Source organism: Burkholderia sp. 572, assembly GCF_040545135.1.
Classification (GTDB): domain Bacteria; phylum Pseudomonadota; class Gammaproteobacteria; order Burkholderiales; family Burkholderiaceae; genus Burkholderia; species Burkholderia cepacia.
The window spans coordinates 55724-112468 of record NZ_JBEPLH010000010.1 but is presented as its reverse complement, the minus strand read 5'-3'; the positions used below and the strand labels follow the sequence as shown (position 1 = coordinate 112468).

The window sequence follows — 56745 nt, the reverse complement described above, 5'->3', positions numbered from 1 at the left end:
ACCTGTTCGTGCAGGATCTCGGCGCGGACAAGGTCTACGGCTACCGGTACACGGTGGACGGCAGCCGCGGGCTGATCAGCCCGACCGACACGCGCTACACGCCGGTCAAGGCGGGTTCGGGCCCGCGTCACATGGTGTTCAGCGCCGACGGCCGGTACGCGTACGTGACGAGCGAGCTCAACGCGGCGGTCGAGGTGTTCGGCTACCACGACGGCAAGCTGACGCCGGTCGAGACCGTATCGATGACCGCGCCGGGCTTCAAGGGCAAGGTCGGCGGCGGTGCGATCCACCTGTCGCCTGACGGCCGCTTCCTGTACGTGAGCAACCGCGGCGATGTGAACGACCTGGTGATCTACGCGGTGAACCAGGCCGACGGCCGGTTGAAGCCCGTCGGCCGCCAGTCGAGCCTCGGCAAGACGCCGCGCGAGTTCCTGATCGACCCGACCGGCAAGTGGCTGATCGTCGGCAACCAGGACAGCGATACGTTCTACGTGTTCAGCCGCAATGTGGAAACGGGGCAACTGGGCCCGAATCCGCAGAAGGTGGCGGTCGGCAAGCCGGTCGATTTCAAGCTGGTGCCGGTGCAGTAAATGACAAAGGGCGCTGCCGATGCAGCGCCCTTTGCTTTACGGGGCGGCCGGTTTCCCGGTGGCCCGCATCGGTGGACGGCGGCCGCCGCCGCGCTCAGTCGGCCGCGGCCGGCACGAGCACCTCGCGGCTGCCGTTGATGCCCATCGGCGACACCAGCCCGGCCGCCTCCATCTGCTCGACGAGGCGTGCGGCGCGGTTGTAGCCGATGCGCAACTGCCGCTGCACCGACGAGATCGACGCGCGCCGCGTGCGCACGACGAACGCGACGGCTTCGTCGTACAGCGGATCGGCCTCCGCGTCCGGCGCATCGCCGAACAGGTCCTGCGTCGCGCCGTCGGCGGCCGGGCCGTCGAGGATCCCTTCCTCGTACTGCGGTTCGCCGAACTGTTTCAGGTACTCGACGATCCGGTGCACTTCCTCGTCGGCGACGAATGCGCCGTGCACGCGCTGCGGATAACCGGTGCCTGGCGGCAGGAACAGCATGTCGCCCATCCCGAGCAGCGATTCGGCGCCCATCTGGTCGAGAATCGTGCGCGAGTCGATCTTCGACGACACCTGGAACGCGACGCGCGTCGGGATGTTCGCCTTGATCAGGCCCGTGATCACGTCGACGGACGGGCGCTGCGTCGCGAGGATCAGGTGGATGCCGGCCGCGCGCGCTTTCTGCGCGAGACGGGCGATCAGTTCCTCGATCTTCTTGCCGGCCACCATCATCAGGTCGGCCAGCTCGTCGATCACGACGACGATCAGCGGCAGCGTCGACAGCGGCTCGGGGTCCTCGGGCGTCAGCGAGAACGGGTTGCCGATCTTCTTTTCCTTCGCTTCGGCATCGCGGATCTTCTGGTTGAAGCCCGCGAGGTTGCGCACGCCGACGGCCGACATCAGCCGGTAGCGCTTCTCCATCTCGCCGACGCACCAGTTCAGCGCGTTGGCCGCGAGCTTCATGTCGGTGACGACCGGCGCGAGCAGGTGCGGGATGCCTTCGTAGACCGACAGCTCCAGCATCTTCGGGTCGATCATGATGAGCCGCACGTCCTCGGGTGTCGCCTTGTACAGCAGCGACAGGATCATCGCGTTGATCGCGACCGACTTGCCCGAGCCCGTCGTGCCCGCGACGAGCATGTGCGGCGCCTTCGCGAGATCGGTGACGACCGGATGGCCGGTGATGTCCTTGCCCATCGCGATCGTCAGTTGCGAGGCCGAGTGCTGGTACTGGCGCGACTCGAGGATTTCCGACAGGCGGATCATCTGGCGCTTCGCATTCGGCAGTTCGAGGCCCATGCAGGTCTTGCCGGGAATCGTCTCGACGACGCGGATCGACGTGAGGCCGAGGCCGCGCGACAGGTCCTTCATCAGCCCGACGATCTGGCTGCCCCGCACGCCGAGCGCGGGTTCGATCTCGAAGCGCGTGATCACGGGGCCGGCCGATGCGCCGACCACCGTTACCGGCACCTTGAATTCCTGCAGCCGCTGTTCGATGACCTGCGCGGTTTGCGCGAGGTGTTCGTCGGTGATCGTTTCGATGTCGTCGGACGCGGGTTCGAGCAGGTCGAGGGTCGGCAGTTCGACGTTGAACGTCGCGGGCGCGTGGAATTCGAACGCGTTCGGGCGCGGCGGGCGGGCGGGGGTGTCGGGGGCCGGTGCGGCGGGTTCGGTTGTTGCCGCGGCGGCGGTCGCTTCTGCCGGCGGGGCAGCGGGAATCGCCGGTACGGGCGTGACCGCCGCCGGTGCGGACTGGCTCGCGCCGGGGAATGTCGTGGCGGGTTGCGGGGCTGCGGCTGCCGGTGTCGCGGTGACGTTCGGCACGTGCCAGCTTGCCGGCGACGAGGCCGGGGTGGGGGCGGGCGGGGCTGCGAACGTCGTGGCTTCGATCGCGGCAGGTGCGGAAGCGATCGACGGAGTCAGTGTCGCGGCGGTTGCCCCGAAGGACGGCAGCGAGCCGGTCGGAGCGACGGGCGAGCCGGAGATCGGTTGCGCCGGAGTCGCTGCGGCGGACGTGATCGGTGCGACGGCGCCGGGCGACGGTGCAGTCGTGTCGGAAACGGCCGAAGGCACGGGCAGGCTTGCGGCCGGCTGCGGTGCGACCGCGCCGGAGGTGCCGAACGTGCCGAATGTCGTACCCGTCGATGAGCTTGCCGGGTTGGCCGGCGCCGGCGCGGGCGAGCCGGACGCGGTGTTCACGGGCATCGCGGCAGCGAGCGCGGGTGCGACAGCCGGTGCGGGCGCGGTCGGACCGGATGTCGAAGCCGACGTGCCGGCCGTCGACGGAGTCACGACGGGCGATGTGGGCATCGATGCACGGGGGAACGAACCGTAAGTCGTGCCCGTTTCGCTAACCGGGGCTGTCGACGCAACCGATGCAACGGTCGATGTCGACGCGGCCGGCTGCGAAGGCGAAGCCGACGCAGTACCAGTTACGCCGACCGGGGATGCTGATGGGGCGGATGCAGGTGTCGGTGCCAATGCGGCCGGCTGCGAAAGCGAAGCCGACGCAGCACCGGCTACGCCGACCGGGGATGTCGATGGGGCAGATGTAGCGGTCGATGCCAATGCGGCCGGCTGCGGCAGTGAAGCCGACGCAGTACCGGTTACACCGATTGAGGATGCTGTTGCACCCGATGCCGCGGTCGATGCCGATGCGGCCGGCTGCGAAAGCGAAGCCAACGCAGCGCCGGTTGCGCCGATTGCGGATGTCGACGCGACTGATGCAGCGGTCGATGCCGACGCAGGCGACTGAGCAGGCGAACCGGATGTCGTGCCGGTCACGCGATCCATTGAAGCGGTCTCGGCGACAGGCGATGTCCCCGAAGCGGATGCAGGTGTTTGCGCGGTCGAGCCTTGAGCGGTGCCGACGAGCGGCGACGCAGCAGCCGAAGCCGTCTGCGTTGCGGCGGCAAACGGTTGAGCGGCGACCGACGATTTCGGCAATTCCACGGCGGCGGTCGTATTCGTCGGGGCAGATCGTGCCGTCGACGGTTTCCAAGTCCATTCCGCTGCCGGCGCGGAGCCCTGAGCGCTTGCCGCCGGCGGTGCCGCAAGTTCTGCCGCGTCTGCCTTGACGGCTTCCGGTGCTGCACCCGACACGGCCGATCCCGACGTTGCCGACACCGCCGCAAACGGCCTGGCTTCGGCACTTGCGCGCGACGTCGTTTCGGTGATCGGCGAAGAGGGGAGGGCCGCGAACGGTGCGATGTTCCCTGTCGCTTTCACGTCGGCGTGCGCATCGTCGATGCCCTGCGGCATGCGGGCCGATGCGATGTGATCGATTGCGGGAGCCGGTTGCACCGTGTACCTGTCGTCGTTATCGACGGGCGCCGGCAGGTTGCTCGCGGCGATGTCGCGAGCCGCCTCGCGCCTGGGTTGCGCGGCGGCGGCATCGGCCGGTTCCGATTCCGTCGCGTCCGTCGACGACTCGGCGGCCGGGTTCCACGCGGATGCGTCGAACGCGGAAACCGGCCGGCTGGCGAGGTCTTCCCACGGTGCGAGGTCGATAGGCGCGTCGAACGAAGGTGAGGGTGCGGACGGGATTCCCGGCGTCGGCGCGGCAGGCGCATCGTCGGCGTACCGGATCTCGTCGTCGGCGTGATGCGAAAACGCGGCATCGTCGCTGCCGGTATTCGGCAGCGCGTGCGGGGCGGCCGCGTCGAGCGCCACGGTGCCCGCATCGGCACCCGGTGCATGAACAGCGGGCGCCGCCGGCATGAACGCGTCGAGCACGATCGGTGCGTTGTCGTCGTACGCCGGCGCCGCATCGTGTGCGAGCGACACAGCGGCGTCATGCGCGGCGAGGCCGTGGGTCGCGGCGGCGATCCCGGCCGGCACGGCCGGCACGGTCGATGCGGCCGCCGATGCCGGCGCCGCAACGCCGGCCGCTGCCGCGGCCACACCGGCCACGGTAGCGGCTGCGGCGGCAGCGTGCCCGGCGTCGGCCGGCTGCGCACCGCCCAGCGTCGCCCATTGCGCGGTGCTGGCCTCGATCGAGCGCAGCGTGTCGTGCACGCTCGGTGCCGGCGCGATCGGCGCGGCGGGTTTTTCCGTCCATGCATAGAGCGGCGCACGCGCCGGTGTTTGCGGCGCCGGACGACGTCGTGCCGTATCCGCAGGCTGGCCGGCCGAACCTGCGCCTGCGACGGGGCGTACCGGCGGGCGCTGCGGCTGCGCGGCGGCCGGCCGCGGCGTGACCGTGGTACGCGGCGTAGTCGGCTTCAATGCGGCCGTGGCCGGTCGCGCGGCTGTCGGCCGCGGGCGGACGGGTTCGAATCCGACGGGAAGCGGGGCTGGATCGGGGCGCGGGACCTGCGAATTCGCCGCTGCGCGTGCCAGGCTTGCGGTGCTGCCGGTCGTCGGTGGCGGCATCGCGCTGGCCGGGGGGATCGGTGCGGGCTGCGTCGGCGCGCGCTGGGGCGCGGTCGGCTTCAACCAGCCCGACGGCGCGACGGGTTCCACGTGGGGGCGCGGGGGCGTGCTGCTGCGCGGCTTCGGCCGCGCCTGCGGATCGGGTTTCCACAGCGTCGGACGCGAATACCGGCCGTTCTGGCGCGGCGCCATCGAATTGACGGTATGCGCGGTGGTCGGCTGTACGACGTCGTCGTCGCGATGCAGCGCGCTGCGCGGCAGGTCGGCAATGCCGCGGGCGTCGTCGTCGCCGCCGTCGCGTGACAGCTTGACGCCGAACGACGTGTCGACCCAGGCGGCGAACTGTCGCCAGCCGATGCCGGTCAACCAGGGCAGCCCGGCGAAGAACAGCACGACCATCGCGACCGGCGTGCCGATCGGGCCGAGCACGTGGGCGAAGCCTGCCGAGAACGCATGGCCGAGCGCGTTCGTGTCGGGGCCCGACAGCGGGCTCGTCAGCGTGCAGCTGGCCACGAACACCGCGGCGAAGCCGAGCCACAGACGGATCGAGCCGCGGCCGGCGAGGCCGCCGCCGCCGGGCAGCATCGCCTGCACGAGACGCCAGAAGAGAAGGAGGAACCAGACGGCGGAGATGCCGAACCAGCCGAAGACAACCGTGTGCATGCTTTGAAACAGGAGTGGGGAGGGGCGCGCGGGGCGCGACCCGCCGAGTTTAACCGGCCGGCGAACAAGACTCTAACGCGGCGTGCATCCGCTTCACGCCGCGCACGTGGGTGCGCGGCACACGCGCGTGGCGCGCCACGCGAAGGCGGTCGGTCGGCCTTCGCGCGCGCGGTGCTGCATCAGGGGCTCCGGTGCGTGAAGGTCAGCGTTGCGCCGGACGCGGTCACGATCTGCAATTGCTGCGGCTCGCGCATCTGCACGCCGGTCTTGTCGATGTGGGCGAGTGCGTCGAGGTACGCGGGTTCGAGCTGGCCGCCGAGCGTATTCGGGCAGGCCATCCGCGTGCCGGCGAGCGGCCCGAAGCTCAACAGGCCGTTCTTGATCGCGTAGGTGCCCATGTAGCGGTTGCAGCCCGAGAACCCGCTCGCGCGCCGGATGCCCGACTCGGTCGACAGCGCGAGCTTGATCGGCTCGCCGTTGTCGCCGTGCGGGATCGCGCGCTGCGTGCCGTCGGCGTTCAGCCAGCTGGTGAGCTCCCAGCTCGTGTCGTCGAGCAGCTGGACGGCGGCCGGGTTGTACGGGTCGGGCGCGGGGGCGGCGGAATCGGGGTGGGTCGGCATCGCGCAGGCGGCGAGAAGCGTGGCAAGCGTCAACGCGCAGAGCGGCGCGCGCAACGGGCGAAGCAGGCCGGTGCGTGCGCGTGCGGCCGCGGACAGGTGGGACATGAGCCTCGTTCCTCATCGGATTCTGATCAAGGCGTAAGAGTAACGCACCCGCCCCGCGGCAGGCGAGCCGACACTTCGCGCGTGAAAACGTTCGCAGCCCGCTCGCGAGCGGCCCGAGGCGGGGCGGCGGCACGGCGAAACGCGCCAAACCGGTGTCGTGGCGCGTGTTAACATCGGAGCCGTTTTCGTCCTCCACCAGAAGCGGGTAATCACATGCAGATCGGTCAGCGGCTCGGTACGCCGCTCTCATCCTCGGCCACGCGCGTCATGCTGCTCGGCGCCGGCGAGCTCGGCAAGGAAGTCATCATCGCGTTGCAGCGTCTCGGTGTCGAAGTCATCGCGGTCGACCGCTATCCGGACGCACCCGGCCATCAGGTCGCGCATCGCGCGCACGTGATCGACATGACCGACGCCGCCGCGCTGCGCGCGATCGTCGAGGCCGAACGCCCGCACCTGATCGTGCCCGAGATCGAGGCGATCGCGACCGACGCGCTCGCGGCGATCGAGGCGGCCGGGCTCGCCGAGGTGATCCCGACCGCGCGCGCAACGCAGCTCACGATGAACCGCGAAGGGATCCGCCGGCTCGCGGCCGAGGAGCTCGGCCTGCCGACGTCCCCGTATGCGTTCGCGGATTCGTTCGAAGCGTTCAGCGCGGCCGTCTCGAAGATCGGCATGCCGTGCGTCGTGAAACCCGTGATGTCGTCGTCGGGCAAGGGGCAGTCGGTCGTGAAGACCGAGGCCGACGTGAAGCCGGCGTGGGACTACGCGATGGCGGGCGGGCGCGTGAACCACGGCCGCGTGATCGTCGAAGGCTTCATCGATTTCGACTACGAGATCACGCAGCTCACCGTGCGCGCGATCGATCCGGCGACGGACGCCACGCGTACCTATTTCTGCGAGCCGGTCGGCCACGTGCAGGTGGCGGGCGACTACGTCGAGTCGTGGCAGCCGCAGCCGATGAGCGCGGCGGCGCTCGAGAAGTCGCGCGAGATCGCGCACAAGGTCACCGAGGCACTCGGCGGGCGCGGGCTGTTCGGCGTCGAGCTGTTCGTGCGCGGCGACGACGTGTGGTTCTCCGAGGTGAGCCCGCGGCCGCACGATACGGGCCTCGTCACGCTCGCGTCGCAGCGCCAGTCCGAGTTCGAGCTGCACGCGCGTGCGATTCTCGGGCTGCCGGTCGATCCGACGCTCGGTTCGCCGGCCGCGTCGGCCGTGATCTACGGCGGCCTCGACGAGCGCGGCATCGCGTTCGAAGGCGTGCGCGACGCGCTCGCGGTGCCGGGCGCCGACCTGCGCCTGTTCGGTAAGCCGGAAAGTTTTGCGAAGCGGCGCATGGGCGTCGCGCTGGCGACCGGCGCGACCGTCGACGAAGCCCGCGAACGCGCGAAGCGTGCCGCCGCGGCCGTCCGGCCCGTGTCGGCGCGCTGACGTAACCAGGAGAGGACGATGACGCCAAGGTGGCTGCGTATCGGAAAGCTGGGCGCCGCACTGGCGCTGGTCGCGAGTCTCGCGGGTTGCGGCGTCGCGGCCGCGCCGTGCCGGGTGGCCTCGGCCGGGCTCAAGATCGTGCCGCTCGTCGGCCATCTCGCGGCCGCGCCGACCGACGCGTGTGCCGACGTCATCGATCCCTGATCACGCTATACGACGCGATCGCCAACAATAATTGCGCGCCCCGCGAGGGCGCGTTTCCACCCGTCTCGTGAGAGGACCTGCATGATTCGCCAAACGCTCGCCGCGCTCGCGCTCGCCGGCACCGCCGTTTCCGTCGCGCATGCCGCGCAACTGACCGTCGAAGAGATCGACGCCGATTCGCGCCAGTTCGCCGTCTACCAGTGCGCGAACCAGAAACAGCCCGTGCGCGTGTCGTACTGGCTCGCGGGCAACGGCCAGAGCTTCGCGCTCGTGCCGGTCAACGGGAAGCAGATGCTGTTCGTCGACACCGTGTCGGCGTCCGGCGCGCGCTATCAGGCCGGCCGCTATACGTGGTGGACGAAGGGCAAGGAAGCGACGCTGCGCGACGAGATCGCCGACCAGAATGCGCCGCCGCTGCTGGGCGACTGCGTCCAGGTCGAGAAGAAAAAGAAGAAGGGCTGAGCGACGGGCGGGAACGTGGATCGTGCCTGGCGGTGGCAGCCGGCGGCAGGCTTCCGGCGTGACTGCCTGGCAAGCGGGGCGGCGGCGGGCGATCAGGCAAGACGATCCGGAATCTGACCCCTGAAATTATCCATCGACCGATCGGGATAGCCCGATCGGGGCATTCGTCGACCGCGCGGGCCTGCCCGGGCCCGTCGCGCGTACCGCCGTTGGGGCCGTTCGCGGCGTTGTCACGGACAGATGGCTGCGCAGTGCTACAATACGCCCCTTTCCGCCGGCATTCGCGCCGAACGGAGTCCGCACGGCCTGGCGTCCAGCGTTCGCATTGAACCGGTACCAAGCGCCAGAGCGGCGCCGCGCGGCGCGCCGCGGCTCCGTCTATTTCCGAATTGTGATGAGCGCAGGCCCGGCTGGCCTGACGCACGATGTCCCCGCCGCGCCTTTTGAGCGAAACGCCACCATGTCCGATTCTGTCGCCAAGCCCGTCGACGCAACCTTCGATCAATTCGGCCTTGCCGCCGATATCCTGAAAGCCATTGCGGAGCAGGGCTATACGACGCCGACGCCGATCCAGGCGCAGGCCATTCCGGTCGTGCTCGCCGGCCGCGACGTCATGGGCGCCGCGCAAACGGGCACCGGCAAGACCGCGAGCTTCTCGCTGCCGATCATCCAGCGGCTGCTGCCGCAGGCCAACACGAGCGCGTCACCGGCGCGCCACCCGGTGCGCGCGCTGATCCTCACGCCGACCCGCGAACTCGCCGACCAGGTCGCCGCGAACGTGCACGCGTATGCGAAGCACACGCCGCTGCGCAGCGCGGTCGTGTTCGGCGGCGTCGACATGAACCCGCAGATGGCCGAACTGCGCCGCGGCGTCGAGATCCTGATCGCGACGCCGGGCCGCCTGCTCGACCACGTGCAGCAAAAGACGGCGAATCTCGGCCAGGTGCAGATCCTCGTGCTCGACGAAGCCGACCGGATGCTCGACATGGGCTTCCTGCCCGATCTGCAGCGCATCCTGAACCTGCTGCCGAAGGAGCGCCAGACGCTGCTGTTCTCGGCCACCTTCTCGCCGGAAATCAAGAAGCTCGCGTCGACCTACCTGCGCAACCCGCAGACGATCGAAGTCGCGCGCAGCAACTCGACGAACGCGAACGTCACGCAGATCGTCTACGACGTCGCCGAAGGCGACAAGCAGGCGGCCGTCGTGCAGCTGTTGCGCGATCGCGGGCTCAAGCAGGTGATCGTGTTCTGCAACAGCAAGATCGGCGCAAGCCGGCTGGCGCGCAATCTCGAGCGCGACGGCGTGGTCGCGTCGGCGATCCACGGCGACAAGACGCAGATCGAGCGGATGCAGGCGCTCGACGCGTTCAAGCGCGGCGAGATCGAGGCGCTTGTCGCGACCGACGTGGCCGCGCGCGGCCTCGACATCGCCGAGTTGCCCGCCGTGATCAACTTCGACCTGCCGTTCAGCGCGGAAGACTACGTGCACCGGATCGGCCGTACCGGCCGTGCGGGTGCGACGGGCGACGCGCTGTCGCTGTGCAGCCCGAACGAGCGCAAGCAGCTCGCCGATATCGAGAAGCTGATCAAGCGTCCGCTCGAAATGCAGACGCTCACGCTCGACAAGCCGGCGCGCCATCGTCACGACGAGCGCGGCAACGACCGCGGCGGCGATCGCAACAGCGAGCGCGGCGGCGAACGGGGCGGCCGTCGCGAACGCGACGAACATCGCGGTGCGTCGGGACGCCGCCCGGGCAGCTCCGAGCGCGGTCATCACCGTCGCCACGAAGCGCCGGTCGACGATTTCTTCCTGAAGCCGTACGAGCCGTCGGCGCCCGCGAAGCAGCGGGACGACGCGCAGCCTGCGCAGCAGCCCGAGAAGAAGGGGCCGAAGCGTCAGGTCGCCGCGCTGCTCGGCGGGTTCGGGATGCCGCGCAAGCCGTCGGCGTAAGCCTGGCGGACGCGACGGTGCGGCGCGCGAGCGCTGCGGGAAAAGCGGGTGCATGCGATGAGCATGTGCCCGTTTTTCATTGGGGGCGCGGTTCGATGGTGGAGCGGAAGAGGGCGCTTGGCGCCGGCGGAGAGCGATGCAAGCGGCACCCGGCGGGCGGGCGTTCGGCGCGAAACCAGCGCGAAACCAGCGCGAAACCAGCGCGAAACCAGCGCGAAACCGGCGCGAAACCGGCGCGAAACCGCGCGTCAGCCGGCCTGCGGCCCGAAGCGCGTCGCCCACGCGGCCGTTGCGGCTGCGTAGAACGCATCGAGAGTCGTGCCTGCGAGCGCGCCGTCCGGCGCGAGTCCCAGATGCGCGGCCGCCGCCTGCAGTGCCGGCAGCGGATCGTCGCGTTCGAGCGCGGTCGCGCCCGTCTGCTTGCTGAGCTTTTCGCCGTTCGCGTCGACCACCACGGGCACGTGCAGGTATCGCGGGGTCGGCACGCCGAGGCAGTGCTGCAGGTAGATCTGGCGCGCGGTCGAGTCGAGCAGGTCGGCGCCGCGCACGACGTGCGTGATGCCTGCATCGGCATCGTCGACGACGACCGCGAGCTGATACGCCCATTGCCCGTCCGCGCGTTTCAGCACGAAATCGCCGACTTCGGTCGCGAGGTTCTGCGTTTGCGTGTGCTGCCAGCGATCGTCGAACGTGACGATCGCGGCGGCGCCGTCCGGCACGCGCAGCCGCCACGCGCGCGCGGGCTTGCCGTGCAGGCCGGTGCGGCAGGTGCCCGGATAGGCGAGCGTCGTGTGGCGCTCGTGCGCGGCGCGCAGCGAGTCGGCGATTTCCTTGCGCGTGCAGCCGCACGGATAGACGAGCCCGGCCGAAACGAGCCGTTCGAGCGCGGCCGTATAGGCTGCGTCGCGGGTGCTTTGCCAGACGGGCGGCTCGTCGGGCGTCATGCCGAAATGCGCGAGCGTCGCGAGGATGTCGTCGGCCGCGCCGGGGACCGTGCGCGGGCCGTCGAGATCCTCGATGCGCACGAGCCATGCGCCGCCGTGTGCGCGCGCGTCGAGCCAGCTCGCGAGCGCGCCGACCAGCGAGCCGAAGTGCAGCGGGCCGGTGGGCGACGGCGCGAAGCGGCCGCGATAGGCGCTCATCGGGGCGCGGGGCGGCGCGCGGTCAGGCTGCGCTGGCTGCCGGTGCGCAGGCCGGGCACGACTGGCCGGGCACGTAGCTCGGCGACTGTTGCGCTTCCGGCGTGACGACCGCGCGGCACGCGAAGCACGTGACGTTCTCGGTGGGCTGGAGTTGCGGATTCAGCGCGGTGCGGTAGTCGAACACGAAGCAGTCGCCGTGATAGTGCGCGCCGCCGACTTCCTCGAAGTATTTCAGGATCCCGCCTTCGAGCTGGTACACGTTCTCGATGCCGATGTCCTTCATGTGGATCGCGGCCTTCTCGCAGCGGATGCCGCCCGTGCAGAACGACACGACCGTCTTGCCTTCGAGGTCGGCGCGGTTCGCGTCGATCACTTCCGGGAATTCGCTGAACTTGTCGATCCGGTAGTCGAGTGCGTTGTCGAACGTGCCGACGTCGACTTCGAATGCATTGCGCGTGTCGAGCATCACGACCGGGCGGCCCGTGTCGTCGTGGCCGCGGTCGAGCCACGTCTTCAGCGTGCGCGCGTCGACGAACGGCGCGCGGCCGAGTTCCGGCTTGATCGCCGGTTTCTTCATCGTGATGATCTCGCGCTTCAGGCGCACGAGCATCCGGCGGAACGGCTGCGAATCGGACAGGCTTTCCTTGAACTGCAGCGACGCGAACTTGCCCTCGAACAGCGGATCGTGACGGATGTACGCGATGAATGCGTCGGCGGCGTCACGCGTGCCGGCGATGAACAGGTTGATGCCTTCCGGCGCGAGCAGGATCGTGCCGCGCAGGCCGAGTTCGTTGCAGCGGGCGGTGACGAGCGGGCGCCATTGCTCGGTCGCGTCGAGCGACACGAAGTGGTAGGCGGCGAGGTTGACGATGGTCATGATGGTCCGACGGGAAAACGGCCGCACGGCGGCCCGCAAAAAAGGGTGCGAAGCCGGGGCGCTGATTCGAAAAACCGTATTATCCCGCAAACGGCGCGGGCATCGGTACCTGGCCGATCGGCCAACCGCGCGACGCGTCGCCGCGAGCATCGGCCGAACGGCCAAAGCGGGCATTTTTTGGGCAGCCTGCGCGGCGGGGCGGCTACAATAGCGCCCATGTCAGATCCCCGCTTCGTCCATCTTCGCGTTCACTCCGAATTCTCGATTGCCGACGGCATCGTGCGCATTGACGACATCGTCAAGGCGGCGGCCGCGGACGGTCAGGGCGCGCTCGCGCTCACCGATCTCGGCAACGCATTCGGTCTCGTCCGTTTCTACCAGGAAGCCCGCGGCAAGGGCATCAAGCCGATCGCCGGCTGCGACGTCTGGATCGCCAATCCCGACGACCGCGACAAGCCGTCGCGGCTGCTGCTGCTCGTCAAGGACAAGGTCGGCTACCTGAATCTCTGCGAGCTGCTGTCGAAGGCGTGGCTCACGAACCAGTACCGCGGCCGTGCGGAACTTGACGCGAGCTGGCTCGACGGCGAGCTCGCGCAGGGGCTCCTCGCGCTGTCCGGCGCGCAACAGGGCGATATCGGGCTCGCGTTTGCCGCGGGCAACGAAGAAGCCGCGCGCCGTCACGCCGAGCGCTGGGCGAAGGTGTTCCCGGGCGGCTTCTACATCGAGCTGCAGCGTTACGGCCAGCCGGGCGCCGAGGCGTACATCCAGCAGGCCGCGACGCTCGCCGCGGCGCTGAAGCTGCCGGTCGTCGCGACGCACCCGACGCAGTTCATGACCGACGACGATTTCACCGCGCACGAAGCGCGCGTGTGTATCTCGGAAGGCGACATCCTCGCGAATCCGCGGCGCCAGAAGCGTTTCACGACCGACCAGTATTTCCGCACGCAGGACGACATGGCCGCGCTGTTCGCCGACCTGCCGTCGGCGATCGCGAACACGGTCGAGATCGCGAAGCGCTGCAACCTGAAGCTCGAGCTCGGCAAGCCGAAGCTGCCGCTGTTCCCGACGCCGGACGGCATGTCGCTCGACGACTACCTCGTCCAGCTGTCGAAGGAAGGGCTCGAGACGCGTCTCGCGCAGCTGTATCCGGCCGAAGCCGAACGCGACGCGCAGCGCGACACGTACTACAAGCGCCTCGAATTCGAGTGCGGGACCATCACGAAGATGGGCTTTCCCGGCTACTTCCTGATCGTCGCGGACTTCATCAACTGGGCGAAGAACAACGGCGTGCCGGTCGGCCCGGGCCGCGGCTCGGGCGCCGGTTCGCTGGTCGCGTACGCGCTCGGCATTACCGATCTCGACCCGCTGCGCTACAACCTGCTGTTCGAGCGTTTCCTGAACCCGGAACGCGTGTCGATGCCCGACTTCGACATCGACTTCTGCCAGCACGGCCGCGATCGCGTGATCCAGTACGTGAAGGAAAAATACGGCGCGGACGCCGTATCGCAGATCGCCACCTTCGGCACGATGGCCGCGAAGGCGGCCGTGCGCGACATCGGCCGCGTGCTCGACCTCGGCTACATGTTCACCGACGGCATCGCGAAGCTGATCCCGTTCAAGCCGGGCAAGCACGTGACGATCGCCGACGCGATGAAGGAGGAGCCGCAGCTTCAGGAGCGCTACGACCACGAGGACGAAGTGCACCAGCTGCTCGACCTCGCGCAGCGCGTCGAGGGCCTCACGCGTAACGTCGGGATGCACGCGGGCGGCGTGCTGATCGCGCCCGGCAAGCTGACCGATTTCTGCCCGCTGTACACGCAGGGCGACGACGGCGGCGTGGTCAGCCAGTACGACAAGGACGACGTCGAAGCCGTCGGCCTCGTGAAGTTCGACTTTCTGGGTCTCACGACGCTGACGATCCTCGACTGGGCCGAGCGCTACATCCGCCGCCTCGATCCGTCGAAGGCCGACTGGTCGCTCGCGCAGGTGCCGCTCGACGATCCCGCCTCGTTCCAGATCCTGAAGAAGGCCAACACGGTCGCCGTGTTCCAGCTGGAAAGCCGCGGGATGCAGGGCATGCTGAAGGATGCGCAGCCCGACCGCTTCGAGGACATCATCGCGCTCGTGTCGTTGTACCGTCCGGGCCCGATGGACCTGATCCCGAGCTTCTGCGCACGGAAGCACGGCCGCGAGAAGGTCGACTATCCGGATCCGCGCGTCGAACCCGTCCTGAAAGAGACCTACGGCATCATGGTCTATCAGGAGCAGGTGATGCAGATGGCGCAGATCATCGGCGGCTACTCGCTCGGCGGCGCGGACTTGCTGCGTCGCGCGATGGGCAAGAAGAAGCCCGAAGAGATGGCCAAGCATCGCGAGATCTTCGCCGAGGGTGCGGCGAAGAACGGCCTCACGCGCGAGAAGTCCGACGAGATCTTCGACTTGATGGAGAAGTTCGCGGGCTACGGCTTCAACAAGTCGCACGCGGCTGCCTACGCACTGCTCGCGTATCACACCGCGTGGCTGAAGGCGCACCATCCGGCCGAATTCATGGCGGCCAACATGACGCTCGCGATGGACGACACCGACAAGGTGAAGATCCTGTTCGACGATTGCATCGTGAACAACCTCGCCGTGCTGCCGCCCGACATCAACCAGTCGCATTACCGCTTCGAGCCGGTCGCGGAAGCCGACGGCAAGCGCTCGCGCACGATCCGCTACGGCCTCGGCGCCGTGAAGGGCAGCGGCCAGAACGCGATCGAGGAAATCCTGCGCGCCCGCGAGGAAAAGCCATTCACCGACCTGTTCGACTTCTGCGAGCGGATCGACCGGCGCGTCGTCAACCGCCGCACGGTCGAGGCGCTGATCCGCGCCGGCGCATTCGATTCGCTGAATACGAACCGCGCCCAGCTGATCGCGTCGGTGCCGCTGGCGATGGAAGCGGCCGACCAGGCCGAGGCGAACGCGATGCAGGCCGGCCTGTTCGACATGGGCGCCGAATCGCCGCACGCGCATGCGCTCGTCGACGAGCCCGCGTGGGACGACAAGCGCCGCCTGCAGGAAGAAAAGGGTGCGCTCGGCTTCTACCTGTCCGGCCACCTGTTCGACGCGTATCGCGACGAGGTGCGCCGCTTCGTGCGGCAGAAGGTCGGCGACCTGAAGGAAGGGCGCGACAAGCTCGTGGCCGGCATCATCGCTTCGCTGCGCACGCAGATGACCCAGCGCGGCAAGATGCTGATCGCGCTGCTCGACGACGGCTCGGGCCAGTGCGAGATCACGATCTTCAACGAGCAGTTCGAGGCGAACAAGGCGCTGTTCAAGGAAGACGAACTGCTGATCGTGCAGGGGCAGGCGCGCAACGATGCGTTCACGGGCGGCATCCGCTTCACGGCCGACACGGTGATGGATCTCGAACGCGCGCGCAGCCGTTATGCGCAGGCCGTGCGGCTGACGATGAACGGCAACGCCGACGCGGCCGCGCTGCGCCGCGTGCTCGAGCCGCACGTGTCGAAGGACGATCCCGCGGCCACGGCTGCGGTCGAGGCGCCTGCACCGCGCGGCGGCGGGCGCGACGGCGGCCGCCGTCCACAGGTGCCGCTGCCCAACGGGCTCGCGGTGCAGGTTCACTACAGCAACGCGCGGGCGCAAGGCGAAATGCGCCTCGGCGACGCATGGCGCGTGAAGCCGAGCGATGTGCTGCTCGCGGAGCTGCGTGCGGCGTTCGACGGCAGCGTCGTCGAAATCACGTACTGACCGCGCTTCAGCCGAAGGCTGTCGCGCTACGCGGCCCGCCGCATCGCCATCGTGCGGTGCGGCGGGCCGTTTTGCATGTTCACGCAAGCGGGTCTTGGGCTGGCCATCCGGACGCTATACAATCCGGCGCTGGCCGCACGAACGCGGCGCCGATCGCCGCTCGTCCGGCAGGTGGCGCCGGTATCGCGCGCATGAACGGGGGCGGATCCGTGCGGCGAGCGGCGATATGCGACAAGGCCGTCCCGGAACCGGATGCGGGGAAATGGCCCGTCGCGACAACAATGAACTGACAGTCACCACATGACCATGGCCAATGGGAACCCGCCGCAGCGGATCCTCGTGATCCGGATCGATTTTTTGGGCGACATGCTGTGCACGACGGCGTTTCTCGGCGCGCTGAAGGAGCGCTGGCCCGGCGCGGAACTGCATGTGGTCGCGAACCGCTACAACGCGGCCGCGCTGGCCGGAAACCCTGACGTGGACATGATCCACACCTACGTGTACAGCCGCCAATGCGAACGCAACGACCGTCCCGGGCGGATGCGTGCGTTCTTCGACCGGCTGCGGCTCGTGCGTCGCCTGCGCCGCTTGCGGTTCGACCTCGTGGTCGTGCCGAACGGCGGCATGCATCGCAGCAGCATGCAGTTCGCGCGCCAGATCGGCGCGAAGGATTGCCGCTGGCACGATGCCGAGACCGAATTCGACGATCGCAAGCCCGAGCATGTCGCGCAGCGGCCGATGTGCCACGAGGCACTGTCGGGTTTCCGGCTCGTGCCCGAGCTCGGCCGCGCCGATCTCGACCGTCTCGAGTTGTCGGTCCATCCCGACCGCGCGCTGCAGGACGCGTGGCATCGGCTGCTCGGCGCGCGCACGAAGCCGCGGGTCGGGCTGTTCGTGACGAACAAGGCGGCCGAGCGGCGCTGGCCCGCGGATCGCTGGCACGACCTCGCCGAGCGCCTTGCGCCGAGTGTCGACGTGATCGTGTTTCGCGACCCGGCCGTGGGTCACGCGCCCGAGGACGACTCGTGGCGCGACGTGAGCGCCCGCCATGTCGCGCCTTCGTCGGTCGCCGAGCTGGTGGCGGCCGCGAGCCTGCTCGATGCGGTCGTCTCGGCCGACAGCGCCCCCGTGCACCTCGCGTCGGCGCTCGGCGTGCCCGTCGCCGCGCTGTTCGAGGATCGTCCCGAGAAATACCTGCGCTGGCATCCGCTCGGTGTGCCGCACGTGATCCTGCGCGCCGGCGCGACCGTCGACGCGATCGGTGTCGACGCGGTCGAGCGCGCGGTGCGTCATCTGCTGCCGCAGGCCACCCATCGCGACGAACCGCTGGCCGACGCAGCCCACCCGCGGCCGGCTGCCGTTGTTGCGACGCCGGTGATCCTGGCGGCCTCGTAGCGTCACGGGCGTCACAAGCCTCCGCGTGCGGTACCGGCCCGGCACCGGCGCGCGATGCGCCTGCCGGGCATCCCTGCATGAGCAGGGCCGTATCAGGGTAGCCGCGCGGCCGATTCGCCAGGCCGCGCCGGCTGCTGCAAAATCCTGTACATTGCCAGCCTTGTTCAGCCAGCCGGATACCCCAATCGCCGTGGCCCTGTTTTCTTCCGCCCGCCCGCCCAGAACCATCCTCGTGGCCGCGCCGCGCCGTATCGGCGACGTGCTGCTGACGACGCCGCTCGTCCGTTCGCTGAAGGCCCGCTGGCCGGATGCGCAGATCGACATGCTGGTGTTTCGCGGCACCGAAGGCGTGCTCGAGCACAATCCGGACGTACGGCACGTGATCGTCGTCGCGCAGCGCGCGGGTTTCCGCGAGCGGTTGCGCGACGCGTTGTCGATGTGGCGCCGCTACGATCTTGCGTGCGCGGCGCTGAGCTCCGACCGGCCGCGCTTCTACAGCTGGTTCGCGGGCCGCAAGCGGGTGGGCCTCGTCGATCCGAACCGCGTGACGTGGCTCACGCGGATGATGCTGAACGGGATCGCGATCAATCATCACGAATCCGCGCATACGGTCGTCAGCACGCTGGCACTCGCGCCGGTGATCGGCATCGAGCCGGTGTCCGAGGTCGTCGCGCCCGGCATCGGCGACGATCCGGCACGGCGTGCGCGTTTCGACGCGTGGCTCGCCGAGTCGCCGGCGATCCGCGCCGGCAAGCCGCTGGTCGTCCTGCATCCGTATCCGATGTTCCGTTACAAGCAGTGGCGGCTCGACGGCTGGGTCGAGATGATCGGCTGGCTGCGCGAGCACGGCTATGCGGTCGCGCTGTCGGGCGGCCCGGCCGACAGCGAGCGCGAGTATGCGGAGCAGGTCGCGGCCGAAGCGGGCGGCGACGTGCTGAACCTGGTCGGACGCCTGACGTTCGGCGAAAGCGCCGAACTCGTACGGCGCGCACGGCTCTTCATCGGGCCCGACACCGGCGCGACGCACGTCGCGGCCGCGACCGGCACCGACACGATCGCGCTGTTCGGTCCGTCCGACCCGGTGCGCTGGGGGCCGTGGCCGCAGCACTGGCCGGCGACCGAGAATCCGTGGCCGCTGCGCGGCTCGGGGCGGCACGGGAACGTGTGGCTGCTGCAGGGGGAGGGCGATTGCGTGCCGTGCCGGCACGAGGGCTGCGAGCGCAAGGTCGACAGCCGCAGCGACTGCCTCGTCAATCTCGGTGCTCAGCGCGTGAAGGCCGCAGCGGCCGAGATGCTCGGGCTGAATCCGTCGGGCCCGGCCGCGGTCGCCGTCGATACGTCACGGCTGCATCGCGCCGGCTCCGACTGACGCGCGGGCGGCGCACGCCGTTCTTTTTTGTCGTTCTGGATGGCCTGTTTCGCGACGGGCCGCGCCGAACGCGCGCAGCCCGGTCGCTTCGACGGCGGGTGCCGCCGCCGCCGAAGTCGGTCGGCAGCACGGCGCAGGCCGCCGCGCGTTAAGCGTTACGCGCTGCGCCGGATCGCCGACGTCTCGCGCGGCAGCGCCTCGCCGCGCTCGCCGCAGCCGAGCAGGATACCGGCCAGCAGCACGATCAGGTGCCCTTCGGCGAAATCGAGCAGCAACGAATTCGCGAGACTGCCGATTGCGAAGATCGCGAGCCAGGCGAGCAGCAGATGCCGCGAGCGCGGGTCGAGCGCGCGGCTGCCGCGTGCGATCTGCACGATCAGGTTGATGAACAGCAGCAGGCCGAGCGTCCCGAGCTGCACGGCCATCAGCAGGTATTCGTTGTGTGGGTTCGACGTCAGTTGGCCTTCGGCGGCCGTCTTGCCGGCCGTGAGTTTCTCGAATTCGAATTCGAGGCCGCCCGCGCCATAGCCGATCAGCGGCCGCTGGCGATACAGTTCGAAGCCCTTCTTGTACCACTCGAGGCGCAGCCCGGTCGACGTCGCCGCATCGCTCTGCCGATACTGCTGCACTTCCGACACGACCTTGACGAGCCGGCCGTTGTGAACCGTGCAAGCCGCGACCACCAGCGCGATGCCGGCCAGGACGAACACCCCGGCGACGAGCCCCGCGCGCAGCGCCGACCGGCGGCGCAGCAACAGCACGAACCGCACCGCGACGACGAGGATCAGCAGCAGCGCGATGACTTGCCCGGTGCGCCCCTGCAGCATCACGAAGACGTTCACCAGCGACCATGCGGCGATGGCGGCGCAAGCGACGCGCGACAGCGTCGTGCGCGCCGACAGCGCGAAATCGGCGGCCTGGTAGAACAGCAGCGCGCCGAACATGCCGGCGGCGATGTGGTTCTTGAACACCCATGCGCGCGACAGCGGCAGCTGGGTCGCATGCGCGGGCCCGATCGCGGTCAGCCCGAGATAGTTGGTCGTCGACAGCAGCAGGATGACGCACAGCGTGGCGAACCAGCAGCGCTGCACGATCGGCGCCCAGTTCGAATGACGGAACGCGACCACGGCAAAAGGCAGCAGCAGCAGCTTGTCGTATTTGGCGACCCAGTTCCACGCCTTGGCGTGCGGCGCAACCGTATAGGTGACGCTGACGGCCAGCGCGGCGAGGATCAGCAGTGCCGCGAGCGAAGCCTGGTCGGTGACCAACGAGCGCAGGTCACGCCAGAATTCGGGGGAGATGACGAGCGCGGCGGCGAACAGCCCGCAGAAGACGTTGGTCAGCGCGGTCGAGACCGGCACCATGCAGAGCGCGGCAACGGCGAAGGCGCGGGCGGCGGTCAGGCGCCGCGTGGCGGGAGCGGAAAACGAAAGCATCGGAACCTGTCGAATGGACGAATGCGGCTTGCGGGCATCGTGCTGCGCGCCGCGCGCCCCGGCGGGAGAGCCGGGACGAACGGCGCAGAGTATACGCGAAGCAGGGGGCGTTTCCGTGCTGTTTTCGGGGCCCGATCAGCTGAACGCGCGCTTGATCCGCGAGCGCAGCAGCGCGCGCTTCAGGCGTCCTTCGACGGCCGGCGTGTCGAGCGCGACGCGCGTGCCGGCCGGTTCGCCGCGATGCAGGTAGTAGCGGTCGAACGTCGCCTGGGTCATGCCCCATTTGTTGAGGAACTGGCGGCGGCCGTCGTTCTTGACGATCTTGCCCGTGCTTTTCTGCTGGAAGTGGTAGACGAGACTGTCGCCGGCGCCGATGAAGATCCGGCAGCCGGCGTCCCAGAATTTCATCGAGAAATCGTTGTCGCTGCTCATGCCGGGCGACAGTTCGCTGCTGTAGCCGCCGATCCGGTTCCACCAGTCGCGGTGCACGAGCGTCGGCGGCCAGGTCGAGCCGAGCCAGTCCGCGCGCGCGAGCTTCGGGGCCGCCGCGACGAGGCCCGCCGCATCGAATTGCTCGGCGTCGCGGCCGAAATTGCTGACCACGACGCACGGGTTGCGCGTGTCGACCGGCTCGATCATCGTGCCCGACAGCATGAACAGGTCGGTCGGCATCTGTTCGATGCGGCGCACGAGCGCCGTGTCCCAGCCGGGGCAGCAGAACATGTCGTCGTTCATGTAGACGACGTAGTCGCGGGTCGCGCGTGCGGCGGCCCAGTTCACCGCGTGGCAGATGCCGATGTTGGTCGGCGACGCGGTATGTTCGATGCCTTCGCTGCGCACCCAGTCGAGCGTGCCGTCGGAGCCGTCGTTCACGTGGACGATGATCTGGTGGTCGTACGCGGAGTGGCGGCGCAGGCTGTCGACGACGAGCTTGAGGTACGGCAGGTTGTTCCAGGTCGGAATGATGATGGAGAACATGGCGGTCGGATTCGGTGGTCGTCGTGGCGGGCGGCGCGCGGCGCCGCCTGTCGGGCGAGCGGGCACGCGCGGCGCGGGCAGCCCGGCATTGTAACGCCGCGCCGGTCGCGTGCCGGGCGGGCGTTCAGTGCGCCCGTTCGTGGCCGAGCTTCAGGAACCGGTAATACACGGTTTCCGCGTTGAACACGGCGATCATGAAGCCGGCGCGGCCGTCGAGGAAGCCGCGCCGCAGCACGTAGGTGCGCACGAACGCCCAGGCGCCGCGCGCGAGCGCCTTGCCGAAGCCGCCGCGCTGGCCGGCCGCGCGGCGCTGGCGCGCGCCGGCCGTCGAATACGCGTCGAGCTTGCGCACGACGGTTTCGAAATCCTCGTACGAGTAGTGCATCAGCTTGCCGGACAGGCGCTGCGCCGCGCCATCGAACACGAGGCGCTCGTGCACGAGATCGTCCGAGAAGCGCGCGCAGCCGCGCCGGAACAGGCGCGGCACCCAGTCCGGATACCAGCCGCTGTGATGGATCCACTGGCCGCAGAAGCTCGACAGCCGGTCGACCGCATAGACCTGCGCGTTCGGTGCGCGGATCGTGTCGCGGATCGACTGCGCGAGTTCAGGCGTGACGACTTCGTCGGTATCGAGGGACAGGATCCAGTCGGTGTCGAGCGCCTCGAGCGCGCGGTTCTTCTGCGGGCCGAAGCCCGGCCAGTCGCGCTCGACGATCACGCGCGCGCCGTGCGCCTGCGCGATCGCGACGGTATCGTCGGTGCTGCCGCCGTCGATGACGACGACGTCGTCGGCGAACGACAGCGCGGCAAGGCACTGCGCAAGCCGCGCGGACGCGTTGAGGGCGATGAGGGCGACGCCGAGGGAGGGTTCAGCCATGAAATCGTCGGAAAGGCGGAGAAAACGGTGAGCGGCAGTATACCCGCGGGCCGGCCGCCGGCCGCGTCGGCCCTGCGTCGGCCCCGTGTCGGCCATGACCGTGCCCGCCGGGGCGGTGCGGCTATAATGTTGAGCCCTTTTCGGCACCCGCCCGACAGGGGCGACCTCCCGGGCGGCCATGCCCGGGCGCCGCTTCGCGGCTCAAGAAGGATTGCCTTGGAAACCCAGAACACTCTTCGCAAACCGATGGACGGCACGGGCACCTCGCCCGTGACGGTCCTCAAGCGCCTGTGGCCGTACATCCGGCCGCTGATCGGCATCGTGGTGCTCGCCGTGATGACGATGGGCGTCGTCGCGGCCACCGAGGCCGGTATCCCGGCGCTGCTCAAGCCGCTCCTCGACCACGGCTTCGGCGCGCACGGCAGCGACCGTGCGAAATGGTACGTGCCTATCGCGGTGATCGGCCTCGCGCTCGTGCGCGGCGTGTCCCAGTACACGTCGAATTACCTGCTCAACTACGTATCGAACCGCATCCTGCTGCAACTGCGGCTCGAGATGTTCCAGCGGATGATCCATACCGGCGCGTCGTTCTTCCAGCGCGAAACCGCGAGCACGGTGATCAACGCGATCGTGTTCGAGGTCAACCAGATCCTGTCGGTGCTGACGGGCGTGATGGTCACGCTGGTGCGCGATTCGCTGACGGTGGTCTTCCTGCTCGGCTACCTGTTCTACCTGAACTGGCGGCTCACGCTGATCGTCGCGGTGATCCTGCCGGGCATCGGCTGGCTCGTCAGCAAGATCAACCGCCGCCTGCGCCGCCTGAACCGCGAGCACCAGACGCTGACCAACGAGCTGTCGTACATCGTCGAGGAGACGGTCGGCGGCTACAAGGTCGTCAAGGTGCACAACGGCGAAGCGTACGAGATCGACCGCTTCACGCAGATGAGCAAGCGCCTGCGCGGCTACGCGATGCGCATGACGGTTTCCGGCGGCCTCGCTCAGCCGCTCACGCAGTTCCTCGCGTCGATCGCGCTCGCGGTCGTGATCACGATCGCGGTCGTGCAGTCGTCGAACGACCAGACGACGGTCGGCGGCTTCGTCGCGTTCGTCACGTCGATGCTGCTGGTGATCTCGCCGCTCAAGCACCTGATCGACGTCAACCAGCCGCTGCAGCGCGGGATGACGGCCGCCGAGCTGATCTTCGGGCTGATCGACGAGCCGGCCGAGCCGCAGGGCGGCGGCCGGCTGTTGCCGCATGCGCGCGGCGAGATCGAATTCCGCAACGTGTCGTTCGACTACGGCGCGACCGAGCGGCCGACGCTCGACCGCATCTCGTTCAAGGTCGCGCCGGGCGAAATGATTGCGCTCGCGGGGCCGTCCGGCAGCGGCAAGACGACGCTCGTGAACCTGCTGCCGCGCTTCTTCGACCCGACCGACGGCGCGATCCTGGTCGACGGCGTGCCGGTGGCCGACTACGACCTCCACGCGCTGCGCGGCCAGATGGCGATGGTCAGCCAGGACGTCGTGCTGTTCAACGACACGATCGCCGCGAACGTCGCGTACGGGCAGACGCCCGACCGCGCGCGCGTGCAGGCCGCGCTCGAGGCCGCGAACCTCGCCGATGCGGTCGCCGCGATGCCCGACGGGCTCGACACGCTCGTCGGCGGCAACGGGATGCGGCTGTCCGGCGGCCAGCGCCAGCGGCTTGCGATCGCGCGTGCGATCTACAAGGACGCGCCGATCCTGATTCTCGACGAAGCGACCTCGGCGCTCGACTCGGAATCGGAGCGCCACGTGCAGGCCGCGCTCGAACGGCTGATGGAAGGCCGCACGACGCTCGTGATCGCGCACCGGCTGTCGACGATCGAGCGCGCGGACCGCATCCTCGTGCTCGAGGCCGGCAAGATCGTCGAAGAGGGCAGCCACGACGAATTGCTGCGCCACGGCGGCCTCTACGCGCACCTGCACCGGATCCAGTATCAGCAGCAGGCGGCGTAACGCGCGGTTACGTAGCCGCGCGATACCGTGTGCTAGTCTTCATCGGGCAGTTCGAGTGGTTTCGTTCGACGTGACGACACGGAGGGAACGCACGATGAAGAAGATGCACGGGATGATGCTGGCCGCGGTGATCGCGGCGGGTTTCGCCGCACCGGCCGCGATGGCGCAGGACCACGACAACCACCACGACCAGGGCGGCCACGGCATGCAGCGCGGCCACGGCCCGAAACACATGCCGCCCGGCCAGATGCGTCATGAGGACGACGTGCCGCCGCGCTGGGCCGACCAGCCGCGCCGCGAGTGGCACAAGGGCGACCGGCTTCCCCCCGAGTTCCGCGATCGCCAGTACGTGATCGACGACTGGCGCGGCTATCACCTGAGCCCGCCGCCGCGCGGTTATCAATGGGTCGGCGTCGGCGGGGATCACCTGCTGGTGCAGATCGGTTCCGGCATCGTGCTGCGGATCGGCGGCTGACCTTGCCGATCGTCCGGCGCGTATCGCGATGCCGCGATGCGCGCCGGGCAGCCGCGTCACTTTGCCGCTGCGTGGCGGAACCAGCGGCGCTCGATTCTCGACATCACCCAGCACACGCCCAGCGCACACACGGTGCCGAGCGTCACTTCACCGAGCCGCATCAGCGGAACGTCCCACAGCGGGCCGTTGCCCGGAAACAGCAGCACGATCGTCGCGGTTACGCCGCCGAGCCGTGCCGCGCTGCCGACGTTCAGGCACCAGCAGCAGACGATCACGACCGCGACGGTAATCGCATACGCGACGAGGCGGTCGCCGCCGAGTGCCGCACCGGCGAAGCCGAGCACACCGCCGACCATCGCGCCGATGAACTGGTCGCGCGACAGCGACATCGTGTCCGAGTAGTTGTGCTGCGTGACGGCGATCGCGGTGATCGCCGCCCACACGGCCTGCTCGGTATGCATCGCGCGGCCGATCACGTAGGCGAGGCACGCGCTGCACACGGCCTGCAGCGCCATCAGCCCGCCTTGCGCGAGCCGTTCGCTGAATGACAGCCCCTTGAACAGATCGAAGATCGACTGCTGGATCTGCTGGCGGGCTTCGTTGAGTGTCCTGATCGTATCCATCATGCGTTGACCTGGAAGCGGGTAGCGGCGGCGCGCGGGCGTCAGTGCGCCTGTTCGGGCGACGCGGCGGCCGGTTCGTCGGCCGCGGCGTCGCCGTTCTCGACGCGCGTTTCGGGCATCACGAGCCAGACCAGCAGCACGGCCAGCGCACCGGCGCCCGCGAGCCCGAAGAAGCTGACGGCATTCCCGAAATGATCGGCGACGTAGCCGGCAGCCGCGGTGCTGAGCGTCGCGCCGATCCCGGCCGCGAGCCCGAACAGCCCGATGCACAGGTTGTAGCGTCCCTTGCCGCCCGCGACGTCGGCCGCGATCAGCGGCAGCATCACGCCGAACACGGCGGCGCTGATGCCGTCGAGCATCTGCACCGGCACCAGCAGGTACGGGCTGCTCACGCCCGCGAACAACAGCGCGCGCACCGGCAGCGCGGAGAAGCCGAGCAGCAGGATCGGCCGGCGCCCCCAGCGCTGCGCGGAGCGGCCGACCCACGGCGACAGCATCGCGACGATCGCCTGCGGCACGATGATGCACGCGGCGATCACGAGCTGCACGTTCTCGCCCATCCCGGCCGTGACCTCACCGGCCGCGAGGTTCAGCATCGCCGCGTTCGACAGGTGGAACAGCACGACGCACGCCGCGAAGATCAGCATCCGGCGGTCGCGCAGCAGTTCGAGCAGTGTCTCGCGTTCGCCGGCTTCGTCGTGGTCGCCGTGGTCGTCGGGCTTCGACGATTGCGGGATCACTTCGTGCGTCGGCTGGATCATCGCGAGTGCGAACAGCGCGGGCAACGCCAGCACGGCGGTCAGCCAGAACACCGCACGCGCGGAGAAGTATTCGCCGGTGAGCCCCATCAGGCCCGCCGCGACCGCGCTGCCGATCGATGCCCAGCGCGCATTGCGGCCAAGCCGGTCGCCGAGGTCGGCGCGGCCGACGAGCGAGAACGAGATCGCGGCCATCGCCGGCACGAGCATGCAGCTCGCGAAACCGTGGAACACCTCGGCGGCGATCACCGGCACGATCGTCGGGCTCGACGCGAGCAGCACCGCGGACAGGATGATGGCCGCGATCGCCCACGCGGCCGCGCCTTTCTTGTTCTTCAGCGCATCGACGGCCGCGCCGCCCGGCACCTGGCTGACCATCGCGCTGATCGTGCCGATCGACAGCACCATGCCGATCTCGCCCTGCGTCCACTTGTGCGACGCGAGGTAGGACGCGATGAACGGACCGAACCCTGTTTGAACGTTTGCAACGAAGAAGTTGAGCCAGTCGAGGGACCGGAGACTGCGTACGCTGACGGAATGCTTGATCGTCATCGGGTCGCACTCGCAGACGAAGCCGGTGCCGGGGCAACGGGCGGGTAGACCGCGACGATCGGCTTGTCGGCCGCGTAGGGCGGCGACGCCTTGATCTGTGCGTCGTTCAGGTCGAGCTGCGGACGCAGCGCCTTGTCGCGCGTGACGAAGCGCAGCGCGCCCCAGCTCGCGGCGATCGAACGGCGGTCGGTATTGACGAGCCCGCCGAGGTCGAGCACGACAGCCTGCGGCTGCGACGCGCGGTCGATCAGCACGTCGACGATGCGGCCGATCTTCGTGCCGTTCGGGCGCTCGACGTCGCTGTCGAGCAATGGCAGGCGCGTCGCGGGCGAGGCCGCGGCCGAACCCGACAGCGGCACGGCCTTGGGCCGCGCTGCCGGCGGCAGGTCGCCCGACGGCACGTCGAGCACGATCGGCTCCTGTTTGCCGCCCGGCGTGAAGCGGAACACGTTCCACGGGAAGATGACCTTGCGGTCGCCGACGCCCATGAAGCCCTGCAGGTTGACGACCATCTCGCGCGGCTTGCCGCTCGCGTCGGTCACCATGTCGACCGCGCGGCCGATCACCTTGCCGTTGCGGCGCGCGACTTCGCTGTCGAGCAGCGCATGGATCTGCGTGCGGTCGAGCGGGCGCGTCGCGACGATCGGCGCGGGCGGAGGCGGCGGCGGAGTCGGCGATTCGGGGCGCTGCACGGGCTTCGGCCGCGTGACTTCGCGGTGCGGCTTTTTCGGCGCTTCCGGCCCTTCCGGCTGCGTCGGCGCCGGCACGGGCGGCATCGTCAGCGGTTCGCCGGCGGTTTCCTGGATGGGCTCGACGAGCGCCTCGCTGATCGGCGCGGGCGGATTCTGGACCGGCAGCAGCCCGCAGCCGGACAGCAGCGCGGCGGCGGCGAGAATCAGGAAGACCGTCGAGGACGGCAACGACTTGCGGGATGCGGGAAACGGAAGTCCGCCGCTCATTGACACTCACTCCATGGGTCGGGGGCGGCCCGAGGGCACGCGGCTGGCGATGGATGGCGGGTGCGGGCGGCGCACCACGCGAGGGGAGATTTTAACGTGTCTTCCTTTCAGGGCCGATTTCGACGGCTTGCTGGAGGCGGACTGTCGGGAAAAGGTAGGGATCGGCGGCGGTCGCGTCGCCGTGGGGCGACGGGGAGGCGACCGGGCGAGGGGCCGTGCGCATGGGTGCCGGCCCGGCCTGCCGCCGTCATGGCGGGCAGGCGCGGGCGCTGCATGAAAGCAGGGGGAAACCGGGCGTCAGGCTTCCGGGTACCACGCGTCGGAGAATTCGCTGACCTGCACGTCGGTCAGTTCCGGACGGGCGGCGAGCCAACCGCGCACGAGTTCGCGATCGGCGTCGGTCGTCGTGCCGCGCGGTGCGCCGGAGATCACGTACGCGCCGATGCCTTCGTCGGCCGACGCGACGGTCAGCAGACCGTTCGCTTCGACGAAGTCGATGAACGCGTCGATCAGCTGGCCGCGTTCGAGGTCGGTCAGTTCGTTGCGGTAGTGCGCGGTTGCGTTGAACGCGAGTTCCTGGAATTCGCCGATGTGGAGTTTCTTGCGCTGGCGGCGGTTGTGGCCTTGGCTCATGGTGTGTGGTGAGTGAATGAGAGGGGAATGGATCGTGCGGCCGGAGGCGGCAGCGAAAGGATGACGCATGGCGCCGTCTCGATCGCGTGTCATCGCGGAGGCGATCGTGAAACCATTCGTGAACATTGACGCGATGGGCGTTTCGTGATGCGGCTTGGCCCGGCGGCTCATCGCGCGCATGACCGAATGATACAGGGACGGCGGGCTGCCTCGGCTTTGCGATGGTCGGCGGCTACTCGAACGACAACGAGGGGCGCATGTCGGACGATCGCAATGCGTTCATTGGACGTATCGATCTCGAGGCGGGCGGCCTGTTTTTCCGGTGTTCTGAAATGCCGGCCGATACGTGGGAAAAGCCGGCCGCATTCACGCGCGAAGAACTGGGTCGCCCGTTGTTCGGCGGCGAACTGAAGATCGCTCCGTCGTCACGCCTCGAAGAGGATCTGTATGTGACCGGAATCGACGCAATCGAATTTATCGACAAGTGGGCCGAAACGTTTGGCGTGCCGGCCGGCGATTTTCCCTGCGGCCGCTATTTCGGCCCGAAGGAACAGGATAGGGTGACGACGTTTCTCGCGATGTTTTCCGAGCGTTATCGCAAACCACCGCGCGTGCCGTTGACGCTCGGCATGCTGGAGGAAGCGATGCGGCTCGGCCGTTGGGACAGCAATGCGATCGAGCCGGCCGCAACGCTAACCGCTCACACGAAATAACCGAACTCGAACGGCCGCTACATCAGCACGATGTCGTACTGCTCCTGGCTCAAATTCGACTCCACCTGCAGCGACACCGGCTTGCCGATGAAGTCGATCAGCATCGCGAGATGTTGCGATTCCTCATCGAGGAACAGGTCGATCACCTGCTGCGCGGCGATCACGCGGAATTCGCGCGGGTTGAATTGCCGCGACTCACGCAGGATTTCGCGCAGGATGTCGTAGCACACGGTACGTGACGTTTTCACCTGGCCCTTGCCCTGGCAGGTCGGGCACGGTTCGCACAGCACGTGCGCGAGCGATTCGCGCGTGCGCTTGCGCGTCATCTCGACGAGCCCGAGCTGCGAGAAGCCGTTGACTGTCACGCGCGTGCGGTCGCGCGACAGCGCCTTCTTCAGCTCGGACAGCACCGCGTCGCGATGCTCGGCGTTCTCCATGTCGATGAAGTCGATGATGATGATCCCGCCGAGGTTGCGCAGCCGCAGCTGCCGCGCGATCGTATGCGCGGCCTCGAGGTTGGTCTTGAAGATCGTGTCGTCGAAGTTGCGCGCACCGACGTAACCGCCCGTGTTCACGTCGATCGTCGTCATCGCCTCGGTCTGGTCGATCATCAGGTAGCCGCCCGACTTCAGGTCGACACGGCGCGACAGTGCGCGCTGGATCTCCGTCTCGATGTTGTACAGGTCGAACAGCGGCCGTTCACCCGTGTAGTGGTGCAGCTTCGGGCTCACGGCCGGCGTGAACTCGGCCGCGAATTCGGACAGGCGCTGGTAGGTCTCGCGCGAATCGACCTGGATGCGCGTCGTGTCGTCGTTCGCGAAATCGCGCAGCACGCGCTGCGCGAGATCGAGATCTTGGTACAGCAGGCTCGTCGCCGGCAGCCGCTGCGCCTGCCCGACGATCGTCGCCCACGTCTTGCGCAGGTACGTGACGTCGCCGGCGAGTTCGTCGGAGGTCGCATCCTCGGCGATCGTGCGCACGATGTAGCCGCCTTTCTCGTCCGGCGGGATCACGGCGGTCAGCCGTGCGCGCACGGCTTCGCGCTCGGCCTCGCTCTCGATCTTCTGCGAGATGCCGATATGCGGCTCCTGCGGCAGGTAGACGAGCGTGCGGCCCGCGATGCTGACCTGCGTCGACAGCCGGGCGCCTTTCGTGCCGATCGGATCCTTGATCACCTGGACCATCAGCGTCTGGCCCTCGAACACGGTCTTTTCGATCGGCTGGTGCGGCGTGCCCGACTGCGGCTCGCCCGCGAGGCGCGGATGCCAGATGTCGGCGACGTGCAGGAACGCCGCGCGCTCGAGGCCGATGTCGATGAATGCCGACTGCATGCCGGGCAGCACGCGCACGACCTTGCCGAGATAGATGTTGCCGACCCGCCCGCGCGACAGCGTGCGCTCGACGTGAAGCTCCTGCACCGCGCCTTGCTGGACGAGTGCGACCCGCGTTTCCTGCGGCGTGAGGTTGATCAGGATTTCTTCGTTCATGGTGGGATTCAGAAGGCGACACGCGCGGCGCGCAACAGCGCCGCGGTCTCAAAAAGGGGCAGACCCATGATACCTGAATGGGAACCGTCGATTCGCTCGATGAACTCGGCGGCGCGCCCCTGGATCGCGTACGCGCCGGCCTTGCCGAACGGCTCGCCCGATTCGACGTAGCGTGCATACGCATCGCGCGACGCGGCCGCGAAGCGCACCGACGAGCGCGACAGCGCGGGCGGCAGCAGTTGGCCGTCGGCATCGATCACGGCGACGGCCGTCAGCACTTCGTGTTCGCGGCCCGCGAGGCGGGTGAGCATCGCGAGCGCGTCGTCGGCGTCGGCCGGCTTGCCGAGGATCGCGCCGTCGATCGTGACGGTCGTATCGGCGACCAGCACCGGCGAAGCCGGCTTGCCGCTCGCGACGAGGCGCGCACGCGCGGCCTCGGCCTTGGCGACGGTCACGCGCCGCACGTAGGCATCGGCGGCTTCGCCGGGCAGTTCGGCCTCGAGCGCTTCGGCGTCCTCGTCGGGGCGCGGCAGCAGCAGCTCGAAGCGTACGCCGATCTGCTGCAGCAGCTCCTGGCGGCGCGGGCTTTGTGAAGCGAGGTAAAGGGTCGGGAAAAGTGCGGGGGACGTGCTGGACGGCATGGTGTCGTTATCTCGGTGAGCGCGCGAGGCGCGCGTCTCGAGGACGACACGTCATGCGCGGTGGTAGGGGTGATTCTGCGTGATGCTCCACGCCCGGTAAAGCTGTTCGGCGAGCAGCACGCGCACCATTCCGTGCGGCAGCGTCATGCTCGAGATGCGCAGCAGCACGTCGGCACGTGCTTTCAGTTCCGGATCGAGCCCGTCGGCACCGCCGATCACGAACGCGACGTCGCGGCCGTCCTGCTGCCAGCCGGGCAGCGCCTGCGCGAGCTGCATCGTGGTCCAGTCGCGGCCGCGCTCGTCGAGCGCGACGAGGCGCGCGCCCTTCGGCAACGCGGCCTCGATCTTCTGCCGCTCGGCCGCCATCACGCTCTCGGCGCTGCGGCCGCCCGAACGCAGTTCGGGCTTGATCTCGCGCAACTCGATGCGCAGTTCCGGCGGCATCCGCTTCGTGTATTCGTCGAAGCCGGACGCGATCCAGCCCGGCATCTTGTGGCCGACCGCAAGAATGAAAAGCTTCATCGGGAGACGCGTAACGACTCGGGGCTCAACGGCGGCGGGCGGCCGTCTTGCGCGCCGGGCGTGCGGGCGCGGCTTCTTCCTCGTCCTCGTCGCCTTCGCTGGCCGTGGCGAAGCCGTTCCCCTTGCCGCCGCCGAGCTTCATCCGCACGGGCTTGTCGCCCCAGATTTCCTCGAGGTTGTAGTACTGGCGCAGGGCCGGCTGCAGGATGTGCACGACGGCGTCGCCGCAGTCGACGAGCACCCATTCGCCGGTGTCTTCGCCTTCGGAGCTGACGATGTCGCCGCCGGCTTCCTTGACCTTGTCACGCACGCTCGACGCGAGGGCCTTGGTCTGGCGGTTGGAGGTGCCCGAAGCGACGACCACGCGGTCGAACAGTTCGGTCAGGTGGCTGGTGTTGAACACCTTGATGTCTTGCGCCTTGACGTCTTCGAGGGCGTCGACGATCACGCGCTGCAGTTTGCGAATATCCATGGATTCAGGAATGGTAGAGGCGATGTTGAAGAATATAGGCCCATACGGCGGCCGGCACATGCTCGGCCGATGCGTCGGGCATTTGCGCATGGCGCGCGATGCATTCGCGCAGGTGTGCGCGGATGTCGGTCGCGGCGATGTCGAACGAAAGGGTCGTATCGATCAGCAGGTGCCCGCCCGGCGTGGCCTTCAGCACGTCGGCGCCGGCCTGCCGCGCGGCGATTTCCCGCGCGACGTCCGGCGGCGCCGCGCCGAGATCGAAGCCCGGGCGCGTCGACACGCAGATGTGCGCGTAGTCGAACAGCGTGCGCCAGTCGCGCCACGTGTCGAGGCGCACGAGCTGGTCGGCGCCGATCAGCAGCGACAGCGACGCGTCCGGGCCGATCCGCGCGCGCCAGCGCGCGAGCGTTTCGACCGTGTAGGTCGGGCCGGCGTGCTCGATCTCGTCGGTGGCGACGGTCACGGTCACGCCCGGCAGGGACAGCGAGCCGGCGGCCGCGCGGGTCATCGCAAGCCGATGCTCGGCGGCCGACACGTCGCGCTTCTGGTACGGCTGCCCGGCGGGCAGCAGCACGAGTTCGGTCAGGCCGAGCAGCCCGGCGAACCGGCGCGCGAGCGCGAGATGGCCGTCGTGGATCGGGTCGAAAGTGCCGCCCAGCAGGCCGATACGACGCGGCAGCGGGGCGGGGCGGGCGATGGTGTCCAGAAAAACGTGTCCTGTTCTTGGGGCGGCGGGGCGCGGCGGGCTCAGACCCAGTCGCGCGGCACGAGGAACTCGCTCAGGCGCGCTTCCGGCGAGCCCGGCTCGGGCTGCCAGTTGTAGCGCCAGTTCGCGACCGGCGGCATCGACATCAGGATCGATTCGGTCCGGCCGCCGCTTTGCAGGCCGAACAGCGTGCCGCGGTCGAACACGAGGTTGAATTCGACGTAGCGGCCGCGCCGGTATGCCTGGAAGTCGCGCTCGCGCTCGCCGTACGGCAGCGCGACACGACGCTCGACGATCGGCAGGTAGGCGTCCAGGAACGCGTCGCCGACGCTTTGCATCATCTCAAACGAGCGTTCGAATCCGGGCTCGGAGAAATCGTCGAAGAAGATCCCGCCGACACCGCGCGTCTCGTTGCGGTGCTTCAGGAAGAAATACTCGTCGCACCACGTCTTGAAACGCGGATAAAGCTCGGCGCCGAACGGATCGAGCGCGTCCTTGCAGGTCTGGTGGAAATGCCGCGCGTCGTCCTCGAACGGATAAACCGGTGTCAGATCCATCCCGCCGCCGAACCAGAAGACCGGCGCCTCGCCGGGTTTCGTCGCGATCAGCATCCGCACGTTCATGTGCACGGTCGGGCAGTACGGATTGCGCGGGTGCAGCACCAGCGACACGCCGAGCGCCTCGAAGCCGCGACCGGCCAGCTGCGGACGCGCGGCGCTCGCCGACGGCGGCAGCGCGTCGCCCGCGACGTCGGAAAAACCGATCCCCGCGCGCTCGAACACGCGGCCGCCTTCGAGAATCCGCGTGCAGCCGCCGCCGCGCAGGCGCTCTTGCGGCCCGCGCTGCCACGCATCGGTCGCGAGCGGCGTGCCGTCGAGCGCGCCGAGCGCGTCGGCGATGCGTGTCTGCAGGCCCTGGAGGTACGTGCGCACGCGCGTCACGTCGTAGGTCGAATCGGTCATGTCTGGACTGGGTGCCCCCGTGCGAAGCGGGGGCCGTAAAAAAGGCATCTGCCGGGCATTCTATCGAACCCCGGCAGAGGACCCGCCGCCGCGCGAGGGCGGGGCGGCGGTTGCAACGTTACGCGCTCTTGCGGTTGAGCGCGCGGAAGCCGATGTCGCGGCGGTACTGCATGCCTTCGAAATTGATCTGGTTGATCGTGTCGTACGCATGCTGCTGCGCTTCGCGCACCGAATCGGCGAGGCCGACCACGCACAGCACGCGGCCGCCGGACGTCGTCAGCTTGTCGCCGTCGAGCGTCGTGCCCGCATGGAACGTGACCGCCTGTTCGGTCTCGGCCGGGATCCCGTTGATGCGGTCGCCCTTGCGCGGCGCGTCCGGATAACCGTGCGCGGCCAGCACGACGCCGAGCGCGGTGCGGCGGTCCCAGTCGAGCTCGACCGTGTCGAGCGTGCCCGCGATCGCCTGCTCGACGACCTTCGAGAAATCGCTCTTCAGGCGCGCCATGATCGGCTGCGTTTCCGGGTCGCCCATCCGGCAGTTGAACTCGAGCGTGCGCGGATTGCCTTCCTTGTCGATCATCAGGCCCGCATACAGGAAGCCCGTGAAGCGGATGCCGTCCTTCTCCATCCCGCGCACGGTCGGCATGATGATCTCGCGCATCACGCGTGCGTGCATCTGCGGCGTGACGATCGGCGCGGGCGAATACGCGCCCATGCCGCCGGTGTTCGGGCCGCGATCCTCGTCGAGCAGGCGCTTGTGGTCCTGGCTCGAAGCCAGCGCCAGCGCGTGCTTGCCGTCGACCATCACGATGAAGCTGGCTTCCTCGCCGTCGAGGAATTCCTCGATCACGACGCGCGCGCCGGCGTCGCCCAGCTTGTTGCCCGACAGCATCATGTCGACGGCCTGATGCGCTTCTTCCAGCGTCATCGCGACGACGACACCCTTGCCGGCCGCGAGGCCGTCGGCCTTCACGACGATCGGCGCACCCTTCGCGTCGATGTACGCGTGCGCGGCGGCCACGTCGGAGAACGTTTCGTACTCGGCGGTAGGGATGCCGTGGCGCTTCATGAACGCCTTCGCGAAATCCTTCGAGCTCTCGAGCTGCGCGGCTTCGCGGGTCGGGCCGAAGACCTTCAGGCCGCGTGCGCGGAACAGGTTGACGATGCCGGCCGCGAGCGGCGCTTCCGGCCCGACGAGCGTGAACGCGACGCCTTCGCTTTCCGCGAAATCGGCGAGTTCGTCGAGCGCCGTGATGTCGACGTTCTTCAGACGCTCGTCCTGTGCCGTGCCGCCATTGCCGGGCGCGACGTAGACCATCTGGACGCGCGGCGACTGCGCGAGCTTCCACGCCAGCGCATGTTCGCGGCCGCCGGAACCGACGACGAGTAGTTTCATGGGATTCCCCGCAGACTAGAAAACAGGGCGGCCGGCACGCTCAGGCGCGCCGGCCGCGGATTCGATCGGGCCGCCGCCGCAACGCGTGCGCGGCGGCCGGCATCTCATTCCTCGACGATGACGGCGTTCGTATACACGTCCTGCACGTCGTCGAGGTTCTCGAGCGCGTCCAGGAGCTTCTGCATCTTCGCTGCGTCGTCGCCGGTGAATTCGACTTCGTTCTGCGGCTTCATCGTCACTTCGGCGAGTTCGGCCTTGAAGCCGCCGGCTTCGAGCGCGTCCTTCACCGCCGAGAATGCCTGCCAGTCGCACAGCACTTCGATCGAGCCGTCGTCGTTCGTGTTCACGTCGTTCGCGCCGGCTTCGAGCGCGGCTTCCATCAGCGCGTCTTCCGACGTGCCGGGGGCGAACAGGAACTGGCCGACGTGATCGAACATGAACGCGACCGAGCCGTCGGTGCCCATGTTGCCGCCGAACTTCGAGAACGCGTGGCGGACTTCCGCGACCGTGCGGGTGCGGTTGTCGGTCAGCGTGTCGACGATGATCGCCGCGCCGCTGATGCCGTAGCCTTCGTAACGGATTTCCTCGTAGTTCGCGCCGTCCGCGCCGCCGACGCCGCGATCGATCGCGCGCTTGACGTTGTCCTTCGGCATGTTCGCGTCGGCCGCCTTGTCGACCGCCAGACGCAGGCGCGGGTTCGAGTTGACGTCGCCGCCGCCGAGGCGCGCCGCGACCTGGATTTCCTTGATCAGGCGGGTCCAGATCTTGCCGCGCTTCGCGTCGGCCGCTGCCTTCTTATGCTTGATGTTGGCCCATTTCGAATGACCAGCCATACCTTTCTCCGTGCCCGGGCGCGCAGCGCGGGCGATTGTTTCAATGTGTCGTTGAGTCGGCGGCCGTGTCGGCGGGCATGAAGCCGCGGGGCCGCGCGTGTCGAGTGGATCGGGATTTTATCACGCGGCGACCGCCGGATCGGGGCCGCCGCGCATGGCCGAACGGCCGGGTGGGCCGCCGCGGGCCGTGCCGGGGCTCAGTTCTTGGTGCCGAACAGGCGGTCGCCCGCGTCGCCCAGGCCCGGCACGATGTACGCGTGCTCGTTCAGGTGCGAATCGAGCGACGCGACGAACAGCTTCACGTCGGGGTGCGCGTCCTGGAACACCTGCACGCCTTCGGGCGCGGCCACCAGCGCGACGAACATGATGTTCGCGGCCGGCACGTTGCGGCGTTTCAGCACGTCGACCGCGTGCACGGCCGAGTAGCCGGTCGCGACCATCGGGTCGCACAGGATGAAGATGCGGTCTTCCAGATCCGGCAGGCGCACCAGGTATTCGACCGGGCGATGGTCGTCGGCGCGGTACACGCCGATATGGCCGACGCGCGCGGAGGGCACCAGGTCGAGCAGGCCGTCCGACATCCCGATGCCCGCGCGCAGCACCGGCACGATCGCCAGTTTCTTGCCCGCGATCACCGGCGCGTCGACCTCGACGAGCGGGGTTTCGACCCGCTTGGTGGTAATCGGCAGGTTGCGGGTGATCTCGTAACCCATCAGCAGCGTGATTTCGCGCAGCAGCTCGCGGAACGTGCGGGTGGACGTGTCCTTGTCGCGCATGTGCGTGAGCTTGTGCTGGATCAGCGGGTGATCGGTGATGAAGAGATTCGGGAAACGGCTGTCCTGTTTCATGACGGGGGGCGCCTTGGCGGCAAAAGAGGATCGGGGGCGGGGGCGGGCGCAAGCCGGCCGCGCGCTTATGTCCGCAATTTTACCAAGGCGCGCCGCATGATCCGGATAATATCGACGTCTCACGACAATCCGCGCGCCTGCGCCCGCCCGTTCGCCTGCCTGGCCTGCCCGTGGTCCGGGCGCCGAAGCGACCGGGCCGCGCCGGCGCGTGTCGCCACCAAGGAATCGACGATGGATCTCGGCATCGAAGGAAAGACCGCGCTCGTGTGCGCGGCAAGCAAGGGGCTCGGTCGCGGCTGCGCGGAAGCGCTGGCCGCGGAGGGCGTGAACCTCGTGATCATCGCGCGCACGCGCGACACGCTGGAGGAAGCCGCGGAGGAGATCCGCGCCGGCGCGAACGTGTCGGTGACCGCGGTCGCCTGCGACATCACGACGCCGGACGGGCGCGCCGCCGCGCTCGCTGCGTGCCCGCAGCCGGACATTCTCGTGACGAATGCGGGCGGCCCGCCGCCCGGCGACTTTCGCGACTTCTCGCACGACGACTGGATCCGTGCGCTCGAATCGAACATGCTGACGCCGATCGAGCTGATCCGCGCGACCCTCGACGGGATGATCGCGCGCCGCTTCGGCCGGATCGTCAACATCACCAGTTCGGCCGTGAAGGCGCCGATCGACGTGCTCGCGCTGTCGAACGGCGCGCGCTCGGGGCTGACCGGCTTCGTCGCGGGGCTCTCGCGCAAGGTCGCGGGGCAGGGCGTGACGATCAACAACCTGCTGCCTGGCCTGTTCGACACCGACCGGATCGCGACCACGCTCACCGCGTCGGCGAAGGCGCAGGGCGTGACGGTCGACGAGATGCGCGCGCGGCGCACGAAGGAGATCCCGGCCGGCCGCCTCGGCACGCGCCAAGAGTTCGGCGCGGCGTGCGCGTTCCTGTGCAGCGTGCATGCCGGCTACATCACCGGGCAGAACTGGCTGCTCGACGGCGGCGCGTATCCGGGCACGTTCTGACGCGCGCGTCCCGAATCACGATCACGACAACAACTGAACGACGAAGGAACCGGAGATGAGCAAACCCCGCATCGCATTGATTGCGCACGACGCGAAGAAGGACGAGATCGTCGCGCTCGCGGGCGAATACCGCGCGACGCTCGCGCAATGCCGGCTGGTCGCGACCGGCACGACGGGCGGCCGCATCGCGGACGCGCACGGGCTGGAGGTCGAGCGCAAGCTGTCGGGGCCGCTCGGCGGCGACCTGCAGATCGGCGCGGAACTGGCGGACGGCCGCGTGGACATCGTCGTGTTCCTGCGCGACCCGATGACCGCGCAGCCGCACGATCCCGACATCACCGCGCTCGTGCGCGCGTGCGACGTGCACGACGTGCCGGTCGCGACCAACGTCGCGACGGCGCGGATGCTGCTCGACGATCTGGCGCGGAACATGCAGGACCGCTGCTAGCCCGCAGCGTGGCCCGATTGCCCCTGTTGCGGGCAGGGCCATGCACGGACCGCGGCGCCGGGCGAGAATCGTGCGTCGCGACGCGCCTGCCGCCGGCTGTTGCCTGCATCGGTCGGCGCCGTGCGTCGTCGATCCGACCATTTCCCTGACCGACAGACAGACAAGGAGCGAAACGATGCCGAAAGCAATCCGATACGACCAGCCCGGCGGCCCGGACGTGATGAAGTGGGTCGATGTCGAGGTCGGCGAGCCGAAGGCGGGTGAAGTCCGCATTCGGCAGCACGCGGTCGGGCTCAACTACATCGACGTGTATTTCCGCACCGGCCTTTATCCGCAGCCGCTGCCCGGCGGTCTCGGGATGGAGGCGGCGGGCGAGGTGACGGCCGTCGGCGAAGGCGTGACCGCGCTCAAGGCGGGCGACCGCGTCGCGTACGTCGGGCAGCCGCCGGGCGCGTATGCGCAGGAGCGCGTGATGCCGGCCGAGCGGCTCGTGAAGCTGCCGGACGGCATCAGCTACGACGACGCGGCGTCGGTGATGCTGCAGGGCCTGACCGCGCACTACCTGCTGCGCCGCACGTACCCGGTGAAGGCCGGCGACACGATCCTGATCCACGCGGCGGCCGGCGGCGTCGGCCTGCTGGTGTGCCAATGGGCGAAGGCGCTCGGCGCGACCGTGATCGGCACGGTCGGCTCCGACGAGAAAGCCGCGCTCGCGAAGGCGCACGGTTGCGACCATCCGATCGTCTATACGCGCGAGAACTTCACGCAGCGCGTGAAGGAGATCACGAACGGCGCGGGCGTGCCCGTCGTCTACGACTCGATCGGCAAGGACACCTACATCGGCTCGCTCGACTGCCTCGCGCCGCTCGGCTACTTCGTCAGCTTCGGCAACGCGTCGGGCCCGCTGCCGGCGATCGATTCGAAGGAGTTCTCGTCGCGCGGCTCGCTGTTCTTCACGCGGCCGACGCTGTTCTCGTACATCGCGAAGCGCGCCGATCTCGAATCCGCGGCCGCCGAGCTGTTCGACGTGATCCTGTCGGGCAAGGTGAAAACCAGCATCAACCAGCGCTATCCGCTCGCGGAAGTCGGCCGTGCGCATGCCGACCTCGAGTCGCGCAAGACCACCGGCTCGACGATCCTCGTTCCGTGATACATCCCTTCGTGCCGGCATCATGTCGGCACGCCCTCCCGGCGGGCGGCACCGGCGTGTCGCCCGTCCTGTCTCCTGTCCTGCCCGTCGTTCCGCCCGCCGTTCCCCGCCGCCCGCGTTTACACGTTTTTTATACCCGCCCCGATACCTTTGACCCGTCCTTTACGTGCGTTCCCATAAGGTTCTAGTCGTCTGATTTCGACGATGGAGAACAGAAAAATGGATGGGGTTTTCATCGGCGCACTGGTGCTCTTCACCACGCTGATCCTCGGTTTGGTTGCCGGTTGCGACAAGCTCGTGCAATACGGTCGCGGGGGGCGAGCATGACCTGGATGCTCTGGCTGGCGGGCGCCTCGACGGCACTGCTGTTCGCGTATCTCGTCTTTGCGCTGCTGCGCGCGGAGGACATCGAATGAACGCGAACAACCTGTTTCAGACGCTGCTCTTCGTCGTTGTGCTGCTGGCGGCGGCCGTGCCGGTCGCGCGCTACCTGTCCGCCGTGATGGACGGCAGTTCGCGCGTCGTGCGCGTGTTCGGGCCGCTCGAGCGCGCGCTGTACCGCATTGCCGGCGTCGACGCCGGCAGCGAGATGAACTGGAAGCAGTACGCGATCGCGACGATCGCGTTCAACGCGCTCGGCGCGCTGTTCCTCTACGGCCTGCTGCGCCTGCAGGGCTTCCTGCCCGGCAACCCGCAGCAATTCGGCGCGATGACGGTCGACGGCGCGTTCAACACGGCCGTCAGCTTCGTCACCAACACGAACTGGCAGGATTACACGCCCGAGCAGACCGTCAGCTACCTGACGCAGATGCTCGGCCTGACCGTGCAGAACTTCCTGTCGGCGGCGACCGGCATCGTCGTCGTGATCGCGCTGATCCGCGGCTTCGCGCGTCATACCGCGCAGACCATCGGCAACTTCTGGGTCGACCTCACGCGCGTGACGATGTACGTGCTCGTGCCGATGTCGATGATCGTCGCCGCGCTGCTGATGAGCCAGGGCGTGATCCAGAACATGAAGGCGTACCAGGACGTGCCGGTGCTGCAGGCGAGCACCTATGCGGCGCCGAAGCTCGACGCGCAGGGCAATCCGGTGAAGGACGACAAGGGCAACGCGGTCACGGTGCCGACCCCGCTCACGAAGCAGACGCTCGCGATGGGCCCGGTCGCGTCGCAGGAAGCGATCAAGATGCTCGGCACCAACGGCGGCGGCTTCTTCAACGCGAACTCCGCGCACCCGTACGAGAACCCGACGCCGTTCGCGAACTTCCTGCAGATCTTCTCGATCCTGATCATCCCGGCCGCGCTGTGTCTCGTGTTCGGCCGGATGATCGGCGACCGCCGGCAGGGCATCGCGGTGCTCGCGGCGATGACCGTCGCGTTCGTGCTCGCGATCGGCGTCGAGGTGAGCGCCGAGCAGGGCGGCAACCCGACGCTCGCCGCGCTTCACGTCGACCAGTCGACGGGCGCGCTGCAGCCGGGCGGCAACATGGAAGGCAAGGAAACGCGCTTCGGGATCGCGCAGACCGGCATCTTCACGGTCGCGACGACGGCCGCGTCGTGCGGCGCGGTCGACACGATGCACGATTCGCTGACGCCGCTCGGCGGCCTCGTGCCGATGCTGCTGATGCAGCTCGGCGAGGTGATCTACGGCGGAGTCGGCTCGGGTCTCTACGGGATGCTCGTGTTCGCGCTGCTCGCGGTGTTCGTCGCCGGCCTGATGATCGGCCGCACGCCGGAATACGTCGGCAAGAAGATCGAAGCGTACGAGATGAAGATGGTGTCGATCGTCGTGCTGCTCACGCCGCTGCTCGTACTGGTCGGCACGTCGATCGCCGTGCTCGCCGATGCGGGCAAGGCCGGCATCTCGAATCCCGGCCCGCACGGCTTCTCGGAAATCCTGTACGCGTTCAGCTCGGCCGCGAACAACAACGGCAGCGCGTTCGCGGGCCTGACGGTCGGCACGCCGTTCTACAACTGGATGACCGCGATCGCGATGTGGTTCGGCCGCTTCGGCACGATCGTGCCGGTGCTGGCGATCGCCGGCTCGCTGGCCGCGAAGAAGCGCATCGCGGTGACGAGCGGCACGCTGCCGACGCACGGTCCGCTGTTCGTCGTGCTGCTGCTCGGCACGGTGCTGCTGGTGGGCGCGCTGACCTACGTGCCGGCGCTCGCGCTCGGCCCGGGCGTCGAGCACCTGATGATGTGGCTGGGCGCATGACGCGCGGCGACACGTTGAAAAGACTCGAGAGATTGAAGAGATCGCAATGACTCAACATTCCGCAACACGGTCCATGTTCGATCCGGCGCTGCTGCGCCCGGCGATCGTGGACTCGTTCAAGAAACTCACGCCGCGCACGCAGTTCCGCAACCCGGTGATGTTCTGCGTGTACGTCGGCAGCATCCTGACCACGATCCTGTGGATCGCGGCGCTCTCCGGCCAGGCCGAGGCGCCCGCGGGCTTCATCCTCGCGATCGCGCTGTGGCTGTGGTTCACCGTGCTGTTCGCGAACTTCGCCGAGGCGCTCGCCGAAGGGCGCTCGAAGGCGCAGGCCGCGTCGCTGCGCAGTGCGAAGAAGGACGTGATGGCGAAGAAGCTCAACGAGCCGCATCCGAAGTCGCCGATCCGCATCACGACCGCGACCGAGCTGCGCCGTGGCGACGTCGTGCTGGTCGAGGCCGGCGACGTGATCCCGGCCGACGGCGAGGTGGTCGACGGTGTCGCGTCGGTCGACGAATCGGCGATCACCGGCGAATCCGCGCCGGTGATCCGCGAATCGGGCGGCGACTTCTCGTCGGTGACGGGCGGCACGCGCGTGCTGTCCGACTGGATCGTCGTCAAGGTCACCGCGAACCCCGGCGAGGCGTTCCTCGACCGGATGATCGCGATGGTCGAAGGCGCGAAGCGCAAGAAGACGCCGAACGAAATCGCGCTGACGATCCTGCTCGTCGCGCTGACGATCGTGATGCTGCTGGCAACGGCGACGCTGCTGCCGTTCTCGATGTTCTCGGTCGAGGCGATGAAGGCCGGCCACGTCGTGACGATCACCGCGCTCGTCGCGCTGCTCGTGTGCCTGATCCCGACGACGATCGGCGGGCTGCTTTCCGCGATCGGTGTGGCGGGGATGAGCCGGATGATGCAGGCGAACGTGATCGCGACGTCGGGCCGTGCGGTGGAAGCGGCCGGCGACGTCGACGTGCTGCTGCTCGACAAGACCGGCACGATCACGCTGGGCAACCGTCAGGCATCGACGTTCGTGCCGGCGCCGGGCGTGACCGAGGAAGCGCTGGCCGATGCCGCGCAGCTGTCGTCGCTCGCCGACGAAACGCCGGAAGGCCGCAGCATCGTGGTACTGGCCAAGGAACGTTTCAACATTCGCCAGCGCGACATGGCGCAGCTGCACGCGACGTTCATCGGCTTCTCGGCGCAGACGCGGATGTCCGGCGTCGACCTCCCCGGCCGCGAGATCCGCAAGGGCGCGGCCGATGCGATCCGCCAATACGTCGAGACGCACGGCAGCCGCTTCCCGGAAGAAGTGCGCCGCGCGGTCGACGAAGTCGCGCGCCGCGGCAGCACGCCGCTCGTCGTGGCCGACCTGCATGACGGTGCGGCGCGCGTGCTCGGCGTGATCGAGCTGAAGGACATCGTGAAGGGCGGCATCAAGGAGCGCTTCGCGGAGCTGCGCAAGATGGGGATCAAGACCGTGATGGTGACGGGCGACAACCGGCTGACGGCCGCGGCGATCGCGGCGGAAGCGGGCGTCGACGATTTCCTCGCGGAAGCGACGCCGGAAACCAAGCTCGCGACGATCCGCGAGCACCAGGCGGCCGGCCGGCTCGTCGCGATGACGGGCGACGGCACCAACGACGCGCCGGCGCTCGCGCAGGCCGACGTCGCCGTGGCGATGAACACCGGTACGCAGGCCGCGAAGGAAGCGGGCAACATGGTCGACCTCGACTCGAACCCGACGAAGCTGATCGAGATCGTCGAGATCGGCAAGCAGATGCTGATGACGCGCGGCTCGCTGACGACGTTCTCGATCGCGAACGACATCGCGAAGTACTTCGCGATCATCCCGGCCGCGTTCGTGACCACGTACCCGCAACTGCGCGTGCTCGACATCATGCACCTGACATCGCCGGCCTCCGCGATCCTGTCGGCGGTGATCTTCAACGCGCTGATCATCGTCGCGCTGATCCCGCTCGCGCTGAAGGGCGTCACGTACCGGCCGCTCGGCGCCGCGTCGCTCCTGCGCCGCAACCTGCTGGTGTACGGCCTCGGCGGCGTGCTGCTGCCGTTCCCGTTCATCAAGCTGATCGACATGACGCTCGCTGCACTCGGCTGGGCCTGAACCGGCCGCCATTGAAGGAAACATCATGAAAACGTTGATTCGCCCGCTCGTCGTGCTCTTCGTCGTCCTGACCGCCGTGACGGGCCTGGCTTACCCGGCCGTGATGACCGTGTTCGGCCAGGCCGTGTTCCCGTCGCAGGCGAACGGCAGCCTGATCGAGAAGGACGGCAAGCCGGTCGGCTCCGCGCTGATCGGCCAGCCGTTCGATGCGCCGAAGTATTTCTGGGGCCGGCTGTCGGCCACGGCGCCGATGCCGTACAACGCGACCGGCTCCGGCGGCTCGAACCTCGGCCCGCTGAACCCGTCGCTCGCCGACCAGGTGAAGGGGCGCATCGCCGCGCTGCGCGATGCGGGCACCGACATGTCGAAGCCCGTGCCGGTCGACCTCGTGACGGCGTCGGCGAGCGGCCTCGATCCGGAGATCACGCCGGCCGCCGCCGCGTACCAGGTCGAGCGCGTCGCGAAGGCGCGCAACCTGACGCCCGACGCGGTCGCGCAGCTCGTCGCCGCGAACACGACGGGCCGCCAGTTCGGCGTGCTCGGCGAGGCGCGCGTGAACGTGCTGAAGCTGAACCTCGCGCTCGACGCGGCGCAGGCCGCGCACTGAGCGCGTCCGGCAACCGGCGCCCGGCGCGGTCAGCCCCGCGCCGGGCGCGCCTTTTCCCGACGGCGCTTGCGCCGTCTTTGCCTTTTGCGGCGATTTGGAACAACAATGCTCGTACTCGCGCGCATCCGGGCGCTCCGCCTTTCTGACGCATGAATCGTCCCGATCCAGACCAACTCCTCGACAAGCTGCAGCGTGACGAAGAAAAGCAGCGGCGCGGCCAGCTCAAGATCTTCTTCGGCGCATCGGCCGGTGTCGGCAAGACCTACGCGATGCTGCAGGCCGCGCGCCAGCGCCGGCAGGAAGGCGTCGACGTCGTCGTCGGCATCGTCGAGACCCACGGGCGCAGCGAAACCGCCGCACTGCTCGACGGTCTCGACGTGCTGCCGCTCGCGCGCATCGACTATCGCGGCCGCACGCTCGCCGAATTCGATCTCGACGGCGCACTCGCGCGCCAGCCGCAACTGATCCTCGTCGACGAACTCGCGCATTCGAACGTGCAGGGCGCACGGCACATGAAGCGCTGGCAGGATGTGTACGAACTGCTCGACGCGGGCATCGACGTCTATACGACCGTCAACGTCCAGCACCTCGAAAGCCTGAACGACGTGGTCGGCGCGATCACCGGCATCCGCGTGTGGGAGACGGTGCCCGACCGCGTATTCGACGCGGCCGACGAAGTCACGCTCGTCGACCTGCCGGCCGAGGAACTGCTCGAGCGGATGCGCGACGGCAAGGTCTATCTCGCGCAGCAGGCCGAGCGCGCGGTGCGCAACTTCTTCCGCAAGGGCAACCTGATCGCGCTGCGCGAACTGGCGTTGCGGCGCACGGCCGATCGCGTCGACGCGCAGATGCGCGAATACCGCGCCGACCGTTCGATCCAGCGCATCTGGCAGGCGCGCGAACGGCTGCTCGTATGCGTCGGGCCGGGCCCCGAGGCGCCGACGCTCGTGCGCGCGGCCGCGCGGCTCGCCGCGAGCCTGAAGGCCGACTGGATCGCCGTCTATGTGGAGACGCCGCGGCTGCAGCGGCTGCCCGACGCGCGGCGGCAGCGTACGCTCGATGCGCTGAAGCTCGCCGCCGAACTCGGCGCGGAGACGGCCACGCTCGCCGGCGCCGACGCGGTCGCCGCGCTGATCGGCTATGCGAAGGTGCGCAACGTGTCGAAGATCGTCGCGGGCGGCTCGCCGAAGGTCGGGCTCGTGCGCCGCTTCGCGCGGCCGTTCGGCGAGCAGCTCGCCGAGCGCGCGGGCGACGTCGACCTGATGCTGATCCGTGCGTCCGCGAGCGACGAGGCGCGCGCCGCGCCGCTCGACGCGCGTGCGCGCGACTGGCGCGACGCGTTCGCGCAGTTCGGCACGCATCGCTCGCCGCCGCGGCACTACGCGTATGCGGCCGCGATCTGCGCGGCGATCACGGTCGTCGCGAGCCTCGTGTCCGAGCGGCTCGACCTCACGAACCTCGTGATGCTGTACCTGCTCGGCGTCGTGTTCTCGGCCGTGCGGCTCGGGCGCGGCCCGGGCGTGCTGCAGTCGTTCCTGTCGGTGGCCGCGTTCGATTACTTCTTCGTGCCGCCGCGCATGTCGTTCTCGGTCAGCGACACGCAATACCTGCTGACCTTCTTCGGGATGCTGCTGACGTCGCTCGTGATCAGCCACCTGACGTCGACGCTGACGCGCCAGGCGAGCGTCGCGCAGCGCCGCGAGCGCCGCACCGGCGCGATCTACGCGATGGCGCGCGAGCTGGGCGCGGCGCTCACGACCGAGCAGATCGTCGAGATCGGCAGCCGCCACGTGGGCGAGGTGTTCCGCGCGCGCGTCGCGTTCCTGCTGCCCGACAGCGCGGACAAGGTGCGGCAGAAGATCGAGGAGCCCGACGCGGCCGTCACGCTGACGGGCGCCGACCTCGACAGCGACGTCGGCCAGTGGGTATACGACCAGCAGAAGCCGGCCGGCCGCGGCACGGATACCTTGCCCGCGACGGTCGCGCTGTACCTGCCGCTGAAGGCGCCGATGCGCACGCGCGGCGTGCTCGCGGTCGCGTCACGCGAACCGCGCGAACTCGAGGTACCCGAGCAGCAGCGGATGCTCGACGCATTCGCCGCGCAGATCGCACTCGCGCTCGAACGCGTGCACTACGTCGAGATCGCGCGCGACGCGCTCGTCAACATGGAATCCGAGCGGCTGCGCAACTCGCTGCTGTCGGCGATCTCGCACGACCTGCGTACGCCGCTCACGACGATCGTCGGTTTCTCGTCGATGCTCGCGAACGGACGCGCGGCCGCACAGGGCGGCGACGCCGCGGCGGCCGAGCGCTTCGCGCAGCGCGAGGGCGAACTCGTCGATGCGATTCACGACGAGGCGCTGCGGATGACGGGCATCGTCACGAACCTGCTCGACATGGCGCGGCTGCAGGCCGGCAGCCTGCAGCTCAAGCGCCAGTGGTCGCTGCTCGAGGAAACCGTCGGCGCGGCGCTCGCCGCATGCAAGCGCGTGCTGTCGCGCCATCCCGCGCGCGTCGTGCTGCCGGCCGACCTGCCGCTCCTGCAGATGGACGCGGTGCTGATGGAGCGCCTGTTCACCAACCTGTTCGAGAACGCGGCGAAGTACACGCCGCCCGATACGCCGCTCGAGATCGGCGCGGAGCGCGTGACCGACGACGGGCTGCCGTTCGTGCGCGTGCATGTCGACGATCACGGCCCGGGCCTGCCGGCCGGCATGGAAACGCGGATCTTCGACAAGTTCACGCGCGGCGAGAAGGAATCGGCGACGCCGGGCATCGGGCTCGGCCTCGCGATCTGCCGCGCGATCGTCGAGGCGCACGGCGGTAAAATCGGCGCGCTCAACCGCACCGCGCCCGACGGCCACGTGACGGGCGCGCGCTTCTGGTTCACGCTGCCGGTCGAGACGCCGCCGGCCGCGCCTGCCGTATCCGACGACGAACCCGAGGTGCCGGGTGCGTCGTCCCCATCCGAGTCATTGCCAGACCATGAGTGAACCCAGCCTGACCGTCGTCCTGATCGAGGACGAAAAGCAGATCCGCCGTTTCGTGCGCGCCGCGCTCGAGGAGGAGGACATCGCGGTGTTCGAGGCCGAGACGGGCAAGCAGGGGCTGATCGACGCGGCGACGCGCAAGCCCGATCTCGTGATCGTCGACCTCGGCCTGCCCGATACCGACGGCCTCGACGTGATCCGCGAGCTGCGCGGCTGGTCCGAGGTGCCGGTGATCGTGCTGTCGGCGCGCACGCAGGAAGAAGAGAAGGTCGCGGCGCTCGATGCGGGCGCCGACGATTACCTGACCAAGCCGTTCGGCGTGTCCGAACTGCGCGCGCGGATCCGCGCGCAACTGCGCCGGCGCAACCAGGGCGGCGCGAACGAGTCGCCGAAGGTGAGCTTCGGCACCGTGACGGTCGATCTCGCGCTGCGCCAGGTGTGGCGCGACGGGGAGATCGTGCACCTGACGCCGCTCGAGTACCGGTTGCTCGCCACGCTCGTGCGCCACGCGGGGCGCGTGCTCACGCACCGGCAGCTGCTGCGCGACGTGTGGGGGCCGTCGCACGTCGAAAGCCACCACTACCTGCGCATCTACATGGCGCACCTGCGCCAGAAGCTCGAGCGCGACCCGGCGCAGCCCGAGTACATCGTCACCGAAACGGGCGTCGGATACCGGCTCGTCGGCGCCGCATGACGGGCCCGGCCGGGCCGCGGCGGCGCACGTGCGCGTGACGTCGCGCGCCGGCAGGGTTGCGTCGGCGCGACAGTCCCGCGGCCGACGCGCGCGTTGCACACCCGGCGCTCATTCCCCGTTATCCTGACCGCTCCGCGAACGAAAACGAGGAGCGTGCAATGTCCGTCCGTCTGGTCGTCATCTGTGCGCTGGCGCTTGCCGCGTCTGGCGCGTTCGCCCAACCGCTGCCGCCCGGGCAGCAACCGCCGTCGTCCCAGCAGGCGACGGCCAATCCCGCATCGGTCAATTGCACCAAGCTCGGCGGCCACCACACGGTACGCAACCTGTCGAGCGGGCAGGTCGGCATGTGCGTGTTCAAGGACGGCCGCGTGTGCGAGGAGTGGGCGCTGTACCGCGACGACCGCTGCGTCGGCGGCGCGACGCCGAAGCGCGTCTCGAACTGACCGGGCCCGGCCGGTCGCGCCCCCGGCCGGCCGCCGGCGTGTCCGTAAGCATCTTGTTATACTCGGCGCCGCCCGGGGACGACCCCGGGACATTCGCTTCAACGGGGACGGCCCCATCCGATACGGAGTACGTCGGGATGGCGTGGGTATGGTTGTTGATTGCCGGTTTGCTGGAAGTGGCCTGGGCGGCCGGCCTGAAATCGTCGGACGGCTTCACGAAGCTCGGTCCGTCGGTGTTTACGATCGTGACGGCGCTGGCCAGCTTCGGGCTGCTCGCGGTCGCGATGCGCCAGTTGCCGCTCGGCACCGCGTACGCGGTGTGGACGGGCATCGGCGCGGTCGGTGCGTTCGTGTTCGGCATCGTGATGATGGGCGAGGCGCTGACCGTCGCGCGCGTCGCGAGTGCCGCGCTGATCGTCGCGGGGCTGATCGGCCTCAAGCTGTCGTCGGCGGCCTGACGACCGCATCCGGGTGCGCCCGCGTCCGGGTGCCGCGCCGCGGAATTGCGCCGGCCGCCCGTCCGGCCTGTCTATAATGGAACGCATTCGGGCCTGAATACCGTCGTGCTTCTCGTGGCACGCGGTGCCGGTCGCCACGCGCCGCGCGGCTGGTCTGTCCGACCCGATCCGATCAATCGGCAAAGCGCACGGAAAGTGCAAGGAGAGGGCCATGATCGAAGCGATTTCGCTCGGCGCGGGGCTCGCGTGGGCGAGCGGCCTGCGCCTGTACCTGACGGTGCTGATCGCCGGCCTGCTGGCGCGGTTCGGCTGGCTGCACCTGCCCGACACGCTGGCCGTCCTGATGTCGCCGTGGGTCATCGGCGCCGCGGCCGTGCTCACCGTCACCGAATTCCTTGCCGACAAGATCCCCGCGTTCGACTCGCTGTGGGATGCCGTGCACACCTTCATCCGCATTCCGGCCGGCGCCGTGCTCGCGGCCGGCGCGCTCGGCCATGCCGATCCGACCGTGCTTGCAGTCGCGGGGCTCGCCGGCGGTTCGCTCGCCGGTGCCGCGCACGTGGCGAAGGCCGGCACGCGCGCGCTGATCAACCTGTCTCCCGAACCGATTTCGAACTGGGTCGCATCGTCGACCGAGGACGGCCTCGTGGTCGGCGGGCTCGTGCTCGCGTTCTTCGTTCCGCTCGCCTTCCTGGTGCTGCTCGCCGCCTTCATCGCGGCTTCCGCGTGGGCGCTCCCGCGTCTGTGGCGGGGTGTCTCGGGCGGCTTTCGCGGCATGGCGAACCACATGGTGTCGCGGCTGAACTCGATCGGGGGGAAGCGCGATTGAAGGGGCGGCAACACGCGGCGCAGCCGCCCGCCGGGCAACCCGGCCATGAGATGCGTGCGCATGCCGGCCGCTTCGGCCTGCGCGACCTGATCCGCCAGGCTGCCCGCATGACCGCGCGCGACTGGCGCGCGGGCGAACTGACGCTGCTCGTCCTTGCGCTGGTACTCGCGGTCGCGGCGCTGACGAGCGTCGGCTTCCTCGCCGACCGGCTGCGCCAGGGGCTCGAGCGCGACGCGCGCCAGATGCTCGGCGCCGATTTCGTCGTGCGGGCCGACCGCCCCGTCGATCCGTCGTTCGACCAGCAGGCTCGCGCGCTCGGCCTGCGTACCGCGACGACCGCGATCTTCCCGAGCATGATCGCGTCCGCCACGGGCGGGCAGGCGTCCGACGCGGCGCCGTCGCGCCTCGCGGCCGTGAAGGCCGTGTCTCCCGGCTATCCGTTGCGCGGCGCGGTCGAGATCCTGCCGGCCGGTGCCTCCGCCTCGCAGAAGGCGGCCGGGATTCCCGCGCCGGGCACCGTATGGGCCGATCCGGCGCTGCTCGATGCGCTGCACCTGAAGGCGGGCGATACGGTGCGCGTCGGGTTGCGCACGTTCAAGGTCGCCGCATCGATCTCCCGCGAACTCGATCGCGGGTTTTCGTTCGTCAATTTTTCGCCGCGGCTGATGATGCGCGCGGACGAACTCGCCGCGACCGGGCTCACGGGCTACGGCAGCCGGGTCACGTACCGGCTGCTGGTCGCCGGCGACCAGCAGGCCGTCGCGCGCTTCGAAGCGTATGCGCACGCACGCGTCGACGGCGGGAAGCTGCGCGGTGCCGGTCTCGAGTCGCTGCAGGAAGGCCAGCCGCAGGTGCGGCAGACGCTGGATCGCGCGCGCCACTTCCTGACGCTCGTCGCGCTGCTCACCGCGCTGCTCGCGGCGGTCGCGATCGCGATGGCCGCGCAGCGCTACATGCGGCGCCATCTCGACGGCTGCGCGACGATGCGCTGCCTCGGCGTGAGCCGCCGCACGCTCGGCGCGTTGTTCGCGCTCGAATTCGCCGGCATCGGCATCGTATCCGGCGCCGCAGGCGCGGTGCTTGGCTACGGCGGCCACTGGGCGTTGCTGGCCGCGCTCGGCGGACTGATCGACGTGGTGCTGCCGCCGCCCACGCCGTGGCCGGCGCTGATCGGCGTGGGCGCCGCGCTCGTGCTGCTGCTCGGCTTCGCGCTGCCGCCGCTCGTGCCGCTCACGCGCGTCCCGCCGGTGCGCGTGCTGCGGCGCGAGTGGGGCGACGCGTCGCGCACCGCGTGGGCCGCGTATGCGATCGGCGTCGTGCTGTTCGCGGGGCTGCTGATCGTGGCCGCCGGCAACCTGAAGCTCGGGCTGATCGTCGCGGGCGGTTTCGCCGGCGCGCTGGTCGGTTTCGCGCTGATCGCGCGGCTCGTGCTGTTCGCCGCCGCGCGGGCGGTGCGCAACGCGCGTGTGGCCGCGGGCGTCGGCTGGCGTTACGCGCTCGCGTCGTTGCACCGGCGCGGCACGGCCAGCGCGCTGCAGATCACCGCGCTGGCGCTCGGCCTGATGTGCCTGCTGTTGATCGCGATCACGCGCAACGACCTCGTTGCGGGCTGGCGGCAGTCGACGCCGCCCGATGCGCCGAACCAGTTCCTGATCGACATCCAGCCCGACCAGCGTGCCGACGTCGCGGCGTATCTGGCCGCGCACGGCATGCGCGACGCGGTGCCCGCGCCGATGGTGCGCGGCCGCCTCGTCGCGATCAACGGCAAGCCGGTGAATCCGGATGCCTACCCGTCCGACGAGGCCCGCCGGCTCGTCGACCGCGAGTTCAACCTGTCTTATACGACCGAGCTGCCGTCCGACAACCGGATCGTCGAAGGCGACTGGTTCGGCACCGCGGCCACGCCGCAGATCTCGATCGAGGCCGGCCTCGCGAAGACGCTGAACGTGAAGCCGGGCGACGTGCTGCGCTTCGACGTGACGGGGCTGACGGTCGACGCGCCGATCACGAGCGTGCGCAAGCTCGACTGGGGCTCGTTCCGCGTCAATTTCTTCGTGCTGATGCCGCCGCCGGTGCTGAAGGATTTCCCGGCCGTATACCTGACGAGTTTCCATCTGCCGGCCTCGGACGCCGCGCTGCTCGATCCGCTGATCGCGCGCTACCCGAACCTGACCGCGATCGACGTCGCGCCGATCCTCGCGCAGTTGCAGCGGATGATGCTGCAGGTGGTCGGTGCGGTGCAGTTCCTGTTCGCGTTCACGCTCGCGGCCGGTGTGCTCGTGCTCTACACGGCGCTGGCCGGCACGCGCGACGAGCGGGTGCGCGAGGCTGCGCTGCTGCGCGCGCTCGGCGCATCGCGGGCGCAGGTCAATGCGGTGCAGCGCGCGGAATTCATCGTGGTCGGCGCGCTGGCCGGCGCGCTGGCGTCGGCGGGTGCGATCGCGGTCGGCTGGGTGCTCGCGTCGCGCGTGTTCGACTTCCAGCTCGCCGTCGATCCGTGGCTCGTGCCGGCCGGCATCGCGGCCGGTGTCGCGTGCGCCGGTGCGGCTGGCTGGCTGAGCCTGCATAATGTGCTGCGGCGCCCCGCGCTGCAGTCGCTGCGCGACGCATGAGCGTCGCCGGCGGCCCCGAAGATCCCGTTTTCCGACTATCCGTATGACCGATGTGAATGACGATGCGCCGTCGCAGCCGACGGCGTTCGAACTCGTGGGCGGTGAAGCCCGCGTGCGCGAAATGGTGGACCGCTTTTACGACCTGATGGACCTCGAGCCCGAGTTCGCGCAGATTCGCGCGCTGCACCCGGCGTCGCTCGACGGTTCGCGCGACAAGCTGTTCTGGTTCCTGTGCGGGTGGCTCGGCGGCCCCGACCACTACATCAGCCGGTTCGGCCATCCGCGGCTGCGCGCGCGGCACCTGCCGTTCCCGATCGCGTCGGTCGAGCGCGATCAGTGGCTGCGCTGCATGGCGTGGGCGATGGAGGATGTCGGATTGCCCGAACCGCTGCGCGAGCGGCTCATGCATTCGTTCTACGATACGGCCGACTGGATGCGCAACCGGCCCGGTTGACCGACCGGTACGCCGCTGCACGCGCGCGGGGCGATCTGCGTCTGGGCGCGCGCACCGCATGGCGCGACACTGGCCGCTTCCCCAATCGATACGAGGTTTGCCCGATGACGACACAAGCGCTGTTTCGCGAAGACGCGTACCTCACGCAATGCGACGCGGTCGTTCTGGCCGTCGGTGAAGACGGCATCCGGCTCGACCGCACCGTGTTCTATCCGCTCGGCGGCGGCCAGGCCGGCGACACCGGCACGCTGACGCTGCCCGACGGCAGCACGATCGCGATCGCCGATACGCGCAAGGCGAAGTTCGACGGCGCGACCCCCGACGACGCCGTGCACGTGCCCGCACCGGGGCAGGAGGCGCGTGTCGCGGCGCTCGTGCCCGGCACGCGCGTCGCCGCGGAGATCGACTGGCTGCGCCGCTATCGCCACATGCGCCTGCATACGGCCGCGCACCTGATGTGCGCGGTGCTGCCGTACGCGGTCGACGGCTGCAGCGTGACGGCCGACTATGTCCGTCTCGATTTCGCGACGTCCGACCCGATCGACCGCGACGATGTCGAGCGGCGCCTCGCCGGCCTGGTGGTCGGCGCGCACCCGGTCACGACCGAGTGGATCACCGACGACGAGATGGCCGGGCGGCCGGACCTCGTGCGCACGATGAGCGTGAAGCCGCCGATGGGCCTCGGCCGGGTGCGGCTGCTGCGCATCGAGCAGGTCGACCTGCAGCCGTGCGGCGGCACGCATGTGCGCAACACGGCCGAAATCGGCGAGCTGCGAATCGCGAAACTGGAAAAGAAGAGCGCGCGCACCCGGCGCCTCGTCCTGGAGTTTGCATGACGATCGACACCACCCACGCAGGCGCGGCGCTTGATCCGCATGCGCGGGAGATCCTGGATTTCTGGTTCGGCGAGCCGGGCTCGGCCGAATTCGGGCAGGCGCGCAAGGTCTGGTTCAACGGCGGGACGGCGTTCGACGACGTGCTGCGCACACGCTATGGCGCCTTGCTCGACGCTGCGTGCGACGGCGGATGCGATCACTGGGCAGGTTCGCCGTCGGGTGCACTTGCGTTGATCGTCGTGCTCGACCAGTTCTCGCGCAACATCCATCGGGGTACGCCGCGCGCGTTTGCCGCCGACCCGAAGGCGCTCGCGCTTGCACGCCGCGTGGTCGCGGCCGGCTGGGACGCGCAGTTGCCGAGCGGACATCACCGCGCGTTTGCGTATCTGCCGTTCGAGCACGACGAGTCGGTCGAGAGCCAGCGCGAGGCCGTGCGCCTGAGCGCGGGCATCCGCGATGAGGCAGGGTGCGAAAGCTATCACCGCTTCGCGTTGCTGCATGCGGCCGTCGTCGAGCGCTTCGGCCGCTTTCCGCACCGGAACGCGATTCTCGGACGCGAGTCGAGCGACGAGGAAACGGCGTTTCTTCGCGAGCCAGGTTCGTCGTTCTGAAGATCCGCGCAGTCGCGCGATAAGGGGAGGGGGCCGCCCCGCGGCGTCGCGCGGCCACCCGTGTCAGCCGGGCGCGCCGGTCGGCGGCGCGCGTTTCCCGGCGGCTGTTCGCGTGTCAGGCGGCGGTGTTCGCCGTTCCCCGCATGGCATGAGGGGCCGCACGACGGTGCGCCGTGCCGCCATTCGTCACTGCAGGTGCTGCTCGGGCGTGCGCACGTACACGCGCAGCAGTTCGTCGTTGTCGCCCGGGCGCGCGCCCGACCAGAACAATTTCCATTCGCTGCCCGGTGCCGGATCGACGGCCCGCACCCCCTGGACGATCATCCAGGTGCAGCGCGTCGTTTTCGCGTCGTCGATCGGCGTGTGCTGGATGCCGGAGAAGTAGTACAGCATCGGCGCTTCCGATTCGCCGAGCCCGTGCAGGCTCGCCATGCAGTCGCCGTCGTTCCATTCGAGCGCGAGATGCGCGTTCAGATCGTCGAACACCGAGCGGTAGCTCTTCGCGACGTCGAGCCACGGCAGGAGCAGCGTGTAGATGAGCCCCCATGCGACGAGTGCGCCGGCGCCCCACGACAGGGCGCCGCGCCAGAGGCCCGTCGCGCGCAGCTTCGGCAGCAGCGTGAGCCAGCCGACCGTCAGCACGAGCGCGCCGGTCACGAGCGCGGGTTCGATCGGCATCGTCCAGTCGAGCGGCAGCCAGCGGCCGAGCGGCGCCAGATCCGCGCGCGACGCGGCCGGATCGGCCATCACCGCCCAGATTGCCCAGGCGAGCGCCACGGCCGCGCCGAACAGGATGCGGCTCAGGTAATCCCACGCGAGATGCAGCCGGCGCGGCAGGCGCTCGATGGCCTGCGCGGCGACCAGCGCGAGCGGTGCGAAGAACGGCAGGATGTAGAGCTGGCGCGACGTCGCGGACACTTGCAGCACGGCGAGACCGATGCCGGTGAACAAGACGGGCAGCGCGACGCGCGGCGTCCGCCAGTCGCGCCACACGCCGCGCGCGAGCGCGACGATCGCGAGCGGCGCGACCGGGAAGCCGACGAGCAGGAACGCGCGGAGGATGAAGAACGGCTTGTCGTTTTCCGCGCCCAGTTCGGGGACGGAGAAGCCGAAGAAGCGGCCGACGTTGTTATCCCAGAACCACGTCATGAACAGCGTCTCGGAGCGCATGAACAGCGCGGTCGGCCAGATGAGCGCGAACGGCGCGAACACGAGCGCGGCGATGCCGAGGGAGCGCGCGAACGAGCGGGTGCGGCAGGCCGGATAGAGCACCAGCGCGCCGACGAGCGAGGCCGCGAACACGAGCGGCACGAACAGCCCCTTCGCCATCAGTGCAATGCCGACGCCCGCGCCGAAGATCGGTGCGGCCCAGCGGCCCGACGGCCGGACCGGCAGCCCGTGGCGCATCTGATGCGCGCGCGCGACGTGCTGCATCACGAGTTCGAGCAGCCCGCTAAAGCCGATTGCCGTGCCGGCGAACAGCGCGACGTCGGTCATCATGTCGTGCACGTGCTTGATGACGACGAGCGTGCCCGCGCTCAACACGACGGGGCCGATCACGCGCAGGTCGAACCAGGTGTCCGCGCGGCTGGCGACGCGCGCCGTGCGCGCGATGAAGCCGAACGCGAGCGCGGCGAACAGCGCGCTCGCGAGTCGCGCCGCGTCGTGCAGCGGCATCACGCGTTGCAGCAGCCATGCGAGGCTGGTCGCGACCCACGCGTAAAGCGGCGGCTTTTCCATGAACGGCAGGCCGGCATTGGTCGGCACGACGAAGTCGCCCGTCTCGAGCATGTGCTGGATGATGCCGAACGTGTAGGTTTCGTCCTGTTTCCAGGGATCGTGACCGAGGACGCCCGGCAGCACGTACGCGCAGATCAGCGCGGCGACGAACAGCCATGCGCGCCAGCCGAGCAGGAACGAGCGCTCGTGCGTGGTGCTGGTTGCGACGGTCGAGGCGGCGTCGGGCGTGCCGGCGACGTCGAGCGTTGCAGTGAGGTCGGTGTCGGCGGTCGAGCGGGTGTGCTGAGCCGGGGCGGGCACAGACGTGCGTCGCCGGCCGGGCGCTGCGGTTCCGGGCATGGAAAAGATCTCGGGTCGAGTCGAGCCGGTCCTGCGACATGGGCAGGACCGATTAGGGCCACATCAAGGGATAACGGACAGGTGTTGATGACGCCTGTCTGAATGCCCGCTAGTAGACCATGGAATTGTTACGAGAGTTTACTGATAGTGTCACGGAATTGTGGAGATTTGTGGTGTCGTGACGACTGATCCTCTCGGGCGGCGGTTTTTGCTGCGCCGCAGTACGGTATTACCGGCCGCCGCCGACGTCGAGCAGGGCACCCGTCGTGTAGGACGCCGCGTCGCCAAGCAGCCAGACGATCGCTTCGGCGATCTCCTGCGCTTCGCCCGCGCGGCCGAGCGGCGTCGTTGCGCCGAGGCGGGCCGCACGGCCCGGCTGGCCGCCGCTCGCG

General features: G+C 69.1%; 50 protein-coding genes (2 of these 50 only partly in view). 28 read left to right on the top strand and 22 right to left on the bottom strand.

Annotation, left to right across the window (positions count from 1 at the left end; translation table 11 throughout):
• Positions 1 to 590, top strand: the end of a protein-coding gene (locus tag ABIC51_RS20195; protein WP_175898278.1) for a lactonase family protein. The gene continues 655 nt to the left of window position 1, outside the view; only the last 590 of its 1245 coding nucleotides appear in the window; its start codon lies off the left edge, out of view; it ends in the stop codon at positions 588 to 590.
• 94 nt (positions 591 to 684) lie between these two features.
• Here the strand turns inward: ABIC51_RS20195 and ABIC51_RS20190 are convergent, their stop codons facing one another.
• Entirely contained in the window at positions 685 to 5610 is a 4926-nt protein-coding gene (locus ABIC51_RS20190) for a DNA translocase FtsK (protein WP_175898280.1), read from the bottom strand.
• Between the two features lie 179 nt (positions 5611 to 5789).
• The gene (locus ABIC51_RS20175; RefSeq protein WP_059697969.1) at positions 5790 to 6335 is read right to left on the bottom strand and encodes an META domain-containing protein; all 546 of its coding nucleotides are present in this window, start codon (positions 6333 to 6335) and stop codon (positions 5790 to 5792) included.
• Positions 6336 to 6548: 213 nt separating this feature from the next.
• On the opposite strand from ABIC51_RS20175, the gene purT reads away from it, so the two are divergent.
• The 4 genes from purT to ABIC51_RS20155 all read left to right on the top strand — a co-directional run bounded on the left by purT (position 6549) and on the right by ABIC51_RS20155 (position 10380).
• Positions 6549 to 7763 (top strand): formate-dependent phosphoribosylglycinamide formyltransferase, encoded by a 1215-nt coding sequence (gene purT, locus ABIC51_RS20170; protein WP_175898282.1) that lies wholly within the window; start codon positions 6549 to 6551, stop codon positions 7761 to 7763.
• Between the two features lie 18 nt (positions 7764 to 7781).
• Complete coding sequence (locus ABIC51_RS20165; protein ID WP_027786814.1) at positions 7782 to 7967, top strand: DUF6726 family protein; 186 nt, start codon at positions 7782 to 7784, stop codon at positions 7965 to 7967.
• Positions 7968 to 8048: 81 nt separating this feature from the next.
• A complete protein-coding gene (locus ABIC51_RS20160) occupies positions 8049 to 8429 on the top strand; it encodes an MliC family protein (RefSeq protein WP_021161266.1) in 381 nt (126 codons plus the stop codon).
• Positions 8430 to 8889: 460 nt separating this feature from the next.
• Positions 8890 to 10380, top strand: coding sequence for a DEAD/DEAH box helicase (locus tag ABIC51_RS20155; protein WP_059697966.1), 1491 nt, complete (start codon positions 8890 to 8892; stop codon positions 10378 to 10380).
• Positions 10381 to 10628: 248 nt separating this feature from the next.
• Here ABIC51_RS20155 and gluQRS read toward each other — a convergent pair whose 3' ends face one another.
• Together gluQRS and ABIC51_RS20145 are read right to left on the bottom strand one after the other, a co-directional pair.
• A complete protein-coding gene (gene gluQRS / locus ABIC51_RS20150) occupies positions 10629 to 11522 on the bottom strand; it encodes a tRNA glutamyl-Q(34) synthetase GluQRS (protein WP_060357734.1) in 894 nt (297 codons plus the stop codon).
• Between the two features lie 22 nt (positions 11523 to 11544).
• Complete coding sequence (locus tag ABIC51_RS20145; protein ID WP_027786818.1) at positions 11545 to 12399, bottom strand: sulfurtransferase; 855 nt, start codon at positions 12397 to 12399, stop codon at positions 11545 to 11547.
• Positions 12400 to 12615: 216 nt separating this feature from the next.
• Here ABIC51_RS20145 and dnaE point away from each other — a divergent pair, with 216 nt between their 5' ends.
• The 3 genes from dnaE to ABIC51_RS20130 all read left to right on the top strand — a co-directional run bounded on the left by dnaE (position 12616) and on the right by ABIC51_RS20130 (position 18913).
• Positions 12616 to 16149 (top strand): DNA polymerase III subunit alpha, encoded by a 3534-nt coding sequence (dnaE, locus tag ABIC51_RS20140; protein WP_175898285.1) that lies wholly within the window; start codon positions 12616 to 12618, stop codon positions 16147 to 16149.
• A 306-nt stretch (positions 16150 to 16455) separates the two neighbouring features.
• Positions 16456 to 17544 carry a glycosyltransferase family 9 protein gene (locus tag ABIC51_RS20135; RefSeq protein ID WP_027786820.1) on the top strand — a complete coding sequence of 363 codons (1089 nt, stop codon included), beginning with the start codon at positions 16456 to 16458 and terminating at the stop codon, positions 17542 to 17544.
• 190 nt (positions 17545 to 17734) lie between these two features.
• Positions 17735 to 18913 carry a glycosyltransferase family 9 protein gene (locus ABIC51_RS20130; RefSeq protein ID WP_233345349.1) on the top strand — a complete coding sequence of 393 codons (1179 nt, stop codon included), beginning with the start codon at positions 17735 to 17737 and terminating at the stop codon, positions 18911 to 18913.
• A 155-nt stretch (positions 18914 to 19068) separates the two neighbouring features.
• Here the strand turns inward: ABIC51_RS20130 and ABIC51_RS20125 are convergent, their stop codons facing one another.
• The 3 genes from ABIC51_RS20125 to ABIC51_RS20115 form a co-directional block, all read right to left on the bottom strand.
• The gene (locus tag ABIC51_RS20125; protein WP_027786822.1) at positions 19069 to 20349 is read right to left on the bottom strand and encodes an O-antigen ligase family protein; all 1281 of its coding nucleotides are present in this window, start codon (positions 20347 to 20349) and stop codon (positions 19069 to 19071) included.
• A gap of 135 nt (positions 20350 to 20484) precedes the next feature.
• Positions 20485 to 21327, bottom strand: a complete 843-nt coding sequence (locus ABIC51_RS20120) for a glycosyltransferase family 2 protein (protein WP_354006602.1) — start codon at positions 21325 to 21327, stop codon at positions 20485 to 20487.
• A 124-nt stretch (positions 21328 to 21451) separates the two neighbouring features.
• Positions 21452 to 22204 carry a glycosyltransferase family 2 protein gene (locus ABIC51_RS20115; protein WP_354006601.1) on the bottom strand — a complete coding sequence of 251 codons (753 nt, stop codon included), beginning with the start codon at positions 22202 to 22204 and terminating at the stop codon, positions 21452 to 21454.
• Positions 22205 to 22450: 246 nt separating this feature from the next.
• Here ABIC51_RS20115 and msbA point away from each other — a divergent pair, with 246 nt between their 5' ends.
• Positions 22451 to 24202: a lipid A export permease/ATP-binding protein MsbA gene (gene msbA / locus ABIC51_RS20110; protein ID WP_060172961.1), complete on the top strand. Its 1752-nt coding sequence runs from the start codon at positions 22451 to 22453 to the stop codon at positions 24200 to 24202.
• A 94-nt stretch (positions 24203 to 24296) separates the two neighbouring features.
• Complete coding sequence (locus ABIC51_RS20105) at positions 24297 to 24677, top strand: RcnB family protein (protein ID WP_059688858.1); 381 nt, start codon at positions 24297 to 24299, stop codon at positions 24675 to 24677.
• A gap of 56 nt (positions 24678 to 24733) precedes the next feature.
• On the opposite strand, the gene ABIC51_RS20100 is transcribed toward ABIC51_RS20105, so the two are convergent.
• The 4 genes from ABIC51_RS20100 to ABIC51_RS20085 all read right to left on the bottom strand — a co-directional run bounded on the left by ABIC51_RS20100 (position 24734) and on the right by ABIC51_RS20085 (position 28202).
• Positions 24734 to 25300: an FUSC family protein gene (locus ABIC51_RS20100; RefSeq protein ID WP_027786826.1), complete on the bottom strand. Its 567-nt coding sequence runs from the start codon at positions 25298 to 25300 to the stop codon at positions 24734 to 24736.
• Positions 25301 to 25341: 41 nt separating this feature from the next.
• The gene (locus ABIC51_RS20095; protein WP_021161089.1) at positions 25342 to 26610 is read right to left on the bottom strand and encodes an MFS transporter; all 1269 of its coding nucleotides are present in this window, start codon (positions 26608 to 26610) and stop codon (positions 25342 to 25344) included.
• On the bottom strand, positions 26607 to 27569 hold the full coding sequence (locus ABIC51_RS20090) for a PRC-barrel domain-containing protein (protein WP_027786828.1): 963 nt from the start codon (positions 27567 to 27569) through the stop codon (positions 26607 to 26609). The genes ABIC51_RS20095 and ABIC51_RS20090 overlap by 4 nt, the downstream gene beginning before the upstream one ends.
• Positions 27570 to 27866: 297 nt before the next feature.
• On the bottom strand, positions 27867 to 28202 hold the full coding sequence (locus ABIC51_RS20085; protein WP_027786829.1) for a YggL 50S ribosome-binding family protein: 336 nt from the start codon (positions 28200 to 28202) through the stop codon (positions 27867 to 27869).
• Between the two features lie 332 nt (positions 28203 to 28534).
• On the opposite strand from ABIC51_RS20085, the gene ABIC51_RS20080 reads away from it, so the two are divergent.
• Complete coding sequence (locus tag ABIC51_RS20080; protein ID WP_175898314.1) at positions 28535 to 28915, top strand: DUF1493 family protein; 381 nt, start codon at positions 28535 to 28537, stop codon at positions 28913 to 28915.
• Positions 28916 to 28932: 17 nt separating this feature from the next.
• Here the strand turns inward: ABIC51_RS20080 and rng are convergent, their stop codons facing one another.
• The 9 genes from rng to upp all read right to left on the bottom strand — a co-directional run bounded on the left by rng (position 28933) and on the right by upp (position 36782).
• On the bottom strand, positions 28933 to 30402 hold the full coding sequence (gene rng / locus ABIC51_RS20075) for a ribonuclease G (RefSeq protein WP_021161094.1): 1470 nt from the start codon (positions 30400 to 30402) through the stop codon (positions 28933 to 28935).
• A gap of 8 nt (positions 30403 to 30410) precedes the next feature.
• Entirely contained in the window at positions 30411 to 31043 is a 633-nt protein-coding gene (locus ABIC51_RS20070) for a Maf family protein (protein WP_027786831.1), read from the bottom strand.
• A gap of 51 nt (positions 31044 to 31094) precedes the next feature.
• Positions 31095 to 31565, bottom strand: coding sequence for a 23S rRNA (pseudouridine(1915)-N(3))-methyltransferase RlmH (gene rlmH, locus ABIC51_RS20065; RefSeq protein WP_006484265.1), 471 nt, complete (start codon positions 31563 to 31565; stop codon positions 31095 to 31097).
• A 25-nt stretch (positions 31566 to 31590) separates the two neighbouring features.
• On the bottom strand, positions 31591 to 32037 hold the full coding sequence (gene rsfS, locus ABIC51_RS20060) for a ribosome silencing factor (RefSeq protein ID WP_027786832.1): 447 nt from the start codon (positions 32035 to 32037) through the stop codon (positions 31591 to 31593).
• Positions 32038 to 32041: 4 nt separating this feature from the next.
• On the bottom strand, positions 32042 to 32743 hold the full coding sequence (locus ABIC51_RS20055; RefSeq protein ID WP_060193461.1) for a nicotinate-nucleotide adenylyltransferase: 702 nt from the start codon (positions 32741 to 32743) through the stop codon (positions 32042 to 32044).
• A gap of 41 nt (positions 32744 to 32784) precedes the next feature.
• Complete coding sequence (gene hemF / locus ABIC51_RS20050) at positions 32785 to 33705, bottom strand: oxygen-dependent coproporphyrinogen oxidase (RefSeq protein WP_226229900.1); 921 nt, start codon at positions 33703 to 33705, stop codon at positions 32785 to 32787.
• A 118-nt stretch (positions 33706 to 33823) separates the two neighbouring features.
• Positions 33824 to 35101, bottom strand: coding sequence for a phosphoribosylamine--glycine ligase (gene purD / locus ABIC51_RS20045; RefSeq protein ID WP_021161100.1), 1278 nt, complete (start codon positions 35099 to 35101; stop codon positions 33824 to 33826).
• A gap of 104 nt (positions 35102 to 35205) precedes the next feature.
• Positions 35206 to 35934, bottom strand: a complete 729-nt coding sequence (locus tag ABIC51_RS20040) for a YebC/PmpR family DNA-binding transcriptional regulator (RefSeq protein ID WP_011352741.1) — start codon at positions 35932 to 35934, stop codon at positions 35206 to 35208.
• 197 nt (positions 35935 to 36131) lie between these two features.
• Positions 36132 to 36782: a uracil phosphoribosyltransferase gene (gene upp, locus ABIC51_RS20035; RefSeq protein ID WP_011352740.1), complete on the bottom strand. Its 651-nt coding sequence runs from the start codon at positions 36780 to 36782 to the stop codon at positions 36132 to 36134.
• A gap of 231 nt (positions 36783 to 37013) precedes the next feature.
• Between upp and ABIC51_RS20030 the strand changes: the two genes are divergently transcribed.
• From ABIC51_RS20030 to ABIC51_RS19950, 17 genes are all read left to right on the top strand, one after another.
• Positions 37014 to 37793 (top strand): SDR family oxidoreductase, encoded by a 780-nt coding sequence (locus tag ABIC51_RS20030; protein WP_354006600.1) that lies wholly within the window; start codon positions 37014 to 37016, stop codon positions 37791 to 37793.
• Between the two features lie 55 nt (positions 37794 to 37848).
• Positions 37849 to 38241: a methylglyoxal synthase gene (locus ABIC51_RS20025; protein WP_060086012.1), complete on the top strand. Its 393-nt coding sequence runs from the start codon at positions 37849 to 37851 to the stop codon at positions 38239 to 38241.
• Between the two features lie 175 nt (positions 38242 to 38416).
• Positions 38417 to 39391 (top strand): quinone oxidoreductase family protein, encoded by a 975-nt coding sequence (locus tag ABIC51_RS20020; RefSeq protein WP_059688483.1) that lies wholly within the window; start codon positions 38417 to 38419, stop codon positions 39389 to 39391.
• A gap of 204 nt (positions 39392 to 39595) precedes the next feature.
• A complete protein-coding gene (locus ABIC51_RS20015) occupies positions 39596 to 39718 on the top strand; it encodes a hypothetical protein (protein ID WP_255221841.1) in 123 nt (40 codons plus the stop codon).
• Positions 39715 to 39807, top strand: coding sequence for a K(+)-transporting ATPase subunit F (kdpF, locus tag ABIC51_RS20010; protein WP_006752209.1), 93 nt, complete (start codon positions 39715 to 39717; stop codon positions 39805 to 39807). Before ABIC51_RS20015 ends, kdpF begins: the two co-directional genes overlap by 4 nt.
• On the top strand, positions 39804 to 41609 hold the full coding sequence (gene kdpA / locus ABIC51_RS20005) for a potassium-transporting ATPase subunit KdpA (RefSeq protein WP_027786840.1): 1806 nt from the start codon (positions 39804 to 39806) through the stop codon (positions 41607 to 41609). The genes kdpF and kdpA overlap by 4 nt, the downstream gene beginning before the upstream one ends.
• 46 nt (positions 41610 to 41655) lie before the next feature.
• Positions 41656 to 43740 carry a potassium-transporting ATPase subunit KdpB gene (gene kdpB / locus ABIC51_RS20000; RefSeq protein ID WP_059697945.1) on the top strand — a complete coding sequence of 695 codons (2085 nt, stop codon included), beginning with the start codon at positions 41656 to 41658 and terminating at the stop codon, positions 43738 to 43740.
• 25 nt (positions 43741 to 43765) lie between these two features.
• Entirely contained in the window at positions 43766 to 44347 is a 582-nt protein-coding gene (gene kdpC, locus ABIC51_RS19995) for a potassium-transporting ATPase subunit KdpC (RefSeq protein WP_027786842.1), read from the top strand.
• A 149-nt stretch (positions 44348 to 44496) separates the two neighbouring features.
• The gene (locus ABIC51_RS19990; RefSeq protein WP_354006599.1) at positions 44497 to 47340 is read left to right on the top strand and encodes a DUF4118 domain-containing protein; all 2844 of its coding nucleotides are present in this window, start codon (positions 44497 to 44499) and stop codon (positions 47338 to 47340) included.
• Positions 47333 to 48031: a two-component system response regulator KdpE gene (gene kdpE / locus ABIC51_RS19985; protein WP_027786844.1), complete on the top strand. Its 699-nt coding sequence runs from the start codon at positions 47333 to 47335 to the stop codon at positions 48029 to 48031. Before ABIC51_RS19990 ends, kdpE begins: the two co-directional genes overlap by 8 nt.
• 158 nt (positions 48032 to 48189) lie before the next feature.
• Positions 48190 to 48474 carry a putative hemolysin gene (locus tag ABIC51_RS19980; protein WP_027786845.1) on the top strand — a complete coding sequence of 95 codons (285 nt, stop codon included), beginning with the start codon at positions 48190 to 48192 and terminating at the stop codon, positions 48472 to 48474.
• Positions 48475 to 48611: 137 nt separating this feature from the next.
• The gene (gene sugE, locus ABIC51_RS19975) at positions 48612 to 48932 is read left to right on the top strand and encodes a quaternary ammonium compound efflux SMR transporter SugE (protein ID WP_021161112.1); all 321 of its coding nucleotides are present in this window, start codon (positions 48612 to 48614) and stop codon (positions 48930 to 48932) included.
• Positions 48933 to 49143: 211 nt separating this feature from the next.
• Positions 49144 to 49761, top strand: coding sequence for a DUF4126 domain-containing protein (locus ABIC51_RS19970; RefSeq protein ID WP_021161113.1), 618 nt, complete (start codon positions 49144 to 49146; stop codon positions 49759 to 49761).
• Positions 49762 to 49811: 50 nt separating this feature from the next.
• Positions 49812 to 52373: an ABC transporter permease gene (locus tag ABIC51_RS19965; RefSeq protein WP_175898288.1), complete on the top strand. Its 2562-nt coding sequence runs from the start codon at positions 49812 to 49814 to the stop codon at positions 52371 to 52373.
• Positions 52374 to 52416: 43 nt separating this feature from the next.
• Positions 52417 to 52827, top strand: coding sequence for a group II truncated hemoglobin (locus ABIC51_RS19960; protein ID WP_006398765.1), 411 nt, complete (start codon positions 52417 to 52419; stop codon positions 52825 to 52827).
• Between the two features lie 104 nt (positions 52828 to 52931).
• Positions 52932 to 53663, top strand: coding sequence for an alanyl-tRNA editing protein (locus tag ABIC51_RS19955; RefSeq protein ID WP_175862602.1), 732 nt, complete (start codon positions 52932 to 52934; stop codon positions 53661 to 53663).
• Entirely contained in the window at positions 53660 to 54274 is a 615-nt protein-coding gene (locus ABIC51_RS19950) for a DUF924 family protein (RefSeq protein WP_175898289.1), read from the top strand. Before ABIC51_RS19955 ends, ABIC51_RS19950 begins: the two co-directional genes overlap by 4 nt.
• Before the next feature lie 186 nt (positions 54275 to 54460).
• Here ABIC51_RS19950 and ABIC51_RS19945 read toward each other — a convergent pair whose 3' ends face one another.
• Together ABIC51_RS19945 and ABIC51_RS19940 are read right to left on the bottom strand one after the other, a co-directional pair.
• Positions 54461 to 56353 (bottom strand): ArnT family glycosyltransferase, encoded by a 1893-nt coding sequence (locus ABIC51_RS19945; protein WP_175898290.1) that lies wholly within the window; start codon positions 56351 to 56353, stop codon positions 54461 to 54463.
• A gap of 229 nt (positions 56354 to 56582) precedes the next feature.
• Positions 56583 to 56745, bottom strand: partial view of an SDR family oxidoreductase gene (locus ABIC51_RS19940; protein WP_354006598.1) — the end only. It continues 599 nt past the right edge of the window; 163 of the gene's 762 nt are visible here — the last part of the coding sequence; the start codon falls outside the window, past its right edge; its stop codon occupies positions 56583 to 56585.

What these genes read in the sequence shown, in the direction of transcription:
- ABIC51_RS20190 (WP_175898280.1), bottom strand. Translation starts at nt 5,610, where the DNA reads ATGCACACGGTTGTCTTCGGCTGGTTCGGCATCTCCGCCGTCTGGTTC.
- ABIC51_RS20175 (WP_059697969.1), bottom strand. Translation starts at nt 6,335, where the DNA reads ATGTCCCACCTGTCCGCGGCCGCACGCGCACGCACCGGCCTGCTTCGC.
- purT (WP_175898282.1), top strand. Translation starts at nt 6,549, where the DNA reads ATGCAGATCGGTCAGCGGCTCGGTACGCCGCTCTCATCCTCGGCCACG.
- ABIC51_RS20165 (WP_027786814.1), top strand. Translation starts at nt 7,782, where the DNA reads ATGACGCCAAGGTGGCTGCGTATCGGAAAGCTGGGCGCCGCACTGGCG.
- ABIC51_RS20160 (WP_021161266.1), top strand. Translation starts at nt 8,049, where the DNA reads ATGATTCGCCAAACGCTCGCCGCGCTCGCGCTCGCCGGCACCGCCGTT.
- ABIC51_RS20155 (WP_059697966.1), top strand. Translation starts at nt 8,890, where the DNA reads ATGTCCGATTCTGTCGCCAAGCCCGTCGACGCAACCTTCGATCAATTC.
- gluQRS (WP_060357734.1), bottom strand. Translation starts at nt 11,522, where the DNA reads ATGAGCGCCTATCGCGGCCGCTTCGCGCCGTCGCCCACCGGCCCGCTG.
- ABIC51_RS20145 (WP_027786818.1), bottom strand. Translation starts at nt 12,399, where the DNA reads ATGACCATCGTCAACCTCGCCGCCTACCACTTCGTGTCGCTCGACGCG.
- dnaE (WP_175898285.1), top strand. Translation starts at nt 12,616, where the DNA reads ATGTCAGATCCCCGCTTCGTCCATCTTCGCGTTCACTCCGAATTCTCG.
- ABIC51_RS20135 (WP_027786820.1), top strand. Translation starts at nt 16,456, where the DNA reads ATGGCCAATGGGAACCCGCCGCAGCGGATCCTCGTGATCCGGATCGAT.
- ABIC51_RS20125 (WP_027786822.1), bottom strand. Translation starts at nt 20,349, where the DNA reads ATGCTTTCGTTTTCCGCTCCCGCCACGCGGCGCCTGACCGCCGCCCGC.
- ABIC51_RS20120 (WP_354006602.1), bottom strand. Translation starts at nt 21,327, where the DNA reads ATGTTCTCCATCATCATTCCGACCTGGAACAACCTGCCGTACCTCAAG.
- ABIC51_RS20115 (WP_354006601.1), bottom strand. Translation starts at nt 22,204, where the DNA reads ATGGCTGAACCCTCCCTCGGCGTCGCCCTCATCGCCCTCAACGCGTCC.
- msbA (WP_060172961.1), top strand. Translation starts at nt 22,451, where the DNA reads ATGGACGGCACGGGCACCTCGCCCGTGACGGTCCTCAAGCGCCTGTGG.
- ABIC51_RS20105 (WP_059688858.1), top strand. Translation starts at nt 24,297, where the DNA reads ATGAAGAAGATGCACGGGATGATGCTGGCCGCGGTGATCGCGGCGGGT.
- ABIC51_RS20100 (WP_027786826.1), bottom strand. Translation starts at nt 25,300, where the DNA reads ATGGATACGATCAGGACACTCAACGAAGCCCGCCAGCAGATCCAGCAG.
- ABIC51_RS20095 (WP_021161089.1), bottom strand. Translation starts at nt 26,610, where the DNA reads ATGACGATCAAGCATTCCGTCAGCGTACGCAGTCTCCGGTCCCTCGAC.
- ABIC51_RS20090 (WP_027786828.1), bottom strand. Translation starts at nt 27,569, where the DNA reads ATGAGCGGCGGACTTCCGTTTCCCGCATCCCGCAAGTCGTTGCCGTCC.
- ABIC51_RS20085 (WP_027786829.1), bottom strand. Translation starts at nt 28,202, where the DNA reads ATGAGCCAAGGCCACAACCGCCGCCAGCGCAAGAAACTCCACATCGGC.
- ABIC51_RS20080 (WP_175898314.1), top strand. Translation starts at nt 28,535, where the DNA reads ATGCCGGCCGATACGTGGGAAAAGCCGGCCGCATTCACGCGCGAAGAA.
- rng (WP_021161094.1), bottom strand. Translation starts at nt 30,402, where the DNA reads ATGAACGAAGAAATCCTGATCAACCTCACGCCGCAGGAAACGCGGGTC.
- ABIC51_RS20070 (WP_027786831.1), bottom strand. Translation starts at nt 31,043, where the DNA reads ATGCCGTCCAGCACGTCCCCCGCACTTTTCCCGACCCTTTACCTCGCT.
- rlmH (WP_006484265.1), bottom strand. Translation starts at nt 31,565, where the DNA reads ATGAAGCTTTTCATTCTTGCGGTCGGCCACAAGATGCCGGGCTGGATC.
- rsfS (WP_027786832.1), bottom strand. Translation starts at nt 32,037, where the DNA reads ATGGATATTCGCAAACTGCAGCGCGTGATCGTCGACGCCCTCGAAGAC.
- hemF (WP_226229900.1), bottom strand. Translation starts at nt 33,705, where the DNA reads ATGACCGATTCGACCTACGACGTGACGCGCGTGCGCACGTACCTCCAG.
- purD (WP_021161100.1), bottom strand. Translation starts at nt 35,101, where the DNA reads ATGAAACTACTCGTCGTCGGTTCCGGCGGCCGCGAACATGCGCTGGCG.
- ABIC51_RS20040 (WP_011352741.1), bottom strand. Translation starts at nt 35,934, where the DNA reads ATGGCTGGTCATTCGAAATGGGCCAACATCAAGCATAAGAAGGCAGCG.
- upp (WP_011352740.1), bottom strand. Translation starts at nt 36,782, where the DNA reads ATGAAACAGGACAGCCGTTTCCCGAATCTCTTCATCACCGATCACCCG.
- ABIC51_RS20030 (WP_354006600.1), top strand. Translation starts at nt 37,014, where the DNA reads ATGGATCTCGGCATCGAAGGAAAGACCGCGCTCGTGTGCGCGGCAAGC.
- ABIC51_RS20025 (WP_060086012.1), top strand. Translation starts at nt 37,849, where the DNA reads ATGAGCAAACCCCGCATCGCATTGATTGCGCACGACGCGAAGAAGGAC.
- ABIC51_RS20020 (WP_059688483.1), top strand. Translation starts at nt 38,417, where the DNA reads ATGCCGAAAGCAATCCGATACGACCAGCCCGGCGGCCCGGACGTGATG.
- ABIC51_RS20015 (WP_255221841.1), top strand. Translation starts at nt 39,596, where the DNA reads ATGGAGAACAGAAAAATGGATGGGGTTTTCATCGGCGCACTGGTGCTC.
- kdpF (WP_006752209.1), top strand. Translation starts at nt 39,715, where the DNA reads ATGACCTGGATGCTCTGGCTGGCGGGCGCCTCGACGGCACTGCTGTTC.
- kdpA (WP_027786840.1), top strand. Translation starts at nt 39,804, where the DNA reads ATGAACGCGAACAACCTGTTTCAGACGCTGCTCTTCGTCGTTGTGCTG.
- kdpB (WP_059697945.1), top strand. Translation starts at nt 41,656, where the DNA reads ATGACTCAACATTCCGCAACACGGTCCATGTTCGATCCGGCGCTGCTG.
- kdpC (WP_027786842.1), top strand. Translation starts at nt 43,766, where the DNA reads ATGAAAACGTTGATTCGCCCGCTCGTCGTGCTCTTCGTCGTCCTGACC.
- ABIC51_RS19990 (WP_354006599.1), top strand. Translation starts at nt 44,497, where the DNA reads ATGAATCGTCCCGATCCAGACCAACTCCTCGACAAGCTGCAGCGTGAC.
- kdpE (WP_027786844.1), top strand. Translation starts at nt 47,333, where the DNA reads ATGAGTGAACCCAGCCTGACCGTCGTCCTGATCGAGGACGAAAAGCAG.
- ABIC51_RS19980 (WP_027786845.1), top strand. Translation starts at nt 48,190, where the DNA reads ATGTCCGTCCGTCTGGTCGTCATCTGTGCGCTGGCGCTTGCCGCGTCT.
- sugE (WP_021161112.1), top strand. Translation starts at nt 48,612, where the DNA reads ATGGCGTGGGTATGGTTGTTGATTGCCGGTTTGCTGGAAGTGGCCTGG.
- ABIC51_RS19970 (WP_021161113.1), top strand. Translation starts at nt 49,144, where the DNA reads ATGATCGAAGCGATTTCGCTCGGCGCGGGGCTCGCGTGGGCGAGCGGC.
- ABIC51_RS19965 (WP_175898288.1), top strand. Translation starts at nt 49,812, where the DNA reads ATGCGTGCGCATGCCGGCCGCTTCGGCCTGCGCGACCTGATCCGCCAG.
- ABIC51_RS19960 (WP_006398765.1), top strand. Translation starts at nt 52,417, where the DNA reads ATGACCGATGTGAATGACGATGCGCCGTCGCAGCCGACGGCGTTCGAA.
- ABIC51_RS19955 (WP_175862602.1), top strand. Translation starts at nt 52,932, where the DNA reads ATGACGACACAAGCGCTGTTTCGCGAAGACGCGTACCTCACGCAATGC.
- ABIC51_RS19950 (WP_175898289.1), top strand. Translation starts at nt 53,660, where the DNA reads ATGACGATCGACACCACCCACGCAGGCGCGGCGCTTGATCCGCATGCG.
- ABIC51_RS19945 (WP_175898290.1), bottom strand. Translation starts at nt 56,353, where the DNA reads ATGCCCGGAACCGCAGCGCCCGGCCGGCGACGCACGTCTGTGCCCGCC.